Raw genomic sequence first — 57078 nt, 5'->3', positions numbered from 1 at the left:
TTGCGATCATAGCGTTCGGCCCAGACATGCCGGTCGGTTTGCGCGTCGATCAACTGCACGGTGACACGGACGCGATCGCCGACCTTGCGTACGCTGCCCTCCAGGACATATTCGACGTCGAGTTCGCGTGCGACCTCCTGCACCTTTACGGCTTTGCCCTTATGCACGAAGGTCGAGTTCCGCGAGATGACGAGAAGGTCGCGGAAGCGCGACAGTTCGGTGATGATGTCCTCGGTGAGGCCGTCGGCAAAGAATTCCTGCTCCGGATCACCGCTCATATTGACCAGCGGAAGCACAGCGATGGACGGCTTTCTGGTAACGGACGTCGCCGCCGAGCTGTCCTTGCCACTCTCGGTCGCTGCGGTTGCTGGCTCAAGCCGCACCCGAAAGACGTGGATCGGGCGGCTGATATTCTTGACGCTCTGCTCGCCGAGATCCTCAAATGCGATCTCGTCGAGCCGATCACCGACTTGATCGCGCACCGCCCCCGAGACGCATATGCCGCCCGGCTCGGCGAGCACCTCGAGCCGCGCCGCGACATTGACGCCGTCGCCAAAAATGTCGTTTTCCTCGATGATGACGTCGCCCAGATTGATGCCGATGCGGAACTGAATCCACCGCGCCGGCGACACGTCGGCATTGCGCCGCATCATCCTGCGCTGGACTTCGGCGGCGCACAGCACTGCATCGGCAACGCTGTGGAACTCGACCAGCAGGCCATCGCCGGTAGTCTTGATAATGCGACCGCGATTCTTGGCGATGGCCGGATCAATGAGTTCAAGCCGATGGGTCTTCAGGCGTGCGAGTGTCCCAGCCTCGTCGACCTCCATCAGCCGGCTAAAGCCGACCATGTCGGCGGCAAGGATTGCTGCGAGCCTTCGCTCGGGTCCAGGCGTTTCCATTTTTCGCCTCGCTGGCAGGCAGTCTAGCAGATTTGCCGTGCCGGCCAAGCTGGACGCCGCCAGCCTCATCCCAGTCGATCACCCACTCCAGATTGCAATCATGAGGTAAAACCTCGAAGGAACTCGTCTCACGCTCGATGGTCGGGCAACGCCAACAAGCCGGTAAGAACCGCCGGTGCATTGAGCACCGCGAACTTCTCGCGCGGGCCCAGAAACCCCGCAGCTTCCTCGAACGTTTCGGCATCTTCGATCTTCGCGCGCGCGATCGCGAGATGCGGATCGACGTCGCCGCGCTTCCGCGGCTTTTGCCCGGAGAGGTTGTTCAGGTGTGCTTCGAGCAGGCGAGCATCGTCGAGCAATTCGCACAGCGGGCAGGGGAGCGACGAATGCGGCGCGCCCGCGAGCTCATTGGCGCGCGCCAGCACCGGCGGCGGCGCCGTCTGCTCGGGGGTCCTGAACAATCCGGACCGGCGGTTTGCACGCGGCGACGACGACAGCATCGCGATCGGAATGGAAAGCAGCAGCCCGAGGATCACCGGCGTCATCCACAGCAGCAACGACAGCGACACGGCATAGGCGCTGATGGCCATGGCGATGCCAATCAATGTCGGCACCGAATAGATGCCGAGGATGTCGCGCTGCGCGACTGCGCCGTCGTCCCGGCGCTGAACCTGCCATCCTGCGTCGCGCCCGAACAGGATTTCACCGACAGCCGACGACTGGAAGATCATCATGACAGGCGCGGTCAAACCGGAAAGGATTGTCTCGGCACCGATGCCGGCAAGCACCAGCAGGCCGCCGCCGAACTTCCTGCGCGTGTCGCGATCGGCAAGGAGCACGATGAAGGCCAACAGCTTCGGCACGATCAGCATTCCCATCGTGCCGGCAAATACCCATGCCGCCAGGACCGGATCCTGCGCCGGCCATTGCGGAAACAACGAATATCCTTTCGGAAAATATTCAGGCCGTACGAACTGCGCTTGCAACGAGACCAGGATTCCGAAAACAAGAAAGATCAGCCAGAGCGGCGCGGTGAGGTATGACCCGATCCCCGTCAGCAGATGAAGCCGCGAGACCCAGTGAAAGCCGCGGGTCGGCAGCAGCGCCAGATGCTGCAGATTGCCCTGGCACCAGCGACGGTCACGCGCGGCAAAATCTGAAAGCGTGGGCGGAGATTCCTCGTAACTGCCGCGGAGCGTCGGCGCCATGTGGATGGCCCAGCCGCCGCGTCGCATCAGCGCCGCTTCAATGAAGTCATGGCTCATGATATGCCCGCCGAACGGCTTGCGTCCTCTGAGTTCGGGTAGCCCTGCATGTTGTGCAAAGGCGCGGACGCGAATGATGGCGTTGTGGCCCCAGTAATTGCCTTCCGAGCCATGCCACCATGCGATCCCCGCGGCCAGCATCGGACCGTACAGGCGGCCTGCGAACTGCTGCCAGCGCGCGAACAGCGATCTTGCATTGACGATGACCGGTAGCGTCTGAATCAGCGCGGCCTTCGGATGCGCCTCCATCGCGGCAACGAGCCGAACGACGCTGTCGCCCGTCATCAAACTGTCGGCGTCCAGGATCAGCATGCATTCATATTTGGAGCCGAACCGCCTGACCCACTCCTCGATATTGCCCGACTTGCGCGCGGTGTTCTCAGGGCGGTGGCGATAGAAGATTGCGGCGGCGCTGCCGACGTCCTGCCGAAGCTTGAGAAAGCATTTTTCCTCGGCGATCCAGATCGCGGTATCGGTGGTGTCGCTCAGCACGAACCAGTCGAACTGCGCGCCGTGTCCGGTCTGCTCGACCGATTCGTAGATCGCGCGCAATCTTGCCAGCACGCGATAGGGGTCCTCATTATAGGTCGGCAGCAGCATCGCGGTGCGGCTGTGGATCGCGGGCAGAGGCGCGCTGGCGTCGATGCCGAGCTCATCCTTCCTTCTCAACAGCAGCACGAAGAAACCGCCAAGCGCCGACATGAAGGAGAAGGCTATCCATGCAAACAGCAGTACGAACAGCGCAAGGATGATCGACTCCAGGACCGTGACACCGCCGACCCGGAGCACACGGTACATCTCATAACAGCCTGCCGCGGTCAGCATCGCGGTGCCGGTCAGAACGAAGGCGCGCCGGATCCACAGCGGCGCAAAATCGGGCGCCGGCGGTGGCTCGAACCGCCGCAGCGCCTGCACCGTCATATCCGTCGGCGATTCCGGAGGAAGGAAATCGGTCAGCGGGATATCCCGCTTTCCGGGCGAACCGCCGGCCTTCGTCAAGGTGTCCATCGATAAACCCAGACCTCCGATACCGCCTCCTCGTTCTGCACGAGCGATGCGCGGAGTTCGACCGGGGCCTTTTCCTTCAACAACTCGAAGCTCAATCGCCAGCCGCCTGTCGCCGGATTTGGTTGGGTAACGATGTTCTGGATCTTCGCCTTTTCAGCTGTCACGACACCGCGCAAGCTTTTCGGATCGACCGATTTCAGCCGCTCGCCGGTCACGTCAAGCACGAAGAGCGTCGCGTTGTCGCCTCGTGTGCCGATGCCGGTTCGGGAAAATCGCGCCAGTGACGTCGACTTTGGAGCATCCGGCCCCCAGTGCAAACGGTAGGTGTAGGTGTGCTCGCCCTTGGCCGGCAACGCCGCTTTGGGACGCCAGAACAATGCGATGTTGTCGTGAATCTCTTCCTTGGTCGGGATTTCCAGCAGCTTCACTTCGCCTTCGCCCCAATCGCCGATCGGCTCCGCCCACAGGCTTGGCCGCCGCTCGAAATTCGATTCCAGGTCCTGGTAGGCGGAAAAATCCTTCTGACGCTGCATCAGGCCGAAGCCGCGTGGGTTGATATCGCCAAACGAAGAGACCTGAAGATCGCGCGGGTTGTGCAGCGGCCGCCAAAGCTCCTCGCCGCGGCCGTTGAAAACCGCGAGGCCGTCTGAATCATGCACCGACGGACGGAAGTCTTCGACGTCCTTGCGGTCGTTCGACCCAAAGAAGAACATGCTGGTCATCGGCGCGAGACCGGCTTGTTGCAGATCGACGCGCGGATAGATCGCCATTTCGACGTCGAACACGGTGGTGTCGCCGGGGCGGATGGTGAAGCGATAAGCCGCGGCGGCGCTCTCGCTGTCGAGCAACGCGTGCACGACGATGGAGTTGGCGCCCGGCGCCGGCTTCTCGATCCAGAACGTCTTGAAGAAGGGGAATTCCTCGCCCTTGGCTTCGCCGGTGTTGATGGCGAGCCCCCGCGCCGAAAGGCCGTACAATTGTCCTTTGGCTACGGCGCGGAAATAGCTTGCGCCGAGAAAGACGCAGACTTCGTCATAATAGTCGGGCTTGTTGATCGGCGCATGAAGGCGAAAGCCGGCAAAGCCGAGATCGACTGCCGGGCCGGGCGGCGCCAGGTCGCCGAATGAAAACATGTCGGGCCGGTAGGCGATCGGCGCTGCCTGGCCGTCCTTCACCTCGAATAGGTCGACGCGGTTCTTGTAGAAAAATCCGCGATGGAAAAACTGCACCTCGAACGGCAATTTTTCGCCGCGCCACAGCGCGCGGTCCGGCAAGAACCGGATCGCCCGATAACGATCGTAGTCGATATTGGCGAGATTGTCGGGCAACTTCTCGCTTGGCGCCTTGTAGGCTTTGCTTGCGAGGTCGCGCGCCATTTGCCGGACGATGGATCGATCGAACGGCGCAGGTTGGGCATGGGCGGTGGACAAAAGCCTGGATGCCGTGCTGGTTACCAATGGTAACGCAGAAGCTGCGAGGAAATCCCTGCGATTCACGAAACAACCTCGCGGTTACTGATGCGGACCATCTGCAACGCAGCGCACACTGGACGGTTCCCCGCGCCGGAATAGAACTGCTATTTTTTTCTGATTGCTAAGATCCGATCACGAGCGCGCTAGCTTCGCAGCGTATGGCTTATACGCGTGACCACGTCGTCCCACTGGCGTTTTTCGGAAACGGGGTAATTGATCATCACGCAGTTCAGGGTGCCGTTGCCGCGGTTGCAGCGGTTGTACCAAATGCGTTCCTTGCGAATGCTGGACACAACGAAGAAATCAGACGTGATCCGTCTATAGATGATGCCGGCAGGCGGCCGCATCTTGGCCAGAAACGAGGCGGGCGAATCGTTCTGGGCATTGGGAACGGACTGCACCGTCAGGTCGGCGCGGCGGTCGTCGGTGAAAAAGCGCCGTCCTGTGCCGCCTTCCGGCGGTCCGGCGTCGACGGTGAAGATCGAGACCGGCATGTCGACGCTGGTCCCGGTGCTCGCGATCACGTATCGCCGCCACTCGGTGTCACCGGCAACGGCGAGGACGGGAACGAAGCTCAAAGCGACGATGGCAGCGCAAAGGTGCGGCACGCGCATGGAACGGTCTCCGGTTCGATTCGAGACAATCGATTCCATCGAGGTTCGTTCCAGCTCCGGACATTTCTAGTGCGCAGCCCCGCCCGCAAGATGCTTCCCGGCGATGTATCCAAACGTCAGCGCGGGGCCCAGCGTGATACCGGCGCCGGGATAGTTGCCGCCCATGATGCTCGCCATGTCGTTGCCGGCGGCGTAGAGGCCGGTGATCGGCTGGCCGTGTTCGTCGAGCGCGCGGGCATGCACATCGGTCTTGATGCCGGCATAGGTGCCGAGATCGCCGACCACCAGCTTGATCGCATAATACGGTCCGTCCTTGATCGGCGCGACGCAGGGGTTCGGCCCGTGCAGCGCATCGCCCTGGTAGCGGTTATAGGCGCGCGATCCCTTGCCAAACGCGGGATCGCGCCCCTCCGCGGCCGAGGCGTTGAACTCGGCGATCGTCGCTTCGAGCCCCTGTCGATCGATGCCGGTTCTATCAGCCAGTTCAGCCAGTGTTGCGCCGCGCTTGAGGTAGCCGGTGGCGAGATGATGGCGCAGCGGCATCGGAAACGGCGGCACGCAGCCGAGGCCGTATTTTCGCAGCGCGCGGTGATCGCACAGCAGGAACGCGGTGATCTCCTCGCCGGGCTTTGCAGCCTTCACCATTGCCTGCACGAAGTCATGATAGGAATTGCCTTCATTGGCAAAGCGCCTGCCGTTGCGCATCACCGCAATCACGCCGGGTTTCGCGCGATCGATGAAATGCGGCATCACGCCCTTGGAGCCGTCCTTGCGCTCGGTGATGGAGACCGGCACCCAGGCCGCCGCGTTCGGCAGCGTATCCTCGATGCGGCCGCCGGCGGTCTCCGCCAGGCGCAATCCGTCGCCGGTGTTACCGACGGGGCCCGGCGAAAAATGCTCGGCGCCGGTGGGCGCGTGCGGAAACATCGTCTTGCGCCTCGCCGCATCATGCGGAAAGCCGCCGCAGGCGAGCACCACGCCGCGCTTGGCGATGATACGCACCAGCTTGCCACGGCGCTCGACGATCGCGCCGCGCACCGCGCCGTCCTCGACGATCAGTTCATGCACGGGCGAGGACAGCCACAGCGGAATTTTCAGGTCGAACGCGGATTTCGCCAGCCGCCCGGCCAGCGCATTGCCGTTGGTCAAGGTCATGCCGCGGCCGTGGCGCATCACGTCCATCAAATGTTTCGACAGGCGTTTTGCGACATAGACCGCCGAGGTCAGCGATTTGGTCGCCCGCATGAAATGGATGATCTCCTTGCCGGAGCCCAGCATCATGCCGAACACGGTGAGTTCGGGGAGGGGATTGCCGAGATCCTTGATATGCTCGCCCAGTTCGCGGCCATCGAACGGCCGCGTCACCATCGAGCGACCGCCCTGCGCGCCGCCCGGAGCTTCCGCGTGGTAATCCGGAAAGGTCAAGGGCATGTCGAACTGCACGGCCGTCTTGCTGGTGAAAAAGTCCACCGCCTCGGGACCGGCGGAGAGAAACGCATCGACGCGCGCGGCGTCAAAACTGTTGCCGGCCTCGTGGCGCAGATAGGTTCGTGCCTGATCCGGGCTTTCCTCGATGCCCCACGCTTTCGCCAGCGAAGTGCCGGGAATCCACAGCCAGCCGCCGGAGCGGGCAGTGGTGCCGCCGAAGCGCGGCTCCTTTTCGACGATGAGAACGTTGAGCCCGCGATGCCCCGCGGTGACCGCTGCCGACATTCCGGCACAACCAGAGCCCACCACCAGCGCGTCGCATTCGTAAGTCTCTTGTTCGTTGCCAGCCACGCGATCCGCCCTCATTGAATGGGCAGATATTTGGATGGGGATCGACTGGCCTGTCAATCGGCGGGCACTTCCCTTCTCCCCTTGTGGGAGAAGGTGCCTTCGCGCAGCGAAGGCGGATGAGGGGTTCTCTCCGCGGAGATAGACCCCTCATCCGTCTCAATCGCGCCTTGCGCGATTGATCCACCTTCTCCCACAAGGGGAGAAGGGAAACACGGCGTGCATCCAGAGCAGGGCGGCCTTTCGGTAAAGCGCTTGCCCCGACCGAGCATCGGCGGCACATTTGCCGGTGCGACATCAAGATCGCCAAGAATTCGTCAAGAACCAGTATCCGAGGAACCCTGATGGCGGCCACGCGGATCGACTGCGACATCCATCCCGCGGTGGGCGGCACCCGCACCACGCTCTTGCCTTATCTCGACGATCACTGGAAAGAGCAGGTCGTCAGCCGCGCCATCGACGGGCTCGATCTCAACTCCTATCCCCCCAGCATGCCGTTCTCCGGCCGCGCCGACTGGCGGCCGGCCAATGGCAAGCCGGGCAGCGATCTCGAGATGGTGCAGCGCGGCGCGTTCGACCAGCTTGGTTCGAGCCACGCGATCTGCAACGTGGTCTATGGCGCACAGGCGGTGTTCGATTCCTACATGGCGGCCGGTTTCTGCAAGGCGATCAACGACTGGATCGCGGCCGAATGGCTTTCGAAGGATTCAAGGCTGAGCGCCTCGATCGTGTTGCCCTTGCAGGCGCCGGATCTGGCAGTGGAAGAAATCGAGCGCCGCGCCGGCGACAATCGCTTTGTCTCCGTGCTGGTGATGGCGCAGGGCGAAACGCTGCTCGGACGCCGGCACTACTGGCCGGTCTGGCAGGCCGCCGCAAAACACAAACTTCCAGTCGCGATCCACGCCGGCAGCGCCTATCGCACCGCGCCGAGTTCGATCGGCTGGCCGTCCTATCGCTACGAATATTATCTGGCCGAAGCGCAGGCGTTTCAGGCCCAGGTGCTGAGCCTGATCTATGAGGGCGTGTTCGGCAAATTCCCCGATCTCAAGGTCGTGCTGATGGAGTCGGGCGTGAGCTGGCTGCCGGCCTTCATGTGGCGCGCCAACAAGAGCTGGCGCGGCGTCCGCGTCGAGGTGCCCTGGGTCGAGCGCGAGCCGGCCGCAATCATCCGCGACCATGTCCGCGTCACCATGCAGCCGTTCGACGGTCCGCCTGATGCGGCCGGCGTCGCCGACATCATCGAGCAGGTCGGCTCCGACAAGATGTTCCTGTTCGCATCCGATTATCCGCACTGGCAGTTCGACGGCGACGATCCGATGCCGCCGCATCTGCCTGATAGCATTGTCTCGCGTATGTGTGCCGACAATCCGTTAGAGACCTTTCCGCGGCTGAAGCTCGCCGCGTGAATACAGCATGATCCAGAAAAGTGGGCATCGATTTTCCGAAAAGATCATGCTCAAACAAAGAGTCTACGCAAGGAGGATCGCATGAGTGACGTCATCGACCGCCCCATCCTCGCCGAGGAAGCCGCCGCGCAAAGCCGGCTGCGCATCATCGATTGCGACGTGCATCCGAGCATTCATGCGCATGCCGATATCGAGCAGTTCATGCCGAAGCGCTGGCAGGAGCACTTACGCACCTACGGCAGTCATCTGCGCACGCCCTATATCGGCACCACGCCCTATCCGCGTTCCTCGCCGCTGATCGCGCGCCGCGATGCCTGGCCGCCGACTGGCGGACCTCCGGGCTCTGATCTCGATTTCATGCGCAAGCAGCATCTCGATCCGCTCGATATCGAGTTCGGCATCTTGCAGGTGCTCGATCTCTTCATCTTCTCGCAGCAGAACCTGGAATTCGGCGCCGCGATCCAGCGCGCCATCAACGACTGGCAACTCGCCTTCTGGTCCGATCGCGAGCCGCGGCTGAAGGCTTCGATCCTCGCCGGCCAGGACGACACAGAGTTCGCGATCGCCGAGATCGAGCGCTGCGCCAAGATCGGCCGCTATGTGCAGATCAACGTCTGCCCGCGCGCCAACGAGCCGCTCGGCCGCCGCCGCTACTGGCCGATCTATGCCCGCGCGCAGGAGCTCGGCCTGCCGCTCGGCATTCATGTCGGCGGCTATGGCGGGCATGCGCCGACCGGCGGCGGCTGGCCGTCGTATTACGTCGAGGAGCACCAGTCGAACGCGCACACCATGGCTGCGCAGCTTACGAGCCTCGTGCTCGAAGGCGTGCCAGAGCGCTTCCCGAACTTGAAGATCGTCTTCATCGAAGGCGGCTTCGGCTGGATTCCATCTGCCACCTGGCGCATGGACCGGCACTTTGAGGCGTTCCGCAGCGAGGTGCCGCACCTCAAGCGCCGTCCGTCCGAATATGTGAAGGAGCATTTCTGGTTTACGACGCAGCCCATCGACGAGCCGGACGAAGCAAAACATCTGCGCTCGCTGATCGAATGGGTCGGCGCCGATCGCCTGCTGTTCTCGTCGGACTACCCGCACTGGGATTTCGACGATCCGCGCTATGCGTTCAAGACGCCGCTGACCGAAACCGAGCGCCGGAAAATCTTCAACGGCAACGCGCGCGCCCTCTACAAGCTCTAAGTAACGACAGGATCACATGGCCCGCCACATCGTCGCCCGCACGTCCGATATCCCGCCCGGCGGCAACAAGGTGTTCGGCATCGAGGGCCGCGACATCGTCGTATTCCACGTCAATGGCGAGTTCTTCGCGCTGCTCAACCGCTGCCCGCACGAGGGCGCGCCGCTGGAAAAGGCCGCCTGCGTGGCGCGGCTGACCTCACCGGAGCCCGGCGTGTATGAGCGCTCCCGCGTCGGCGAGCTCTTGCGCTGCCCGTGGCACGGCTGGGAATTCGACATGCGCAACGGCCAGTCCTGGTTCGATCCGAAACGGGTGAAGGTGCGCTCCTATCCGGTCGCGGTCGAAAGCGGCGAAGAACTGCAGAAGGGGCCTTACGTGGCCGAGACGTTTCCGGTCCGCGTCGAGGACAATTACGTGATTGTAGAGGTGTAGCCGATTGCGCTGCATCTTGAGCCGACCGCGGCGCGACATGCCGGCCTGCACCTTTGGCTCGACTCCTTTCGAGGGAGGTGGGATATGACCCATTACATCTCGTGCCGGTCGCCCTTTAAGGTTCTTGCTTGGCTTGTTGGATTGCTGTGTCTGTCGGCGGCGGGATCTGACATCGCGCATGCCTGCGCGTGCGATACAATCTCGCCTGCCCAGGGCTTCGCACGCACTCAATACGTTTTCACCGGCAGGGTGATGGAAGTGAAGGATCATACCTGGACCGTCGACGTGGATCGAGTTTGGAAGGGCGCCGACAAACTGGCCGCCCGCATCAGGCTGCTCGACGTCTACAAGGACATGGATTGCGAATTTTACTTCGAGCCGGGCCGCGCCTACCTCTTCTTCGCGATCAGGGCGAAGAGCAGTCGCTATGTGTACTATCAACCCGAGGTGTGCAACTGGACCAGCGCATTGCGCTCGAAGCGCGTCGCTGGCCCGCACGGCGCGCTCTGGCTTGAAGATTTGATCGTGGAGAATTATGGACCTGGCGAGCCTCCGAGAGGCGAGGATCCATGGAAGCGCCTGCCGGAGCACGACCGCGACGATCGCGATTGACCGAGACCTCACCGGTCAAGGAGGTGACCTCAGTCGGAGAGCGCGCTGAGATCACCTGATGATATGAACCGATATGTGATCAACTGCAGACCTGAACGGGTCGTAGCCGCCAGCCATGTTTGGTGTGCACACGGTGCCTCACCACATAGCAGCCGTCGCCGTAGTAGGCGTAGGGATCGTAGGCGTAATCATAATAGCTGTACGGGTAGAAGCCGTAGCCGAACCCGGGAGCGTACACGAAACGGCGTCCGTAACCGCCATGGAATCCGCGGCCGAAGCCGCCATGATGGAATCCACCGGCGAAACCGCCGCCGTGAAAACCACCGTCATGGAAGCCGCCAAAGCCACCACCGTGGAAGCCGCCACCGCCGATGCTGCCGCCGTGAAAGCCGCGGCCACCAAAGCCGCCGCCACCAAAGCCGCCGCCACCAAAGCCGCCGCCATGGCCTCCACCTCCGCCGCCACGCGCCAGCGCCATTGTCGGTGAAGCCAGGCCGACCGATGCAACGGCCAACAACGCGATTATCATCTTCCGCAACATAACCATTCTCCGTTTGAGCAAGAGCGCTCCCAACCACGCAGGTGGCGATGATTGCGAGGAATCACCATTCGTTTGCAGTGATCCGACCTTCAACTCCCCGGGAGCCTGACTAAATTCCGATTCATTAAGCGCGTGGCGCAAGCATCGAAACTCAACGGCTCGTTGCGGTGAGCCCATCGACCATCGCGCGCACGATCGCCGCGATCTCCTCGCGCAATGCTTCGACCGGCACCGCGATCAGCTTCTGCTCGAGGCCGAGCAGCACCATGCCATGCACGGCCGAAAAAAGACTGCGTGCGGTCACGCCGAGTTCGTCCGCCGTGCGCTTCGGAAAGAGTTCTGCTAGCGGGCGATAGATATGGCGGAATAGATTCATCTGTTCGCTGATCGCCCATTCCGGCACCGGCTTGCCCGGCGCCATCCGATGCTCGAACAGCGCGCGCCACAGTTCGAGATTCTCGGCGGCGAAATCGCAATAGGCGACCGCAATGCGGACCAGCGTCTCGCGAGGGGAGGGCGGCCCTTCGGCTTCGGCAGCCGTGAGCGTGGCGTCGAGCCGCGCCAGCGTGCGCGACCCGACCCGCAGGATCAGTTCGTCCACATCTTCGACGAGATTGTAGACCGCACCGTTGGCGATGCTGATGTCCCGCGCCAGATCGCGCGTTTTCAGACCCGCCAGCCCCCCTGCGGCAATCCGTCGCTCCGCCGCTTCGATCAGGGATTCTCGAAGTTTGGCTCGCCTTTCCAATGCCTTAGACATCTTTTCCAATCTTGAGCAATGCTCAAAATATTTCTTGAGCAATGCTCACGGTGCTGCTACAATCTTTTCATGAGCAATGCTCATAACACAGGGAGCTACCAATGTTCAAAACTGTTTTGACGCTTTTCCGGGGCAGCGTGGCTGCCGCGGGAGAAGAACTGGAAGACCGCGCGGCGCTGCTCATTCTCGATCAGCAGATGCGTGACGCCGCCGCGGCTGTCGAACGTTCCAAGCGCTCGCTGGCGCTGGCGATCGCGGGCGACCAGCAGGAGGGTCGCCGTCTCGACGCCACCAACGCTCGCATCGCCGATCTCGAAGTCCGCGCCACCGCCGCGCTCGACGGCGGAAGGGAAGATCTCGCCCGCGAAGCGGCGCAGGCAATCGCCAATCTCGAGGCCGACCGCGACGCCGCGATGACCGCGCGGACCCTGTTTGCGTCTGAAATCACGCGCATGAAGCGCCAGGTCGCCAACGCCGAGGCGCGGATCACCGAACTTGATCGCGGCCGTCGCATTGCCCGCGCGTCAGAAGCAGTTCGCGCGCTGCGCCGGGGTGGGGTCGAGGCGGCGCGGCCTTATGAATCCACGCTGCCGGAAGCGGAGAACACGCTCAAGCGGCTGCGCGACCGGCAGATCGAGGCCCAGGCCGCCGCCGATGCCTTGATCGAACTCGATGCCGCCGGCGGTCCGCTGGCGACCGCCGAAAAGCTCGCCGAACAGGGCTTTGGGCCACGCCTGAAATCAACCGCGGACGACGTGCTCGCGCGGTTGAACGCCAAACGCACGCAAGCTGCCTGAAACTGAACCCGATCGATTAAAACCCATATCAACAGGAGATTGTCATGAACCAGAACGTCCAACCCCACAGCGGTGCCTGGGTTACCTTCACCTACATTTCGTTTGCCGCCTCGGCCTTCATGGTCGCTGTCGGCGTGTTCTTCCTGCCGCTTGATCTCTGGATCAAGGGCTATCTCGCAATGGGCATTGTGATGCTGGTGCAGTCCTGCGTCACCCTGACCAAGACCGTGCGCGACATGCACGAGAGCGGCAAGCTGGTGAACCGCATTGAGGACGCAAAGGCCGAGCGGCTACTAATGGAAGTTTCCAAAGCCGCGTAACCTGTGGCGTGGTGCTGGCGAGGGCTGACGGCGGATGTTTCGGCATCCGCCGTTCGCTCGTCCGCCTTCGCTCTCACCAGAAGCGGCAACTCGCTACCAGGCAAAGCAAACTGAAAGGGAATGTCCGTGCCTGCTCCTGAAAATGATGACGGCCGTGCGCATCCGACTTCGCTGCGAAGAGCGCTCGTGTTCGTGTTGCTGGGTCCCGTCCTCGGAGTGCTCATAGCCTTTTCAGTGGTGACCATTGCGATCCGGGATATGCCGCCGACCTTTACGGCGTCCCGATAGCGTTTGTGTTCAGTCTGGTTGTATGTGCGATCACCGGCCCCTTTGACGGAGTTCTGGCTTGGGTTGTGCCTATCTCCTTGAGGGCGCCTTTGACCGCGATCGTCGGAGCGGCCGTTGCCGTCGGTCTCGTCCTTTTCCTGGCAGCCCAACTACTGGGAGGCCAGATGACGCCGCCGCTGCACACGCTGATTCCGATCGCAGTCATCGGGGCGCTCAATACAGGTGCGTGCTCGCTGCTCGCGCACCGTCGCAGCCGGACGACCTGACCCCGCAACGTCAGCCGTTCCCCATCATGGATCATTTAATACGGCGGCTAAATGCATCGTTTACCCTGCAGCAACCTAAGACTGCATAACTCATAGGTCATTAACTGGCGCGAGCGCAGAAATCCCAAGCGGGCGAAGTCGCACAAATGGAATTCAGGCATCGTACCGTGTGGCGTGGTACTGGCGAAAGCAGGCGGCGGATGCTGCGGTATCCGCCGTTTGCATATCATGCTGGGCGTTCGAAGCGTTCAACACATCGTTTACCTTGCCGCAGCCGCAACGCGCCGCAATCATGGGTCCTTAACGGGCGGGGCGCACAAGTCCGGCCCCGGTGCAGGCGGATCGCATGGCGTCTTTCTGGAGCGATAACTCGGCGATACGTCGCGGCCTGATGCAGGTCGGGTCCACCGCCGGCCGGCTGCGCGGTTACGCCGCCTTCTGGCTGAAGGCGCTGCGCCAGCCCACCATCGATCTCACCCTGCGCACCCATACCGGGCTGGTCACGCGAATCGTCGAAGCCCCCGGCCTGTCGCTTTCCGAAGCTGAACTCGACGAGTTGGTCTCGCAACTGCGCGTCGTGGCGGCCAAGACACTGCCGAAGGAGAGCCTAACCTACGGCATCTTCTCCGGCGAGCGCGAACGGCTGTCGCGCGCCATCGTCACGCTGATCTCAGAGGAAGCAACGGGCCGGCCGATTGCCTTCAACGCGCTGTCGGTCATGAAGGTGGAACTCGACGGCGAGCCGGTGGAGGTCACGCATCTCGGCCTCGTCATGGTCGATCCCGATGAGCGTGGGCAAGGGCTCTCCTGGGTGCTGTATGGCCTGACGGCGCTCGTTCTGTTTGCCCGTGACGGCCTGCGTCCGAAATGGATCTCGAATGTCACCCAGGTGCCGTCGGTGGTTGGCATGGTCAGCCAGACTTTTTCGGATGTCTTTCCGTCGCCCCATCCGGATTCGCGCCAGAGCTTTGCGCACCTGCAACTGGCGCGCGGCATCATGTCCCGTCATCGCGCCGTGTTCGGCGTGGGCGAGGAAGCCGGGTTTGATGAGGCGCGCTTTGTCATCACCAATGCCTATACCGGCGGGTCGGACGCGCTGAAGAAAACATTCGAAGCGGCGCCTAAGCATCGCGACGAACAATATAACGCCTGGTGCGCGCGCGAGCTCGATTACGCCAGGGGCGACGATGTCCTGCAGCTCGGCCGCATCGATCTCGCTGGCGCCCGCCGCTACGTCCAGCGGGATGTGCCGGCCGGTTCATTGCCGGCGCTGCTCGCAGCCTCCGCCGTGCTGGCGTTGCAGCGGCTGATATTGCCCGCGGTTTACTGGCTCGACGATACACGTCCGTTCGGCAGCTTGCGGCCGTGGCGAGGGAATGGCCGATGACACCAGGTGAAATGACATCTGGCATGATCGCCGATTCCATCGTCAATCTCTGCGGCGCGATCGGGCTTGGCGTCGCCATGATCACGCTGTACCGGCGCGATCCCAAGGGCCCGCTGACACGGCGTCTTCTGGTCGCGCTCGGTATTATCGCGCTGCTGTTCCTGGTGCGTGGCATCGCGTGGTGGAGCGGCAGCACGGTGCTCAACAACCTGTCGGCAATTCCGGCCGCGATGATCCCGCTCGGCGCATTGCTGGTCACCGAAGGTATCCTGCGGCGTCATGCCCCGCGCCCGGCCAAGATCGCGCTTCTCGGCGGCGGTATCGCGCTCGGTCTCGCCGGCGCTGCCGGGTTGGAAACCCTCGCAATGCCCACCGCCATCCTGCTCGCGTTGTTTCAGCTTGGCGGCTTCGCCATCTGCGCCTGGTTGCTGGCGATGCGCGACCGCGCCACGTTGATGGTATCGGAGAATCGCATCGTTGGCCGTCTCGCGGTCGGCGCCATCCTTGTCATTCCCTTCATCATCACCGATTTCAGGGTGCTGTTTCCGGATATTCCGGTCAGGCTCGGGGCATTGGGAGCATTGCTCGTCGTTACCGCGATATTGATCGCTGAACGCGGCGCAGAGACGCAGCGTCAGGCGTTGATGATGACGGCGTTGCGGCTGTCGAGTTCGGCGCTTCTCGGTTTTGCCGCGGCGTTTGTCGCACCGGACGCCGATGCGGCGCAGGTCATGCGATTTTGCGCGATTGCGATCGCGGGCGTTCTCACCATCGGGTTGATGGTGGACGCGCTGCGCGCCCACTTCGAATCCCAAGTGCCCGGTGTTCTCAACTCCGTCGCGGCCTCGCCAGCCAGAACGCGCGACGCGCTGATCGCGGAACTCGCGCGTCATCCGATCTTCGAGAGCGCCCGGCGTTATCGGGAAGGCGAACTTGCGGCCTACGATCCTGCGCTGCTGCGTGATTTCCTATCGAACCGGCGGGTGCTGCGCCGCCCCGACGCGCCATGGGGGCTTGTTGCAGCCGATCCCGCCGTCGAGCGCGTCATGTCACTGATGAAGGCGAACAGCGCGACGCACCTCATCGTCCTGTCGCACGATCCGCTCGACGTCATTGCGCTGGCGGTTCCCGTCATCTCGGCCGATCCGGCTACCGAAACCGCGCTCGCTTTGGTGCGGCGCCTGCTGTCGCTGACGCCGGAAACAGTCTGACGTTCGGTCACGCAATTTTTGTCTTACGATTTTTCGCGCCCGACCTACGAAATGGGTTTTGACTGTGATAAGACCGCGCCCCGTAGCGGTTCATGACAGGGCAGGATGATGTCGAAGCAAGCGATGCGTGAAGAGGCAGAGCGGCTGATCCGCGAGACGATGGAAAAGAAGGCCCTCGTCATCAAGCAGGGCAACACCAGGATCGAGGCGGTCTGCGGCAAATGCGGCGCACCGAACCGCGTCCAGGCCGAGAAGGGCGCGACCCGCGTCAAATACGTCTGCAAGCAATGCGGCGACAAGCAGGTAACGCTGTAGCGCTCGGTTTGTAGGGTGGGCAAAGGAGCAAAGCGACGCGCCCACCATTTTAATGCCGCGCTCGCGAGGGTGGGCACGCTCCGCTTTGCCCACCCTACGATTCCACCGTCCGGCTACTCCCCCTTCACAAATCTGGCGAACGCCTCCGCATAATCCGGATGCCAACGCGACAGTGCGGGGCGGTTCTCCACGATGTCGCCGATCGCCCACAGCATGCGCCGCTCGTCGAGTTGCCGCGGTACGTCGTTGTCCGGACAGAGGATGTAGAAGTCGCTGGCGTCGATGCGTTCGATCATGAAATCGATCGTTTGCTCCGGCGTCCAGGCGCCGGGCGGCTTCTCGGTACGGCCCCGCGCGGTCAGGGGAGTGAAGACGTGGCCGGGGAGCATCAGATGCGCGCTGATCTTGCAGCCTGGCAGGTTCCGCAGTTCGTGCTGCAGCGCTTCTGTCTGCGCTTTCACGCCGGCCTTCGAGACGTTGTAGGCGGGATTGCCGGGCGGCGTCGTGATGCCTTGCTTGGAGCCGGTGTTGATCACGAGACCGGGCCGTCCGCGTTCGACCATGTGAGGCACGAAAACTTGCGTGCCGTGAATGACGCCCCACAGGTTCACCGCGAGAATGCGCTGCCAGTTCTCCAGCGGGCCAAAACTGTTACTGTCCGGGCCAATGCCGGCATTGTTCATCAGAATGTCGGTGCCGCCGAACCGCTTTTGCACAGCGGCTTCGAGGCCCGCAACCTCATCGAAACGGCTGACGTCGACCGGTGCCGTCATGATGTCGGCCGCGCCGCCTTTGGCGACGGCTGCCAGTCTGGCCGCGGCCTCGGCGAGGCGCTCGGCGCCGATGTCGGCGATGCACACCTTCATGCCGAAGCCGGCGAAACGCATCGCGGCGGCGAGCCCGATGCCGGAGGCGCCTCCCGTGATCACGGCAACATGATTTGGCGACATCGCAGGATGGGGCATCGTCATTCTCCGGACAGATGAGCTATGTACTCGCAGGCGGACGCCTAGACTACCATGTACGAATGGGTATGGGAGGTTTTCGCATCGGCCGCTTTCCGCGATCATCCGGCAGCATTACGGTTTCATGCCACGGCTATTGATGAGCAAACATAGCGGCATAAAATTCCAACCGACTTCAAGGGAGAGTAAACATGGCTGTGACGCAGGCAATTCCGATCACGCGCCATCCTTACGCGGATGGTTCCTACAAGAGGATGCTGATCGACGGCCAGTGGGTCGACGCCGCCTCCGGCAAACAGTTCGAGACCCACAATCCGGCGACCGGCGAATTGCTCGCGACCGTCGCCGAAGGTGACGCGGAGGACATCAACCGCGCCGTGGCGGCGGCCCGCCGCGCCTTCGAGGGACCGTGGAGCAAGGTCAGGCCGTATGAGCGGCAAGGCCTGCTGCTGAAGCTCGCCGATCTCGTCGAGAAGCATTTCGAGGAGCTGTCGCAGCTCGACACGATGGACATGGGCGCGCCGATCAGCCGCACCCGTGGCAACAAGCTGCGCGTGCTCGGCATGCTCCGCTATTACGCCGGGCAGGCGACGGCGCTGCACGGCGAGACCATCGAGAACTCGTTGCCCGGCGATATCTTCTCTTACACGTTGAAGGAGCCGGTCGGCGTGGTCGGAGCGATCATCCCCTGGAACGGCCCGCTCGCTGCGACCGTCTGGAAGATCGGTCCTGCGATCGCAACCGGCTGCACCGTCGTGTTGAAGCCCGCCGAGGAAGCGCCGCTGACCTCGCTGCGGCTCGCCGAGCTCTGCATGGAAGCCGGCGTCCCGCCTGGCGTCGTCAACGTCGTGCCCGGCTATGGCGAGACCGCCGGCGCGGCGCTGGCGTCGCATCCCGATGTCGACAAGGTCGCCTTCACCGGCTCGCACGTCACGGGGCAATCGATCATCCGCGCCTCCGCCGGCAACCTCAAGCGCGTGTCGCTCGAACTCGGTGGCAAGTCGCCCGACATCGTGTTCGCCGATGCCGATCTCGACGCAGCGGTGCCGGGCGCCGCGATGGCGGTGTTTGCCAATTCCGGGCAGATCTGCAGCGCGGGTACGCGGCTGTTCGTCGAAGAGAACGTCTATGACGAATTCGTCGGCCGCGTCGCCGAATTCGGCAAGAAGCTGCAGGTCGGCAACGGCCTCGATCCGGGCACGCAGATCGGGCCGTTGGTCTCGCAGCAGCAGATGGACCGCGTCGCCGGTTACCTCGACATCGGCCAGAAGGAAGGCGCTAAAGCAGTGGCCGGCGGCGGCCGTCTGACCGAAGGCGCGCTCTCGAAGGGCTTTTTCGTGCAGCCAACCGTGTTCGCCAACGTGCAGGACAATATGCGGATTGCGCAGGAGGAAATCTTCGGCCCCGTGATCTCGGCGATCTCCTTCAAGGATACCGACGAGCTGGTCAAGCGCGCCAATGCCACCACCTTCGGCTTGGGCAGCGGCGTCTGGACCACCAATGTCAGCAAGGCGCACCAGGTCGCGAAGGCGCTGCGCGCCGGTTCGGTCTGGGTGAACTGCTATCAGGCGATGGACCCGGCCGTGCCGTTCGGCGGCTACAAGATGAGCGGCTATGGCCGCGAGTCCGGCAAGCAGCACGTCGAGGAATATCTCAACGTCAAAGCGGTCTGGATCAAGACGGCCTAGCGCCGCGTAGGGATTGCGCTCCCTCTCCCGCTTGCGGGGGAGGGCTGGGGTGGGGGCTCTCTCCGCAAGTCATAATGTGGAGAGAGCCCCCACCCGGATCGCATTATTCAATGCGATCCGACCTCCCCCGCAAGCGGGAGAGGTGAAGAGAGTCCGCGGCGACTTCGAGCCATCACTTTCTTATTTGTCGGCTGGCCACTCTTCGAGGCCGTCCGGTCTCCTTGAGCAGCGCCTCGAGCTCCTGGCGCGTGGCGCTGGCGGCATTGCGTTCGATCTTGCCGGGGCCGATGCGCCCCGTCGCGTCGATGTCGATACGGACGCTGCGCGAAGGAGCGGCTTGCCGTTCGGTTTTTGCATGGAAGATGTGCTCGCTCGCGTCGAGGCTACACGTTGCGACCGAAATCTTTTACGACCAAGCTGAACCGGTTACATATCGGTATCAACACAGGGTTCTGGAAGAGACATGAATTATCCATCGTTGTTTTCGCCGCTCAAGGTCGGCCCCTACAGGCTCAATCATCGTCTCGCGTTGGCGCCCCTGACGCGGATGCGAGCGGCGAAGCCGAGCCTCGCGCCGCGGCCGCTGAATGCGGAATATTATGCGCAGCGCGCGACGCCGGGCGGATTGCTCATCGCCGAAGCCTCGCCCGTGATGGCGACGGGCTTCGGCAGCCCCGGCGTTCCCGGCATCTATACGGAAGCGCAGATCGAAGGCTGGCGCGAGGTGGTCGATGCGGTACACGCCAAGGGCGGAATCATTTTCCTGCAGCTCTGGCATGTCGGGCGTGTCTCGCATTCCTCCTTCCAGCCGGGCGGCGTGTTGCCGGTCGCGCCATCGGCGGTGCCGATCGCCGACCTGAAGACGGGCACGGCAGACGGCAAGGCGGTGCCTTACGAGACGCCGCGCGCGCTTGAGACGTCGGAAATTCCGGGCGTGATCGACGCCTATCGTCAGGCCGCGAAGAACGCGCTTGCCGCCGGCTTCGACGGCGTCGAGGTGCACGGCGCCAACGGCTATCTGATCGAGCAGTTCTTGCAGTCGCACACCAACCTGCGCACCGATCAGTATGGGGGCTCGATTCCGAACCGCGTGCGCTTCCTGATGGAGGTGACCAGGGCCGTGGTCGAGGTCTGGGGAGCCGACCGCGTCGGCGTGCGGTTGTCGCCCTATGGCGTCGCCAACGGCAGCGGCGAGCCGGACCCGATGCCGCTTTACACGTATGCCGTCGAACAGCTCAGTCCGCTTGGCCTCGCCTACCTGCATTTCATCGAGCCGCGCTCCTCCGGCGCCGGCCGCGCCGAGGTCAACCACCAGAACGTGCCGTCTGCGATGGTGCTGTTCCGCCCGATTTGGAAGGGTGTGCTGATCACGGCCGGCGGCTTCACCGGCGAGACCGCCGATGCGGCGGTCAGGGATGGCCATGCTGACGCGGTCGCTTTCGGCCGCATCTTCATTTCGAATCCGGACCTGCCGCGCAGGCTGCAGCGCGGCTTCCCGCTGACGCCCTATAATCGCGCGACGTTCTACGGCGGCGATGTGACGGGCTATACGGACTATCCGGAGCACAACGAGCTGGAGCAGGCGTGAAGCTCCTGCCGCTGTCGCGAGCAAAGCTAATAGGGCCTGTCATTCCGGGGCGATGCAAAGCATCGAACCCGGAATCTCGAGATTCCGGGTCTGGTGCTAACGCACCATCCCGGAATGACGTCGTATCCATCGGCCCTTCACAATGACGAGAGATGAAGGCGAGGGCCGGAGCATGTTTCCTGAGCTGGAAGAGCAGAAAAAAACCAAGGCCGTCTCCCTCGGCAAACCCGCCGCGGGCCAATGCCTGTGCGGCAAGGTCGCCTTCGAGATCGACGTGCCGGCGCGCTGGGCCTGGCACGATCATTCGCCGGCCAGTCGCCGCGCGCATGGCGCGGCCTACGCGACCTATGTCGGAAGCTGGCGCAAGCGTTTTCGCATTACCAAGGGCAAGGCCAGTCTCACACGGTACGAAGACGAGGCTACCAAGACGGTACGCAGTTTTTGCTCCAATTGCGGCACGCCTGTCGTCTATGAGCGTCCGCGCTCGCCGCACATGGTCAACATCCCCCGAGCGCTGTTCTCCGGCCGCACCGGCCGCCAGCCGCTCTATCACATCGCGATCGAGGAATTGCAGGAGTGGGCCTATACCGGTGAACCGCTGGTGCCGCTGAAGGGATATCCCGGCGTGGTCTGGCAGCGCTCGAAAAAGAAGAAGCGCGCGGATCGTGAAGGGATGGTCTAGAGCGTGGACCCACTACGCGCAGCCAGCCATAGCCGGATGGATGCGAGCTGGACGAAGGCGATAAGGGGACTTGAATCACGGCAAGACAGTCCGGCTCAATGTGGCCCGCCAAGGAGCGGGTCGGACGCTATGCACCCGAAAGCGGACCTATTATGCTCACACTGAGCTTTGTCGTTCTTGACCCCAAAGCAGACATCACTGACGTAAGCGGATGTCGTCTACTGACCCGAACGGCACGACTTACTTGGCCGCGCCTTCATCCCAAATCGTCGAGGTCTTCCGGCTCAAGCTTGAGGGCGGCCGCAAGCACATTATCTTCCAGATGATCGATGGATCGAGTGCCCGGGATAGGCAGCATAACAGGTGATTTAGCGAGCAACCACGCGAGGGACAGGGCAGCGTGCGTGAGGCCGCGACGCGAGGCGACTTCCTTTATCCTCTGTGCCCTTAGGCCACGCTTTCCGCCCAAAGGGTACCATGGCAGAAAAGCAATTCCGAGACGCTCGCAGGCGGCGAGTACATCTTCGCTAATTTGGTTTCGTAGATTGTACTCGTTCTGAACCGACACGATTGGTGTGATGGAGCGCGCGACCTTGAGCTGGGCAACCGTGACGTTCGAGACGCCTATATGGCGAATTTTGCCCAAGCGCTGCATATCCGCCAGTGCTCCAACCGATTCTGTGAATGGCACATTGGGGTCAGGCGCATGTAATTGGTACAAATCGATGCGATCCAGCCGCAAGCGCTGCAAACTGCCTTCAATCGCCCGCCGCAAATGGTCGGGGCGACCGTCCGGGACCCAAGATCCGCGGTTTGGTCTCACCAACCCGCCTTTCGTGGCAATAACCAAACCCGACGGGTAGGGATACAGCGCCTGCGATATCAATAACTCATTCGCCTCGGGGCCATAACTATCCGCAGTGTCAATAAGATTAACGCCAAGCTCGACCGCTCGATGCAGAACCCGATTGACGTGCTGTCGATCCCTTGGTCGTCCCCAGGCATAATCCCCGCACAGACGCATCGCGCCGAAACCCAATCGGTTAACCTTCAGGTCGCCGAGTTCAATCGTTCCAGCAAGCTCTGCACCTTTGTGGGATGACTGTTTCACCCGCAACTCCGTCCTGTAATAGCCGCAACGACTAGGCCCTGCATTCTCGGAAAAATCGTCTTTACCGGTGGTGTCGCGCGCAAACTCTTTCGGGCGACGTTGATCGTCAAGCGAGAGACAAGCATAAGTGGGGAGCTTTGGGTGGTCTTTACGGGCGCAGGAGCTGCATCTACACTGGCCGAAATTGCAATTTCTGGCGTGCCTTGCCCCAACGCAGAGCGGGTAGTCCGCTTCTTGCCCGTTTGAGACATGCCAGCAGCCGCCCGGCATGTCTGCTCACCGGGGGAGAAAGGAAGTGACCGGCGAGCGCTCAAAACGACGCTAATGACCCATCTCCGACATCACGCTCCGGCCCCGAGCCACGCGCATGCCCTGAGTTCGCCCTAGGCGATTCGATCGTCACAGCCGTCCTACAAAGTGCTAGGCTGCTTAGGACGTATTTCCAACTATCTTGAGGCTGGACGAGTCACCTGCGGAATAGTCCGCCCACCACACCCCCCACAACGCCGTGCACCGCGCCGCCGATCGCGCCGATTGGACCGCCGACACCACGCGAACGGCGAGTATGGCTCCCAGCGCGACGACGGTCTTGACGGCCAGATTTGCTAGCCTCTGCCGCGGCGTCCGTTAGTACCCTGTGCTGGGCGGCGTTGAGGAAGCCAGTGGTAGGGTAGCCGTGCTCCTCCTGCCAGCGCGCGATGACGGCGCGAGTCGATTCGTCGAACTTCCCATTGACCTTGGTCTTGAACCCGAGCTTGGTTAGCCCACGTTGCACTCCACGACGCTTTGCCTTGGTGAGGCCGATCTGTTCCTCGGTCTCCTGAGTCGCTTCGTCGGTAGCTATTGTCGTTTCGGCGGGTGCCAACGTTTCGCGAGGCGTGCTGCTCAGACCAGCCTTAGCAAAGTGCGCGCTGTCGACGATCGCTAGGATACACAATGCTAGGATCAAGGCGCGCATGACCTTTCCTTCGCCCCCAAGTCTGCCGATGGTTCGGTCTAGAAAGTAAAGATACACCGCGCCGTCCTGAACTATCAACGTCCGACGGCGCCACTCCGCTTTGTCGCGGGGGTAACTGTTGCCCGCGGCACACGGTTCCCTAGCCTCGCGCCGATTGTTACGCCGCATTGCACGCGGGGGGCACGGGATCGGCGCATCGCCCTTGGAGCTTAGAGACGTCTAGAGCAAGCGCCGCCGAGGTCAGCTTCTGGCCCTGGCTGTGTGAAAACGCCGTGCGGCTGTTATGATTCTCCCGTGATTCTAGGGGGATCGATGAGGCGCTTCGTTGAGGAGGCCGATCGTGGGCAATGGACGCTACTGCCCGAGTGCCTCGATGATTTCATTGACGAGAGCAACCCCGTCCGCGTGATCGACGTGTTTGGCGGTGCGCTCGATTTGGCGGAGATGAGCTTTGAAGGAGTGAAGCCGGCGGCGACTGGTCGGCCCTCGTACCATCCCTCGGTTCTGCTTAAGCTTTACATTTACGGCTACCTGAACCGGGTGCAGTCGAGCCGCCGGCTAGAGCGAGAAGCCGGACGCAATGTCGAGGTGATGTGGCTGCTGGGCCGGCTCACTCCCGATCACAAGACGATCGCGAACTTCCGGAAGGATAACGGCTTGGCGCTTCGCAAGGTCTGTGCGCGCTTCGTCGAACTCTGCCGCGAAATGGGGTTTCTTTCGACGGCGAGCGTCGCCATCGATGGCAGCAAGTTCAAGGCCGTGAACAATCGGGACAGGAACTTCACAAAGGCGAAGGTGCAACGGCGGCGTGCTCAGCTTGAGGAGAGCGTCGTTCGCTATCTGAGCCAGCTTGACACGGCCGATCGACAGGAGCCGAGCGAGGCGCTGGCCGCAAAGGTAACAAGGCTCACGGAGAAGCTGACGAAGCTGAAGGAGGAAATGGGCAGCTTGCGGTTTACGAGAAGCAGATGCTGGATTCGCCGGACCAGCAAATCTCCCTGACCGATCCGGACAGCCGCTCGATGGCAACGAGCGGCCGGGGCTCCGGCGTTGTCGGCTACAACGTGCAGGTCGCCGTGGACACCGAGCATCATCTGATTGTGGCGCACGAGGTGACAAATAGCGGCTCAGATCGGGCACAACCTGCCAATATGGGCAAGCAGGCGAAAGCCGTTCTCAAGACTGAGACGCTCGACGCTGTAGCCGATCGTGGCTACTTCAACAGCCCGGAGATCCTCGCGTGCCACGAAGCTGGCATCACGGTAATCCTACCCAAGCCGCTGACCTCGGGCGCCAAGTCGGACGGGCGCTTCGGTAAGCAGGACTTTGCCTATTTGCCAGGAGAAGACGCCTATCGCTGTCCGGCTGGGGAGCTACTGCCCTATCGCTATACAAATGAAGAAGACGGAAAAATGCTGCGGCGGTACTGGACCACAGCCTGTCAAAATTGTTCGCTCAAATCGCAGTGCACGACCGGGCCAGAGCGAAGGATTGCGCGATGGGAGCACGAGCATCTGCTCGAAGCTGTGCAGCAGCGGCTTGATGCAAATCCAGAAGCCATGCGCTTGCGTCGGGAGACGGTCGAACATCCATTCGGCACGATAAGGCGCGGATGGGGGCGACGCACTTCCTCACAAAAACGCTTCCAAAAGTAACCGCCGAGATGGCGCTCTCGGTTCTGGCCTACAATCTGACACGGGTCATGAACACCATCGGAACTAAGCGCCTAATCGCTGCAATCGAAGCCTGAGACTTCCTCTGCGCCTGGCTTTCAGAATTGACCTCCCGTAAGACCGTTTTTACACGGCCAAGACCCAAAGCTGCTAAGCAGCGTTGACTGCGGCGGGCATTCGCCTGGACTTCAATTTCGGATCGCATCAATCGCTGATCTTCTGCACGGGCAAATATGTTGTGGCCTGTGATCCTACCACCAGACGACCGCTGCCCTCTTGATCGACTCCTGACCTCTGGCTGCAAGCCTTATCTTGCTCATGGGGGCAATAAATTCGCAACCTCGGCAGTCCCATTTGGGTTCATCAAGATGGAATCGATGGTCTCTTCATACTTCGCCCATTCCTTGCCTGAGTTCTCGATGCTGATCTTCGGGATATCCAGATCCGTGTAGAGCCAGTCAGTGAGCTGACGATAATCGCGATAGAGCTCGATGAGCCCTTCAAGACCAGCCAAGCCATGCCTAACGGCATACGGCGATGCCAGTTTCCAATTGACCTGATATGTCACCCATGCATCGCCCCGCTCAGCAGCAATCGTTCTAATAGCTCGGTCAACGTCATCTTGGTGAAAGTAGATCAGCAAGGGGCGTAGCGGCTTGATGGCAGCTACCACATCACGAACGTAGCCGCGAATCAGGACTATGTCGGCATCAAGCAGGAACAGTGCCGTTAGATTCCCATGGAAAAGTTGTCCATCGACAACCGTGATGCTCTCTGACATCGAGGCAGAAGTGGCGTAGGCACCCCAACGGGCGGCGGCTGACTTCGCCAGTTGCGTTGCCGGCATGTCCGCCCACGGCAGGTCCCAATCGAAACGGATCGGATGTGGGCTAATGCCCTCGGTAATGCCGAGGACGGAGACGCCGGATGTCTTCAATCGATCAGCAATTCGCAGCACGGTCGTCGACTTGCCGGACCCCATGATCCCTTCGACGATCACAATTCTGGGCCAGATGTTACAAATGAGCCGGGTCATGCAGAGCCGATGATGGCCTATCCCATGCGCTGCTACCAGCGAAACTTCTTCCGCTATTGACCCTTCGCGGACGAAGAAGATGGCACCCTCGGCAAGTGGTGTTGGTCGCGATCGCAGCTCGATGGCGGATCGGCGTTGGCGTAATCCGCCATGTCACGACGATTGTAGAAAAGTGGCGGATCACGCTTCGCTGATCCGCCCGACCGCCTGCCACCAAACGTGCAGAACTGGCGGTGACTTACCACCAGTTACATCACACCACGAGACAGCCATAGATACGTCGTGCCATCTCTGAGCCTCTCAATAGCTCGGCGGGCGACGAGGTGGTCGATGTCACTGGGTGTCAGACCGATATCCGTCAGCTCTCTGTCACTCAGGTTGTGCAAACTCTCGGCTTGGCGCCGTTTTCTGAACGCACGCCAATATCCCTGGAGCAAACTCAAGAAGCTCCGCGTCGATGCGACTGGTGGTCCAGCCGCTTCCTTTTCCGAGGAAGCGTCTCTCAGCGCTGCGATGGAGGCATCGGGGCACGCCTCGGCCAAAGCATTGCCCGGGGCGTCTTTCACCAAAGCGATGGCGAGGTCGAGGCGGAGCCCTGCGGCATCGCGCCCGGTCTCGGATGTGAGGTTCGTCTGTTGGGGTGACATCGGATGCTCCTGCTGTTGTGCCGGCAGGGAGCGTGACCAAACAAAAGGCCCCGTCCGATGCCGGCGGGGCCTGGTAAAAAGATCGCGTAGTCAAATTCCTAGCGCACGACTCCTTCCACGGCCCAGCGAGAGCGGGTTACGTTTTTACGGGTCCACGATGCGCACGACGTTTTGATCATGAAGCGTAGTTACCACGGAAATCGCGCAAAATCAAGGGGTGTGCCGGTGCTACTCGCATCCTAGAGGCGAGCTGACCTGACGTGAAGTCTGCCTTGGCTCTGAAATCGTCTGGTTGTTTGATACTTATCGAATGCAAGAAGTTGGCCATGTACCATGCCCGCTTCTGGCCCCTCTGCGACATCGGGCTATGTCCACTATTCCGCCGCTGTTGAGGGTTGAGGGACATCAGTCAGTCGCTTAATGAGTACACGGCCTAGGGCGGGATGAGGCCATGACGACGGACCATCTCGTGCTTCGGAGGCAAGCGGCCTGAGTGCTGCGAGCCGGGTCCCATTCTACTTTGCATGGGGTTGTTTTCGCGTTTTTGTGTTGGGGTCCCGCGGTGTACCACTGCCGCGCCGCACGGCGTCCGGGATACGGAAAATGCCTGTGCAGAGCAGCCATGACCGCGCTCCATTGCTTACACGCGTCAAGTTTGGTCATCTGCGTCCGCCCCGCACGTCAACGAACCTGCGGGCGGGAGGGACTATGAAAAACAAGATCACCGGCCGTTCGGCATTCCTGGCGCTGCTGAAGGACGAGGGCGTTACGCATCTGTTCGGCAATCCCGGCACCACCGAACTGCCGATCATGCACGCGCTGAAGGACCATCCCGACCTCACCTATGTGATGGCGATGCAGGAAAGCCTGGTCGTCGCGATGGCCGACGGCTTCAGCCGCGCCTCCGGCAAGCTCGTCGCCTGCAACGTCCATGTTGCGCCCGGTCTCGGCAACGCGATGGGCTCGCTCTACAACGCCAGCTTCACCGGCACGCCGCTGATCCTGACCGCCGGCCAGCAGGAGCAGGGCCACGGCCTGACGGAGCCGGTGCTCTATGGTCCGCTGGTGCAGATGGCTGCGCCCTTGGTCAAATGGGCGGTGGAGGTGGCGCGGCTGGAGGACCTGCCGCGGATCGTGCGCCGCGCCGCCAAGATCGCGACCACGCCGCCGACGGGGCCGGTGTTCATCTCGCTGCCGGGCGACATCCTCAATTCCGAGGCCGGGATCGAGCTCGGCCGCTCGACCCGCGTCGATACGCGCGTCAAACCGTCGGAAGAATCGTTGCAGGCGCTCACCGCGCGGATTCTCAAGGCGGAGCGGCCGGTGATCATTGTCGGCGACGAGATCGTGAAAAGCGATGCGTTGCAGGAGGCCGCTCAACTCGCGGAAACGCTGGGTTGCCCGGCCTACCAGTCGTCGACGCCCTATGGCGCCCAATTCCTGTCGGAAAGCCCGTGCTTCATGGGTGCGCTGGCGCGCATCCAGAAGATCGCCCGTGACGCGCTGTCGCCGTACGATCTCATCATCGCGCTCGGCGGCGATCCCTTGCGGATGTCGGTCTACAGCGAAGTCGATCCGTTGCCGGACGGGCTATCGATCGTGCAGATCGGTCTTGTCGATCAAGACCTCGCCAGGAATTACGGCGCGGAAATTGCGCTCAAGGCCGATGTGCGGGAAACCTTGCGCGCTTTGGTGCCGGCACTCAAGGCCGCCGGCGGCAGCGCGCTCCAGGCGCGCGCGAGCCAAGGATTGGACGCACTCGCCTCGAAGAACTGGACGGCGCGGCGCAAGCCACTGGTCGAGCAGATTTCGAAACATGCCGAGACTTCGCCGATCGATCCGGACTGGCTGGCGCTGCAGGTGGTCGAGGCGATGCCTGACAACGCCATCCTGGTCGACGAGGGATTGACCTCGGCGCGGCAGATCATCGCGCTGCGCCCGCACCGCGACCGCTACGGCTATCATGCGCTCGCCTCCGGCGGCATCGGCTGGGGATTGCCGGCGTCCGTGGGCGTCAGCCTCGCCCATCCGCAGCGGCCAGTGGTCTGTTATTCCGGCGACGGCAGCGCGATGTACTCGATCCAGTCGCTGTGGACGGCCGCAAACCACAAGCTGCCGCTGACGTTCGTCATCGTCAACAATGGCGGCTACCGCATCATCAAGCAGCGGCTGCTCGCCTTCCACGGCGACGATCATTACGTCGGCATGGATTTTGTGGATCCCCCGGTGGATTTTGCCGGCGTGGCGAAATCGCTTGGTCTGGAGGCGACGAAGGTGACCGATCCCAGCCAGTTGAAGTCGGTATTGTCGTCGGCCTTCAGCCGCCCCGGCGCGAAGCTGATCGAGGTGGTCGTGAGTAACGCGGTGAATTGAGCCGTCATTGTGAAATCGTAGGGTGGGCAAAGCGCAGCGTGCCCACCATTCAGAAGCGCGATGTGAATAGATGGTGGGCACGGCGCGAAGTGCGCCTTTGCCCACCCTACGAGTTACTCCGCTTTCGTCTGCATGTGCGGACGATACCGGCTCGCCGGATGCTGCTCCGACAGCCGCGCGCGGCCTGTGCCGAACAGCTTCTCTCGCAGCGTCCCGTTCGCGTACTCGCTCTTGTACCGTCCTCGCCTTGTCAGTTCAGGTACCAGCATGTCGGCGATATCCTCGAAATCGCCGGGCGAGGTGGCAAACGCGACGTTGAGGCCGTCGACGTCGGTCTGCTCGAACCAGGCCTCGATATCGTCGGCAACCTTCTCGGGCGTGCCGACCACGACCGGCCCCGCGCCGCCGATGCCGACATGCTCGACGACTTCGCGCACGGTCCAGACCCGGTCGGGATCGGCGCGGGTGACGTTGTCGAGTGCGGTGCGGCCGGCGTCGTTCTGGACGTGGCGCACTTGCTGGTCGAGGTCGTAGCTCGAGAAATCGACCCCCATCCAGCCCGACATCAAGGCCAGCGCGCCCTCGGTCGCGATGTGCGCCCGATAGTCGGCGTATTTCGCTTTCGCCTCCGCCTCGGTGCGACCGAGAATGATGGTCATCATGGAGAACATCAAGATTTCAGCCGGATTGCGGCCGATCTCCTGCGCCAGCGCGCGGATCGCGGCAACCCGCGGCCCGATGATCTTCGCCGACGGGCCCGACATGAACACGCATTCGGCGTGTTGGGCCGCGAACTGCCGTCCACGCGGCGAGGTGCCGGCCTGGTACAGTACCGGCGTTCGCTGCGGTGACGGCTCGCTAAGATGGATGGCGTTGAGCCGGTAGTTACGGCCCTCGTGCTGAATGCGATGCACCTTGGAAGGATCGGCAAAAATCCCGCGCGCGCGGTCGCGCAGCACGGCGCCGTCTTCCCAGCTTCCTTCCCAGAGCTTGTACACCAGCTCCATATATTCGTCAGCGATGTCGTAGCGGTCGTCATGCGCGGTCTGCTTGTCCTTACCAGCGCCGCGGGCGGCGCTGTCGAGATAGCCGGTCACCACGTTCCAGCCGACGCGGCCCTCCGTGAGATGATCGAGCGTCGACATTCTCCGCGCAAACGGGTAGGGCGGCTCGAAGGAAAGATTGCTGGTGACGCCGAAGCCGAGATTCTGCGTCACCGCCGCCATCGCCGGGATCAGCATCAGCGGCTCGTTGGCCGGCGTCTGCGCAGAATTGCGCAGGGCAGCGTCCGGGCTGTTGCCGAAGACGTCATAGACGCCGAGCACGTCGGCGAGAAACAGCCCGTCGAACCGGCCGCGCTCCAGCGTCCTCGCCAGATCGAGCCAATAGGGCAGGCGGTTGTAGTCCAGCGTGCGGTCGCGCGGATGGGTCCAGAGCCCCGGCGATTGATGCGCAACGCAGTTCATGGCGAAGGCATTGAGCCGGATTTGTTTTGTCATGACGCGAACCTCGCAGCGCGCAGTTGCCTCGCGCATTTGCCCGGTTAAAGCGCCGGGCTGTTGCCTGAAATTGTTGCATCCTCGCTGCGTTTAGCAAGGCTCATTCGACGGCCCTGCCACTTCCAGTGGGCGGCTTATCCCGATAGGTTGCGGCCCCAACACGCTAGCGAACAAAGGAAAGAAACATGGCTGATAGAGCCGACGCGGTTGCGCGGGTACGCGAGCATCTCCATTCCGGCGCGTTTCTCGCCGAACTCGGCCGCAGGGTTGGATATCGGACCGAAAGCCAGAATCCCGGCAGCGGCGAGGCGTTGCGCGCCTATCTCGTCGACGACCTCCAGCCGGCCTTCGCCGCGCTCGACTTCTCCACCCGCCTGATCGAATCGCCGACCGGCAAGGGCCCCTACCTGCTGGCGGATTATCGTGAGGATCCCTCGCTGCCCACCGTGCTCACCTACGGCCATGGCGACGTCGTCGACGGCATGGAAGGCGAATGGCGCGACAATCTTGATCCGTGGCAGATCACGACCAGGGGCGAGCGCGTCTATGGCCGCGGCACCGCCGACAACAAGGGCCAGCACAGCATCAACCTCGCGGCATTGCGCGCGGTGCGCGAGACCCGCGGCGGCAAGCTCGGCTTCAATGCCAAATTCATCATTGAGACCGGCGAGGAGATCGGCTCGCCCGATCTGCGGCAGGTGTGCGAAGCCCATCGCGAGGCGCTGAAAGCCGATCTGTTTCTGGCATCCGACGGGCCGCGGCTCTCGGCCGATCGGCCCACGATCTTTCTCGGCTGCCGCGGCGGCAACCGCATTCATCTCGATGTCAACTTGCGCGAAGGCGGCCACCATTCGGGCAATTGGGGCGGCGTGCTCGCCAACCCCGCGACGATCCTTTGCAACGCCATTGCGAGTCTCGTCGACGGCAAGGGGTGGATGAAGCTTGACGCGCTCAAACCGCCGCGGATCTCGAATGCCGTCCGCGCGGCGCTTGCGGATGTGAAGATCGAGCCGACCGCGGACGAGCCGGCGCTGGCGCCCGACTGGGGCGAGGAGGGGCTATCACCGGAAGAGCGGCTGTTTGCCTGGAATACGCTTGAGGTTCTGGCGATGTCGTCGGGCAGTATCGAGAAGCCGGCTAACGCCATCCCCGGACGCGCCAATGCCGTGCTGCAGCTTCGTTTCGTCGTCGGCACCAAATATGAAGAGGTCATTGACGCCGTGCGCACGCATTTGCACGCCAACGGCTTTCCGATGGTGGAAGTCAGCGGCACGCAACGTTTCGCTGCCTCACGCACCGACGTCGACAGCCCCTGGGTGAATTGGACGGCGAACTCGATCAGGGAGACCACCGGCAAGGCGCCGGCGATCCTGCCGAACTTTGGCGGCTCACTGCCGAACGACGTGTTCGCCGAGGGGCTTGGGCTGCCGACGATCTGGGTGCCGCATTCCTATCCCGGCTGCTCGCAGCATGCGCCGGACGAGCACATCCTGCTGCCGGTGACCGAGGAAGCACTTGCGATCATGGCAGGGCTGTTCTGGGATCTCGGCGAGAAGCCGCCGGTCGGCGCGGTGCGGCGCTAAACCTCTTCGTCCAGCGCGACCATTTCGCGCTTCTTGCGCAGCGCCGGCAGCAGCGGCGCGACGAGCAACACCAGGGCGAACGTCAGGCAGACGGCCGAGATCGGCCGTTCCACGAAGGTCATGAGATCGCCCTGCGACAGGATCAGCGACTTGCGCAGATTGTTCTCCAGCATTGGCCCCAGCACGAAGGCCAGCACCAGCGGCGCCGGCTCGTAACCGAGCTTGCGCATGAAATAGCCGATCACGCCGAAGGCTATCATCACGTGGACGTCGAACACGTTGTTGCTGGAGCAGTAGACGCCGATGATGGTGAACAGGATGATCAGCGGGAAAAGGACGTTATAGGGCAGCTTGAGAAGCTGAACCCACATCCCGATCATCGGCAGGTTGAGCACGAGCAGCATCAGATTGCCGATATACATGCTGGCGACGATGCCCCAGAACAGCCCGGGATTCTGCGTGATCATCAGGGGGCCGGGCTGCAGGCCGTGAATGATGAAGGCGCCGAGCAACAGCGCCATCACCACATTCGGCGGAATGCCGAGCGTCATCAGCGGAATGAAGGCGCCGCCGGCGGCCGCGTTGTTGGCGGCTTCGGGACCTGCGACGCCCTCGATCGCGCCATGGCCGAACCTATCAGGCGTTTTGGACAGCCGCTTCTCGAGCGCATAGGACGCGAAAGAGGAGATCACCGCGCCGCCGCCGGGCAGAATGCCCAGGAAAAATCCAAGGATCGTTCCGCGCGACATCGGGCCGGTGCTGACCTTCCAGTCCTCCCTGCTCGGAAGCAGGTGCGTGATCTTGGTGTTGATGATGTCGCGTTTGATGACCTGCTCGGTGTTGAGCAGTACTTCGGCGACGCCGAACAGGCCCATCACCACAGGTACGAGGCCGATGCCGTCGATCAACTCCACCCGGCCGAAGGTCAGGCGCGGCTGCGCGGTGATGCTGTCGAGCCCGACCACGCCGAGCACGACGCCGATGCAGGCCATCAACAGCGCCTTCGCCATCGAGCCCTGCGTCAGGAAGGTCAAGACGACGAGGCCGAGCACCATCAGGCTGAAATATTCGGCCGGTCCGAACGCGATCGCGACGCTGGCGAGCTTTGGCGCCACCAGCATCAGCGCGATCAGCGCGAAGGTGCCGGCGAAGAATGAGCCGAACGCGGCGATGCCGAGCGCCGGACCGGCGCGCCCCTTCTTAGCCATCTGATGGCCATCGATACAGGTGACGACGGAAGCGGCCTCTCCGGGAATGTTGACCAGGATCGATGTGGTGGAGCCGCCATACATCGAGCCGTAATAGATGCCGGCCATCATGATGATGCCGGACTCCGGTGTGCCCGACAGCGTGATCGGCAATAGCAGCGACATCGCCGAGATCGGACCGATGCCGGGCAGCACGCCGACCAGCGTGCCGATGAACACGCCGATGAAGCAGTAGATCAGATTGATGGGCTGAAGGGCGACGCCGAAGCCATGGGCGACATTGACGAGTGTATCCATGGTGCGATCAACCGATTTCGAAAATGCCTGATGGCAACTGGATCAGGAGCAGGCGCTTGAGGATCCACCACATGCCCAGCGGAACCAGCACGGCAATCGGAACGGCCAGCGACCAGCTCACCGGATCGACCACGCGTAGCAGCAGCAACATCAGCGGAATGGAGGACAATAGGAAGCCGAGCGGGTTGAGCGCGAAGGAAAACGCGACGAGGCAGACGATGACGAGCAGCGGCTTGGTCCAGCGCGTGTTCACCCAGCGCGAGCCAAAGGTCGGCCCGCCCTCGGTCAATGCGGCGATGATGATCGAGGTAGCAAACAGGCACATCAGGATGCCGGTATAGAACAGCACGAAGCCGGCGCCGGGATCGTTGATGGTGCCGAGCTTCAGCTTGAGCCCGGACCAGATAACGTAGCCGCCGAGCGCAAGCCCGATCAGTCCGCCCCACAGCTCGGAATTGTTGAGGCGGAATTTGACGTTGGATTGGTCGCTCATCTGTCTCTTTCAGCCGTTCCCCGGACGCGGCGCAGCACGAAGTGGTGCGCCGCAGAGCCGGGGCCCATATGTTTACGGGCGTGGTGTTCGCGGGCGCAGTTGGTCCCGGCTCTGCGGAGCAGCGCCGAGAGCGCTGCGCCGCGTCCGGGACACGGCCGACGCTAGTTCGTCTTCTTCGCCAGACCGAGCTTCTCGACCACCTTGCGCTCTGACTCGGTGACCTCGACGACGAACTTCTTGTAGTCCTCGGTGCTCTTGTAACTGGGCACCATGTCGAATTTCGCCAGCGTCGCGATCACGGCCGGATCGTCCAGTGCCTTCTTGAAGGCATCGTGCAGCTTGGCGACGATCTTCGGGTCCATGCCTTTCGGTCCGGCGATGCCGAATGGCGAGTCATAGACCATGGGATAGCCGAGCTCCTTCAACGTCGGCACGTCGGGATAATTCGGCGAGCGCGCCGAGGTCCACACCATCAGAAGCCGCAGCTTGCCGGCGTCGACCAGCGGTCGCCATCCCGTTGAATCCGCCTGCAGCATGGTGTGCTGTCCGAGCACCGCGGCGTTGGTTTCGGCGCCGCCCTTGAAAGGCACCTGGGTGAGCTTGATGCCGGCCATGGACGCGATCTGCTCCATGCCGATATGCAGCGATGTGCCGGCGCCCGGCGTCGCATAGGTCACCTTGCCGGGATTCTGCTTGGCGTAGTCGACAACGTCCTTCCACGTCTTGAAGGGCGACTCGGCGCTGGTGGTAACGCCGAACGTGTAGCCGGTGAGGTGGACGATGTAGGTGAAGTCCTTGTCCGGATTCCACGAGACTTCCTGCATCAGGGGCAGGCGGAACACGGTGATCGGAATCTGCGCGATGGTGTAGCCGTCTGGCTTGGCGCCTGCCGCCATCGTGGCCGGGCCGACGGTGCCGCTACCGCCAGCCTTGTTGTCGATCGCGATCGGCTGTCCCAGCACCTTGGAAGCGCTTTCGGCGATCGCGCGCATCGAGATGTCGGTCGAACCGCCGGCCGGCCACGGGACGATCAGCGTAATCGGCTTGGTGGGATATTCTTGCGCGCCGGCGGCTGCGGATATCAGCATGAAGGCAGCAATAGCGGTCGCCAAATGGCTACGTCTGAACATATGCAACACTCCCCTGCAGCTTCTCTTGACACGAGAGCCGCTTGTTTCTTCCCGGGCTTGATCATCCCTGAAATCGCCGGGGAAGAAAAGCGTGTTGGCGGCTGGGGGCTCGCGCCGCCCGCGTCGCAACAAGCTGGAAATGACGCCAGCGGCAATCGGTCTGCCGCGGCATCCCGGACGACGGAATTTGGCTGCCGCCGCACATGCGAATTCGGGCAATAACAACCAGCCTGGATTGTCGGCCCACTCGTTCGCAACGTCACCGCTCGTTAGGCAGCGCGGCGCAGGGCAAACGCTCCGGTCGCGGTGACCGATGGCTTGCAACCGATCAAGTCCGCCGTCAGCCGCGCGCTGCCGCACGCCAGCGTCCAGCCGAGCATACCGTGTCCTGAGTTGATGAAGAGGCCGTCAAGCGGCGACCAGCCGATGATCGGCCGGCTATCGGGCGTCATCGGACGAAGCCCGCACCAGGGCTCGATGTCGCCGGCTGCGTCGATCCCAAGCAGCTCGGTGGAGGCGCGGCGCAGGACTTCGACGCGTCCTGCATCGATCGTGGTGTCGCTTTCGAGATCGGCGATGCCGGCAACCCGTATGGCCGTGCGCCCGTCGCGCGCGAGCGGCGCCAACACCAGCTTGCGTTCCATATCCGTGACGCTGTGCCGAAGAAGGCGCGCCGCCGGTGCCGGTGAAAGCGTGATGCTGTAGCCTTTGAGCGGATAGATCGGCAGGTAGAATCCGCACGCTTTCGCAAAAGCGCCCGATGCCGCGCCCATGCACAAAACGAAATGGTCCGCCTGCACATGTCCCTTGCCGGTGTCGACGGCGACCAGCCGGCCGCCCGAACGGACCGGCCCGGCAACTTCGGTACCGAGTACCCATTCGACGTTGCGTTGCTGTCGCAGGCGGAACGTCAGTCCTGCGCAAAAGGCTGCGCAATCTCCGACCTGCTCGGAGGCCGTGAAGATGCCGCCCGCGAATTCGTGCGCGTCAAGTCTGAGCGCAGGCTCCAGCGCCAGGCACTCCGCCGGCGTCAACACCTGTTGGCCGTCCTCGCCGGCTTTCGTGGTGATCGCGCGTCGCGCCACATCGAACTCGTTCCGGCTTCGGAACACCACCAGCTTGCCGGCCGTTCGCAATCCGAATGAGAGCATTAGGCTTTGCGTCAGCCGCGCCAGTTCGCTCCGGCTCAAGGCGGCGAGCGCAAGTTGCGCTGCAATGGTCTCGCGCACGGCTGCCGGCCGGCAGGCGAGCAGGAACCGCGCGCCCCAGGAAATCAAGGCCGGATCGAGGCCGGCGCGGATGCGCATCGGCGAATCCGGCGACAGCAGCAGCGACGGCAGCTTTTTGAGTGTTGCCGGAGACGCCAGCGGCGCCACGAACGCGTAGGAGAGCTGGCCGCCATTGGCGGCGCTGGCGTCTTTCGCGGTGGAGGCATGCCGGTCGACGATGATGACGTCGTGCCCGGCCTCAGTAAGGCACCATGCGGTCGTCAGTCCGATGACGCCGGCGCCCAGTACGCAGATTTTCATTTCGAAGGTCTCAATCCTGGTGACCGCCCGATCGAGCGCGAGAATCGATCGGACTAAGGGTTGCTGCCCACCAGGTTTAAGGCCGCCCAACGCCGCCATTGAGGCCAAGTCTGCATGATGCAAAATTTGCATAAGCCGCCGAAGGCGTGGCAGGCTAAGGAAGATGCGATCATGGGCGAATGCGGAACGGCTGAGATGAGCGGGCTAGAATTGACGGGGACTGCCGCAAAAGCGGAGGCGGGTGGACGCGATGCAAAGCTTGCATTGGTCAGCCCGCGTGGCGACCCGCTACGTTTGCCGGCATGGAGCTTCACATTTGCTATCGAGAACCGGCGCCGGTTGGCCTCCGCAGCCATGCGTTGCCCCGGAACGGCTATCGTGGCGGCCGTCGTGGCGGCGCGGCTATCGCCTGCAATTCGGGGGCTTTGATGGAGCTTCGCTGGCTTCAGGATTTCCTGATGGTGGCCGAGACCGGCAATTTCACCCGCGCCGCCGAGAAACGAAACACGTCCCAAGCTGCGTTCAGCCGACGGATCAAATCGCTCGAAGCCTGGCTCGGTTTCGACCTGATCGACCGCAGCGTGTACCCGACGCAGCTCACGCCGCAGGGCGAGCGCTTTCGCGAGCATGCCGGCGAGTTGCTGCGGCAGATGCTCGACAGCCGCGTCGAGCTTGGCGGCAAGCCGCTTCGCCGCAACGAACATATCCGCATCGCCCTGCCGTTCGCGATGGCCACCGCCCGGCTGCCGCATTGGTGGCAGTCCTGGTCACAGGAGCGGCGCTTGAGCTGCTCGGTGGTGGTCGGCAACATCCACGATCTCGTCACCTCGCTCGTCTCCGACAACGTCGATCTGATGATCTGTTACCACCACGCCCAGCAGCCGATCCACCTCGATCCGGACCGCTACGAACGCGTCACGCTCGGCACCGAGTTCCTGCGGCCCTACGCCAGCGAGGCGCTGGTGGCGAAGGGCGGCGCGTCGCTACCCGGCCGGGCGTCGCATCCGGTCCCCCTTTTGATGTATTCGCCCGGCGTCTATTTCGCCCGGCTGGTCGATCTCATCCTGGAGACCGCCCCCATTTTCGGTGTGCGGGTCATTGAAAGCGACATGTCGGACGTGCTGTGCGGGATGGCGCTCAGCGGACGCGGCGTGGCTTGGTTAACGGAGGGCACCGTGGCGGCTTCCGGCCGGAAGCGGCTGGTCCAAATCGGCGGCGACAAATGGGCGTTGCCTTTGTCTTTAGTCGCATTCAGGGGCCGAATGCATGATGGCCAACGGGCGCTAAATCTGTTTTGGTCCGAATTGTGCAGGCATAGTGCCGGGCACGCCGGAGGCGGTCTTGCCAAGGGTCTTGCCAAGGATCTTGCCAAGACAGGTTCGAGACCGCCGGCCAAACGGCCCGGCAAGTTGCTGAGTTAGGGTGGATGAGCAATCATCTGAAACCTTTGGAGGGAGAAGTTACGTGAAACACCGTCATATTATCGGCTGTCTGGTCGCGGGTGCGTTGTGCGCCGGACCGGCAGCGGCCCAGGAGCTCACCGGGACGCTGAAGAACATCAAGGATACCGGCGCCATCACGCTCGGCTACCGCGACTCGTCGATCCCGTTCTCCTATCTCGACGACAACCAGAAGCCGATCGGCTACGCCATGGACATCTGCTACAAGATCGTCGATGCCGTGAAGAAGGAGCTCAAGCTCGACAAGCTCGAGGTCAAGCTCAACCCGGTGACGTCGTCGACCCGCATCCCGCTGCTGGCCAACGGCACGATCGATCTCGAATGCGGCTCGACCACGAACAATGTCGAGCGCCAGAAGCAGATTTCCTACACCAATACCCACTTCCTGACCGCCAGCCGCTACGTCACCAAGAAGGCGAGCAAGATCAATTCGATCGATGATCTGAAGGGCAAGCCGGTGGTCTCGACCGCTGGCACCACCAACATCAAGCAGCTCACCGAAGCCAATGCGGCGCGCAACCTCAACATCAACATCATCCCGGCGAAGGATCACGCCGAGGCATTCCTGATGGTCGAGACCGATCGCGCCGTGGCCTTCGTGATGGACGACATCCTGCTCGCGAGCCTGGTTGCCGGCTCGAAGGCGCCGGGCGATTACGTCATCTCCAAGGATGCGTTCTCCAAGCCCGAGCCCTACGGCATCATGCTGCGCAAGGACGATCCGGCCTTCAAGAAGGTGGTCGACGCGGCGACGGCGGCGCTCTATACCGGCGGCGAGGGCCAGAAGATCTACGACAAGTGGTTCACGCAGAAGATCCCGCCCAAGGGGCTGAACCTCAACACGCCGATCAGCGCCGAGCTGAAGAACGAATTCGCCAAGCCGTCGGACTCGCCGGATCCGGATTCGTATAAGTAAGTGATACGTTGACCCTCATGGTGAGGAGGCGCGCCAGCGCCGTCTCGAACCCATGAGGCCCCAGTTGGGCCTTCATCCTTCGAGACGCCGCGCAATGCGCGGCTCCTCAGGATGAGGGGCTTCCAACCGGCAAGTCCGGCCATTTTTTGAAAGAAAGAATGGCCGGACATTTGCATACGCAGTCATAACGAAGAGCTTTACCGGCACTTTCGGGGACAAGGTGCAGCGTGAACTATAACTGGAACTGGCACATCTTCTTCGAGCCGAACCCGACAGGGGCCGGCACCTATCTCGACATGCTGGTGGCGGGACTGCTGCTGACCATCAAGACGGCTCTGCTGGCCTGGGTCATCGCGCTGATTTTCGGCACGATCATCGGCATCCTGCGCTCGCTGCCGTCGAGAACCGCGTCCTGGATCGGCTTTTGCTATGTCGAATTCTTCCGCAACATGCCGCTGCTGGTGCAGCTCTTTCTCTGGTTCTTCGTGTTGCCGGAACTGCTGCCGCGCGCCGCCGGGCTCTGGCTGAAGCAGCTTCCCAATGCGCCGTTCTGGACGGCGGCGATCGGCGTCGGACTATTCATGTCGGCGCGTGTCGCGGTGCAGCTTGCCGCCGGCATTGGCTCGCTGCCGCGCGGACAGAAGAATGCCGCGACCGCCCTCGGGCTGACGACGGCGCAGGGCTACCGCTACGTGCTGCTGCCGATGGCGTTCCGCATCATCTTGCCGCCCCTCACGTCCGAATTCCTCAACACCATCAAGAATACGTCCGTCGCGATCACCATCGGCCTGATCGAACTGACCGGTCAGGCGCGGGCGATGCAGGAATTCTCGTTCCAGGTGTTCGAGGCCTTCACCGCCGCGACCGTGATGTATCTCGCGATCAACATCGTCGTCGTCACCGGCATGCGCTTCCTCGAACGCAGCCTGGCGATCCCCGGCTATATCACGGGGAAATAGCGATGTTCGACAATCTCGATTTCGATGTCATCCGCCGCTCGCTGCCCTACCTGTTCCTCGACGGCATGAGTTTTACGCTGATGCTGACAGGGTTGTCGGCGCTGGGCGGCCTGATCTTCGGTACGCTGATCGCGCTGATGCGGCTGTCCGGCTACAGGTTGCTCGGCCGCGTCGCCGGGCTCTATGTCGACTTCATGCGCTCGCTGCCGCTGGTGCTGGTGATCTTCTGGTTCTACTTCCTGGTGCCTTATATCGGCCAGTGGCTGACCGGCGCATCACGCCCCATTCGCGTTGGCGCGTTCACCTCGTCTCTCGTCACCTTCATCATGTTCGAGGCGGCGTATTTCTCCGAGATCATGCGCGCCGGCATCCAGTCGATTTCCAAAGGGCAGCCGGCAGCGGCGAGCGCGCTCGGCCTGACTTACAGCCAGTCCATGCGCTACATCGTGCTGCCGCAGGCCTTCCGGAACATGCTGCCGGTGCTGCTGACGCAAACCATCGTGCTGTTCCAGGACACTTCGCTGGTCTATGTGCTGTCGATCCCGGATTTCCTGGGTGCCGCCAGCAAGGTGGCGCAGCGCGACGGCCGGCTGGTCGAGATGTATCTGTTCGCGGCCGCGGTCTATTTCGTGATTTCCTGTGTCGCGTCCTACGGCGTCCGGCGCCTGCAGGCACGCATTGCTATTGTTCGGTGAGAGCCCATGATCGAAATCAGCCACGTCAATAAATGGTACGGGCCGAGTTTCCAGGTGCTGAAGGACTGCACCACCAGCGTCGCCAAGGGCGAGGTGGTGGTGGTGTGCGGCCCGTCAGGCTCGGGAAAGTCGACGCTGATCAAATGCGTCAACGCGCTTGAACCGTTCCAGGAAGGCCAGATCATTCTCGACGGCATCAAGGTCAACGATCCCAAGACCGATCTGCCGAAACTGCGCGCGCGCGTCGGCATGGTGTTCCAGCATTTCGAGCTGTTTCCGCATTTGCGCATTATCGAGAATTTGTGCCTCGCGCAGGAGAAGGTACTGGGCCGCTCGCATGACGAGGCCGTCGCCAAGGGCGACAAGCTGCTCGAACGCGTCGGGTTGACGGTGCATGCAAATAAGTATCCGGCTGAACTATCCGGCGGCCAGCAGCAGCGCGTCGCGATCGCGCGGGCGCTTGCCATGGATCCGATCGCGATGCTGTTCGACGAGCCGACCTCGGCGCTCGACCCCGAGATGATCAGCGAGGTGCTCGACGTGATGGTCGATCTCGCCCATGAGGGCATGACCATGATGGTCGTCACCCACGAAATGGGCTTTGCCAGTAAGGTCGCGCATCGCGTGATCTTCATGGACAAGGGCGAGATCGTCGAGGACGCGCTGAAGACGGATTTCTTCGGCAGCCCGCGCAGCGAGCGCGCGCAGAAGTTCCTGTCGAAGATTCTGTCGCATTAGTTCGGGCGTCATTCCGGGATGGTCCGAAGGACCAGACCCGGAATCTCGAGATTCTCAGGTGCGCAATTGCGCACTATAGTTCGATGCTGCGGATCGCCCCGGAATGACCCGGGCGAGGGTTCCTCATCATTAGTGACTTGCGTATAACGTCCGTCACGACCGTTTGCCTTCCCTACAGGAGAACCGCTTGGAACAGATCGCTTACGTCAACGGCTCGTTCGTCCCGCTTTCCGAGGCGAAGGTCTCGATCCTCGACCGCGGATTCCTGTTTGCCGACGGCATCTATGAAGTCGCCGCCGTGCTGGACGGAAAATTGATCGACAACGCCTCGCACCTGGCGCGGTTGGAGCGCTCGGTCGGCGAGATCGAGCTGGCGCTGCCGGAGACCACGGCGCGCATCGAGGAGATCCAGAAGGAACTGGTTAAGCGCAACAATCTCGCCAACGGCATGGTTTATCTGGAAGTAACGCGCGGCGCCGACACCGGGCGCGATTTTGCGTTTCCGAAGAACGTAAAGCCGACGTTGATCATGTTCACCTCAACCAAGGACATCATCAACGCGCCCTCAGCCAAGACCGGCATCAACGTGATCACGGTGCCGGACCTGCGCTGGGCCCGTCGCGATATCAAGAGCGTCGCGCTGTTGGCGCAGGTGTTGGCCAAGCAGGCTGCGGCGGTGGCCGGCGCCGGCGAGGCATGGATGATCGAGGACGGCAAGGTGACCGAGGGCGGCTCATCATCCTGCTTCATCTTGACCCAGGATGATGTGATCGTGACACGGCAGAACGGCAGCGAGATCCTGCCCGGCTGCACCCGCAAGGCCGTCGTCGCTTTGGCCGAAGAGCGCCAGCTCCGCGTCGAGGAGCGGGCGTTTTCGATCGAGGAGGCGCTCGCCGCCAAGGAAGTCTTCGTTACCAGCGCTAGTCTGTTCGTACAGGCGGTTGTGTCGATCGACGGCAAGAAGGTCGCCGACGGCAAGCCCGGCCCCATGACCAACCGCCTGCGCGAGATTTATGTGGAGTTCGCCAAGGCGACGGCGGTTTAGCATCCCAAGATGTCGTCGTCCGGCTTGACCGGACGACCCAGTATTCCAGAGACGTCAGTGTTTGAGCCGAAAGGCCGCGTACTGGATGCCCCGCCGGAGCCTGTCATCGGGCGCGCATTCGCGCGACCCGGTGGCGGGGCATGACAGCGGAGCGCGCGGGTGCGCGGTTCACACCGCTCTACTTCTTGCCGAACGTCGTCAGTTGTGCGCCATCGTCGGCAACGAAAACCGCCAGCAGGCTTGCGGGCTCCGTTGTGCTCGCATTCTCGCTGACGAGGTGCTCGCTGCCGGGTGGCTCAAAGAAGCTTTCGCCCGCCTTGTAGACGCGCGCCGGGCCGGTCGCCGAATTTTCTGACCGGATGCTGCCCGACAGCACATAGGCGAACACGCTGCCGGCGTGATGATGGCTGGCCGACTTGCCGCCCGGCTCGTAGTTGACCACGACGGCCGTTAGGCTCTTGCCGGGCACGTTGGGAAGTTTCTCTGAACGAACCGGCGTTACCTTGTCGCCTTCGGCATGGGCTGTGGGTATGCCGACGATTGCCAGCGCAACCACGGCCGTCACCGCGACATGATGCATCGTCAATTTCATATTGGCCTCCTCGCTTTACGCCACTGCCGCCTTCTTGACCGGGTGCACCGCGCGAAAAGCGATCGCCAGCCGGTTCCAAGCATTGATAGCCCCGATCAGCATGGTCAGATTGACCGTCTCCGCTTCCGAGAAGTGGGCGCGCACGTCTTCGTAGAGATCGTCAGGGGCATGCGTTTCAGCAATCAGCGTCAGCGCGTCGGTCCAGGCCAACGCCGCGCGTTCACGGTCGGTGTAGAGCGGCGACTCGTGCCATGCGCTCAACAGATACAGCCGTTGCTCGGTCTCGCCGAGCTTGCGGGCGTCCTGGGTGTGCATGTTGATGCAGTACGCGCAGCCGTTGATCTGCGAGGCGCGTGTCTTCACCAGTTCGATCAGCGACTTCTCGAGACCTGAAGCGACGATCTGGGCCTCCAGCGCGACAAGCGCTTTAATGGTCTCTGGCGCGGCCTGGTAGTAATTCATCCGGGGCTTCATGCGCTTCTCCTTCTCTGGGACGCTTTCAATTTGAGCGGTGTTTCAGTGTACGCTGACCGCCTGCCCGTCCCTCATTTCTGACGACGTTAGACCTTCTCCCTCACAAACCTGTTCCGCAACGTTCCGATGCCGGTGATGTCGATCTCGACGACATCGCCGGCTTTCAAATCAGGCGATGCGCCGTCGGTGCCCATCCAGATCACGTCGCCCGGCGACAGCGTGAAATATTTGGAGAGTTCGACGAGGAACGGCACGATACCGAAGATCATGTCGTTGGTGCGAAAGCGCCCGGTCTCCGTGTCGTTGACGCGGATCACCGTTTCCATCCTGTCGAGGTCGACGTCGGTCTCGATCCACGGGCCCATCGGCTTGAAGGTGTCGGCATTCTTGGACCGCCACAGGCTGCGGTCGGCCTTCTGCCAGGTGCGCTCGCTGACGTCGTTGCCGATCGTGTAGCCGAACACGCAATCCATCGCGTTGGCTTCGGTGAGGTGTTTTGCCTTCTTGCCGATGACGACCACCAGTTCGCCCTCGTAATGAATCTTCTCGGTCGCGCTCGCCGGGATCACCACATCCTCGTCATGGGCGATCAGCGCGTTCTGCGCGCGATAGCCGATCTCGGGCCGGTCGGGCACGTTCGGCACCGTGCCGGCCTTGTCGGCGGCTTCCTTGAGGTGTTTGAGATAATTCAGCCCGACGCAATAGAAGGTGCGCGGGATCAGCGGCAGCTCGATCTTGACGTCCTTCAGCGCATGCGACTGCGTTCCGCGCTGCCATTCGCCGAACGGATCGCCATCGACGGCGATCACGCGCTCGCCCTCGACAATGCCCCAGGATGTCTCGCCGGCGGCGGTGAATTTGAGCCAACGCATAAAGTGCCCTCTTGTTATTCGGCGGCGGCCTGCTGCCGAGTTTTCCAGGCGCCGGCGGCAGGCCGCTTCAGGCCGAGATTGTCGCGCAGGGTCTTGCCGGCATAGTCGTTGTGAAACAGTCCGCGGCGCTGCAGTTCCGGCACCACATGCTTGACGAAATCGGCGTAGGAGCCCGGTACGATGGTGGCTGCGATGACAAAGCCGTCGCAGCCGCGCTCGACGAACATCTCTTCGAGCTTGTCCGCGATCTCCTTCGGGCCGCCGACGATCGCGTCCTGCACCTGGCCGCGGCCGGAGAAGGTGACGAAATCACGCGCGCTGGGGTTAGTCTTGCCTGATGCCTTCAACACGCCGTCGCGAATGCCGAGGATGCCCTGCATGCTCTTGAGCTCTTCCGATGTCAGCGGCTCATCGAGCGGCTTGGCAGCGAAGTCGAAGTTCAGCGCTTCCGCCAGCAGCGACAGTGCATCGATTTCCAGCGGCAGCTTGTTGATGACAGCCATCTTGTCTTCGGCCTCGGCCTTGGTCGCGCCGCAGACGGGGGTGGTGAGGTTGCAGAGGAATATCTGGTCGGGATCGCGGCCGGCCTTCACCGCTTCGTTGCGGACCGCCGCATAGCCTTCCTTGGCGGCGGCCATGTTGCGCGCCGCGGTGAAGATCACCTCGCCCCATCGCCCGGCAAAGCGCTGGCCGCGACCGGACGCGCCGGCCTGGATGATGACGGGATGGCCTTGCGGCGAACGGGGCACCGTGAACGGCCCGCGCGACTTGAAGAATTGTCCGTTGTGATCGAGCCGCTTCACCTTGGCCGGATCGGCGAAGCGGCCGCTCTTCCTGTCCATGATCAAGGAGCCGTCTTCCCAAGTGTCCCAATGGCCGAGCACGACTTCCATGAACTCGTCGGCGCGATCGTACCGGAGATCATGTTCGAGGTGTGCGTCCTTGCCCATGTTGTGGGCCTCGCCGTCGTTGAGCGAGGTGACGACGTTCCAGCCGGCGCGTCCGCCCGACATCAGGTCGAGCGTGGCGAAGCGGCGGGCGACGTCGAACGGCTCGTAATAGGTGGTCGAGCAGGTTGACCCCAGGCCGAGCTTCGTCGTGACCATGCCCATGGTGGTCAGCACGATCAGTGGGTCCATCTTCACGCAGCGGATACCGTATTCGACGGTGTGCGCATGATCGTTGCCGTAGCGGTCCGGCATCGCCAGGCGGTCGTCGAAGAATGCCATGTGGAATTTGCCGGCTTCGAGGATCCGGGCGATCTCCTGGTAGTAGTCGGCCGACATCGAATCGTCGCGCGATTCCGGGTGCCGCCATGAACTCGGCAGGTTGGTGCAGTTCTGCGCCTGCAAAAATCCGACCAGCGCCATTTGCCGTGTCATGCCGTTCTCCTCGTGCGGACTGGTTTGGATTTCATTTTCAGGTCGAGCTCAGCGATGAGCTTGTAGTCGGTAGCGAGTGCCATCAATTTTTCCCAAGTGGCGTCCTCGACCTCGATACCGTCGCGCCTGCGCTGCTGCTCGCGGATATGTTCGAGCTCGCCGGGATAGAACACGCCGGGCGAGCCTTCCGACGGCGGCGTCGATTTGAGATAACGCGCGAACTCGCCGACCTCCTTCTCGAAATCCTTCAGGGGACGGAAGGCTGCGACATTGAACACCGCCATGAAACATCCGTCGTTGTGCCGGCCGGTCGGCTCGACGCCAAAACCGAGGCCGGTGAGCAGGCCGCAGAGCACTTCCACCATCGCCGCCAGCCCACTTCCCTTGTAGCCCTCGCTGCCGCCGAGCGGCAGCAGCGCGCCGCCCTTGCGATACTGGATGGGGTCGGTGGTGTGCCGTCCCTCGGCGTCGATGATCCAGCCTTGGGGAATCGGTTCGCCGCGCGCGACCGACAGTGCGATCTTGCCGGCCGCTACCGCCGAGGTCGCCATGTCAAGATAGAACGGCGCCTCAAGATCCGACGGTACCGCAATCGAGATCGGGTTGGTGCCGAGCCTTGCCTCGCGGCCGCCGAACGGCGCGACATGCTTCGGCGAGCGGCCGGAATCGGCGGCGGCAATCCCGATCATGCCGGCCCGCATCGCCATCAGCGGATAGGCGGCGAGACGCCCGACATGGCTTTGCCGGAACACCGTGCAGGCGGCGACATTGGCGGTCTTCGCCTTCTCGATCGTCAGGGCCATCGCCTTGGCGTTGACGTGAAAGCCGAACCCCCAATGGCCGTCGATCACGGTCGTAGTCGGCGATTCCTGGACGATGGTCCATTTGGCGCCGGGTACGATATGGCCGGCCTTGATGCGGTCGATATAGGTCGGGATCGCGATCACGCCGTGCGAGTCATGGCCGGCGAGGTTGGCGTTGACGCAGCCGACGGCGACCGCGCTGGCTTCCTCTTCAGTCGCACCGGCAGCCCTAAGCAGGGCCGCGCCGATTCGTATGAGACGGTCGGCCTGGACCATCGGCATGGGAGTTTCCTCACCTTGAGTGCCCGCGCGAACCGCGGGTCGCGCTTGGTACCGGCATGCTCTCAAAGCGCCCGTGGCAGGGCAAGCGTGGAAATATCCTGTTAGCCATGCCGTCAGCACGGCCCTCACGTATCAGGATTTTCATCCTGCAAAATTCGAAGATTGCTTGCGGCAGGTCCCGCATCCCGGCCGGCGCGCGCCAGCGGTATGGCTGACAAATCGTGAATGGGCCGTAGTTCTCCGGAGCAGCGTCGTTCACCGTTGGTCTGACGTTTACTCTGAATCGCAACTCCCGCCGCCAATAACGCGCATTTAGGCCTGTTGCACGCATAAAATCCACAAGGGGCAGCCCGGCGCTGCCGGCAGGGAGCTTGGGGAAGGTGAAGACCGACATCGCGCGCACACTCGCGGCGTTGAATGCGACCAACGAAGCGATTCTGTACGCCAAATCGCCCGAAGAACTCTATGCGAAGGTTTGCGAAGCCGCGTTCTCGGTCGGCGACTTCCTGGCTGTCTCGGTCTTCCTGCTGGAGAGGGAAACCAATCTCCTGCGCTTTGCCGCCGGCTGCGGCGAAGACGTGCCCCGCCTTCGCAGCATCGACATTTCGATTGTGGCTGGTACGCCAGAGGGTAACGGGGTTGCCGGGCCCGCCTTCCGTGACCGGCGCGCATGCGTCAGCAATGATTTCCTGAACGACCAGCGTTCCCTGGCCTGGCGCGAGGGCGCCAAGGCCAACCAGGTGCGCGCCGCGGCAGCGCTGCCGCTGATCTGCAATGGCCAGAGCGTCGGCGTGTTGCTGGTCTCGCGGCGCGAGGCGCACTCGATCGACGCGCAGCTCGTATCGATGCTGGAGCGTGTGTCGGCAAACATTTCGTTTGCGCTCGACAATTTCGACCATGAAGCTGCGCGCAAGAACGGCGAGCGTGCGATGCGGCGGTTGAACCGGATGTTCGGCGCCATCAGCGCGACCAACGAAGCCATTCTTCGCGCCAAGACCGAACAGGATCTCTATCAGCGTGTTTGCGACGCCGCGGTATATAGCGGCAAATCCGCGGCCACAGTGGTCCTGCTCGCAGAGCCGGACTCGATCTGGCTGAAGCCGGTCGCCGGGACAGGCGCAATCGTCGAACAGATCATGCGAGCGCCGTTCTCGATCGACGCGGGCAACCCGTACGGAACGGGCGTCTGCGGCAAGGCATTCCGGACACAGCAGCCGGCCGTCAACAACGACATTCTCAATTCGACGCAGGGGCAGCCCTGGCATCAGGCCGCCCGCGAGACCGGCGTTACCGCCTGCGTCGCCGTTCCCCTGATCAAGGCGGACGAGAGCATCGGCGTGCTGCTGTTCTTCGTCGGAAAGCTGTGGGCGGAGGATGAAGAGATCGTCGCGCTGATGGCGCGGATTGCGGAAAACGTCTCCTTCGCGCTGGAAAACTTCGAGCGCGCCAGCGAGAAGGCGCGGGCCGACGCCCAGAAGCAACGTCTGGCGCGCATGCTGGCGGCGCTCAGCGCCACCAACGAAGCTATCGTTCGTGCAACATCGCGCACGGAGCTGTTCGAGCTGGTGTGCGAAGCTGCCGCAAACGGCGGACGGTTCAACTCGACCAGTATCCTGTTGGCCCGCCCCGACAGCTACGATATCGATCTGGTGGCCGTTGCAGGGCCGACGGCAAACAACATGCGGCGGGTCAAGGTCTCGACCAACGCGGATCTGCCTGAAGGGCGCGGTCTCTGCGGCAATGCGTTCCGGTCCAGGCGAGCTTGCATTGCAAACGACTTTCGGGCCGATCCGCGAGGATCGGCATTTCGTCAGTTCATTCACAGCGACGGTGCTATGTCGGGCGCTGCATTTCCGCTGCTCGTTTCCGGTCAGCCCGTCGGCGTGATGTTCTTCATCTCATCCGAGAAAGACACGTTCACGCCCGAATTTGCCGAACTGCTGCAGCGGCTCACGGAGAACGTTTCGTTCGCGCTGGAAAATTTCGACCGTGCGGACGAGAAGGCGAGGACTGAAAGTCAGAAAGAGCGCCTGACGCGGATGTTCGCTGCTTTGAGCAGGACCAACGAAGCCATTATGCGGGCCAAGTCCCGCACGGAGCTCTTTGATCTCGTGTGCGAAGCTGCGGCAGACGGCGGCAGGTTCACGTCGGCCACCATCGCGCTGGCCAGTCCGGACAGCGACCTTCTCAGGATCGTGGCCGCCTCCGGCCCGGCAGCCGAGACGACGCGGCACGTCAGGTTGTCGACGGATGAAACCCGTCCCGAGGGACGGGGGCTCAGCGGAACGGCGTTCCGAACCAGGCGTCCATGCATCACCAATGATTATGTTGGCGACCAGCGCGTTGCCGCCTTCCAAGCCGTCGTAGGAAGCTATGGCGCTCAGTCGGGCGCCGCCTTTCCCCTCTTGGTGCATGACGAGCCGGTTGGCGTCATGATTTACATGTCCTTGGATAAGGACACTTTCACACCCGAATTCTCGGAACTGCTGCAGCGATTGGCCGACAACGTATCTTTCGCTTTGGAGAATTTCGACCGCGCCGACGACAAGGCGAGGACAGAAATCCAGAAGGAGCGCCTGACGCGCATGCTGGCGGCGCTGAGCGCGACCAATGAGGCGATCATCCGCGCGACGTCGCGGGCGGAACTGTTCGACCTGGTGTGCGAGGCCGCGGCCGACGGCGGCAAGTTCACCTTGACCTCCATCGTGTTGAGAAAGCCCGACAGCGATTGTCTCGACGTGGTAGCTGCCGCCGGTCCGACTGCCCTCAGCGCGCGCCTGGCAAAGCTATCTGCCAATGAGGCGCACCCGGAGGGGCGCGGGCTGTGCGGTCAGGCGATCCGTTCGCAGCGGGCCTGCATCATCAACGATTACCTCGCGGATCCCAATACCGAGGCGTTTCATCACAGCGCGCGTCTTGATGATACGAATTCCGGCGCTTCATTCCCCCTGCTGGTGCATGGGAAAGCCGTCGGAGTGATGTCGTTCATGTCGCGCGAGAAGGATACGTTCACGCCCGAATTTGCTGAGTTGTTGCAACGGCTCGTCGACAATGTGTCCTTTGCGCTGGAGAATTTCGACCGCGCGGATGAGAAGACCCGCGCGGACGAGCGGATCGAGTACCTGGCGTCGCACGACAGCCTGACCAACCTGCCGAACCGCGAAATGTTCAACGGCATGCTGCGCCGCGCGATCGACGCCGCTGCGCGCTACCAGCGGGAGTTTGCGCTGCTGTTCATCGACCTCGATAGGTTCAAGGTCATCAACGATTCGCTGGGGCATGACGCCGGCGACATGCTGCTGGTGGAAATCGGCGACAGGCTACGTCGCGCGCTGCGCTCAAGCGATGTCGTGGCGCGGCTCGGCGGCGACGAGTTCGTGGTCATTCTGGAGGAGGCGGCCGAGCGTCACGAGGTGGAGCGCATAGCCGGCGAGCTTCTCTCCGTACTGGGCCAGCCGCTTCAGCTCAGCGGTCACGAATGCCACACCACGGCCTCGATCGGGATCGCGATGTATCCGTCGGATGGCACCGACATGCAAACGCTGACCAAGAACGCCGACATGGCGATGTATCTCGCCAAGGAGGACGGCAAGAACGGCTTCCGCTTCTTTACCAGGGAAATCAAGACGCAGTCGATCGAGCGGTTGACGTTGGAGAGCGCGCTTCGCCGCGCGCTGGAGCGCGACCAGTTCTCGCTGCATTATCAGCCGAAGATCGACATGGCGAGCGGCCAGATCACCGGCGTCGAGGCGCTGTTGCGCTGGGTACACCCTGAATTCGGCACCGTCTCCCCCGGACAATTCATCCCGCTCGCCGAAGAAACCGGCCTGATCGTTCCGATCGGCTGCTGGGTGCTCAAGGAAGCCTGCGCGCAGAACATGGCCTGGCAGCGCCGTGGCCTGCGGCCGGTGACAATGGCGGTCAACCTGTCGCCGCGACAATTCGCCGATCCGCATCTGCTGCACGATGTCGACGAGGCGCTGTTGGCAAGCGGCATGTCGCCGGTGCTGCTGCAGCTTGAAGTCACCGAAAGCATGGTGATGCGGAATGTCTCGCGCGCGATCAAGGTGCTCGACGCGATCCAGAGCCGCGGCATTCGCCTTGCGATCGACGATTTCGGAACCGGCTATTCGTCGATGTCGCTAATGAAACAGTTCCCGATCGATACCATCAAGATCGACCGCTCTTTCATTCGCGACCTGCCTGTCGATTCCGAAGACCAGGCGATTGCGCAGGCGATCATCAGCATGGGCAAGGCGCTTGGCATGACCGTCATTGCGGAGGGTGTCGAGACTGTCGAGCAGGAGGCGTTCCTGCGCAATCACGCCTGCGACGAGATGCAAGGCTACTTGTTCTCAAAACCGCTGCCTGGGAAGCAGATGGCTGATCTGCTTCGGGCCGAACCGCGACTCGCCTCGCCGCCGCTGCAGCCGGAAGCCGGGTCAGGGTTGGAACGCACTGTCGTCTGACGGCTGCGGGTGCAGCTCGCGCGCGAGCTTTGCGTCGGGAGCGTCAGCCTTGCGCGGAAAGTCGTCCGGCCAGGGCAGGGTCGTCTGTCCCGCGAAGGCTTTGAGGAGGAGTTCTGCCGCGGCGGCATATGTCGCCTGGTTGGGCAGGCCAAGCTCGGCACACCATTCCGCCGACAGGGATTGCGGCGCGCTGCGCAGCTCCATCGCCGGTCCCCACCACCAGGCCGGGGCCGGCGATCGCTCGGCTTCGGGAACAGCCCGCCAGCGTGCATACTCGCCGATCAAGCGTTCGAACTGCAATCGCGCCGCCGGATGCATCCCATCTCCTGTCATCAGATGATATCCACATCCGCACGCGGCGCAATGCGTGTCAGCCGGTCACTGCCGGCCGTGCTGCCAGTGCGCGGTCACATCCGCGCCCGATTTATTGAGATGCACGTGCTGATCGACGTGATCGACCCATGACACCGGAATGAAGTGGTGATGCTCGCCATCAGGCGAGCTCTGCTTGGTCAGCTTGATCTTGTCGATTCCTTCCAGATGATCGACTTTTCCGACCGTCTTCTTGTCCGACGAGATGACGTCCATGTGTTCCTTGATCTGCGCGGTAACAACCATGTTCTACATCCCTAAAGCTGGTTGAGAACATAAAAACGCGACGCATCAAAAATAGTTGCCCGCGGGAATTGACCGGCGAGGCCCGGGGTCACCTCTCTTCTGCCGCCGTCGAGGTCGCCGGACCTTCGCCCATGATCAGCAGCACGGCATCTACATCCTTGGCGCCGTCCCAATGCACCTGCTTGCCAAAATGCGTGACGAAACTGCCGGCCGGCATCGGCGTCGTGTTGGCCGGATCGAATTTCGGCCCTGTGCCGACCCACCACGTGCCCTGCAGCACGACAATGTAGCGATCGTTGGGATGGAAGTGCGGACGGCTGAAATGATTGCCCTTGGTCCACTTGTTGTAGACCATGTAGAAGCCGGCTTTTGCGGGATCGCCGACCACGACGGCGCTTTGCGCGCCGGCCGCATTGACCGGGCCCCAGGGAATCTGGTCCGGCAGTTTGTAAGCGACCGCGGCCGGATTGAGTTCCGCCGCAACGGTTATGCCCGTCATTGCAATGAACGCCAGCAGTATCACGAGGCATCGCCAAGACCCGCTTGTCAGCTTCATGGATTCCTCCGATCGGCTCGTGAGCCGAGGCTCATGTCTGTGGTCCATTCACGCTAGCCGCTCCCGTTCTCGTGGGACAAGGTGGGCACATGCATGCGTGCCGGCTGCGATGCGCACGATGCGTATGACGCAACTGCAGCATGAAAAACGGATTTCCGCCCGGCCTTGTGATGCTAAGTTGCCGGCCCAACCAAGAGCAGCATGGGAGGGCTATGTTCATGAAGCGTTTGTCGAGACTTACGGCCGGCCTGTTGATGGGTGCGGCCGCCGTTCAATTTTCCAGCGTCGCGTCCGGCCAGAGCGATGGCTGGGTGACACTTGTCGACGGCACCAAGATGGGCGACTGGACCGAGGTCGGCAAAGCCAATTGGGCGATGAAGGACGGCGCGCTGGTCGCAGACAAGATCGCTGAGGGCAAGGATCCCTCGTATCTCGTCAGCAAGCAGTCCTACAAGGATTTCGAGATGAAGGTCGAGTTCTGGGCGGACGACGATGCCAACAGCGGAATTTTCATTCGCTGCGACCAGTCGGCCAAAATCGACGCCAAGATCTGCTACGAGGTCAACATCTTCGACAAGCGGCCCGACCCGACCTACGGCACCGGCGCAATTGTCGATGTGGCCAAGGTCGACCCGATGCCGAAGGCTGGCGGCAAGTGGAATACCTACGAAATCACGGCCAAGGGTTCGCAACTCGTCGTCGTGCTGAACGGCCAGAAGACCGTTGATGTTCAGGACTCAAAACACGCCAGCGGCCCGTTCGCGCTGCAGTACGGCTCTGGCGTGATCAAATTCCGCAAGGTGCAGATCAAACCGCTGTAGGCCGCTGAGAGCTCTCTTGCGAGGTTGCCCGCGTCACTCGCGACCGGACGTACCCGTCTTCGGCGGGTGAGCCTTCTTGTGCCACGCCCAGGCGGTACGGATGATCGTGGCCAGATCCGAATGGGCGGGACGGAAGTTCAATGTCGCGCGCGCGGCGGAGGGATCGGCGACCAGATAGGTCGGATCGCCTGGTCGGCGGGGCTTGACGACATGCGGGACTTCGCGGCCAGTCTCGGCGGCGATCGCCGCGAGGATTTCGCGCACCGAAAAGCCGTTGCCGGTGCCGAGATTGAAGGCGCCGCCGGTATGCCCCTGCAGCAGAAGCTCGAGCGCAAGCACGTGGGCAGCCGCCAGATCGGTCACGTGGATGTAGTCGCGGATCGCCGTCCCGTCGGGCGTGTCGTAATCGTCACCGAACAGGGCGAAATCAGTCACGTGTCCCTGCAACGCCATCATCGCGCGGGGGATGAGGTGGGTTTCCACCTCTCGCAGTTCGCCGATACTGCCGGCAGGGTCGGCGCCAGCGGCGTTGAAGTAGCGCAGTGCGAACGAGCCGAAGCCATAGGCTGTGCGATAATCCGCCAGCATGCGCTCGATCATCCATTTCGAGGCGCCGTAGGGGTTGATCGGCGCGCAGGGATAGTCCTCGCGCAGCGCCTTGCTGTCGGCGTTGCCATAGACCGCGCCAGTCGATGAGAACACCAGGCGGTTGCAGCCGGCCGCGCGCATGGTCTCGAGCAGCGACAGCGTGCCGGCGAGATTATTGACGTAGTATTTCTGCGGATCGGCAACGGATTCGCCGACCAGGCTCGACGCGGCGAAGTGCATGACCGCCGCGATGTCATGCTCGGCAAAGGTCCGCGCCAGAGTCGCCTTGTCGGCGATGTCGCCGACCACCAGCGTGCCCGCGGCAAAGCTGCGATGGCCGGTCGAAAGATTGTCGTAGACGACGGGCTGGTAGCCCGCCTGATCCAACGCCCTGCAGCAATGCGAGCCGATATAGCCCGCACCGCCGGTGACGAGAATGATTGGACGGCTGTTCATCGGCTTTGTGTCCCGCCGATGTCCCTCGATCGGCTCCTGTTCAGCAACAGATAAAGCGCTCGCGGATTGGTGGTCAATAGCGCCAGAACAGGCGGCGCGGCTCCAGCCAGATGCGCGGATTAACCCCATCCGTTAACCGTCGCCGGAATTCGGTGCGTCACATTTCTCTGCCGGATCGGTTTTTGCACCGCCGTGCGCGTTACGTCCGCAAGGACGGGATAATCCCCGAGCGAGCGGCCTTATCGAGACGGAAGTGTCCCGGAATTAATCCGACAATCCCGTTTCGGGACGATGAGACATATTCGTGAACGACCAGACTTTCATGGCAGAGAGCTCGATCGGCGATATCAGGATGGGCGGGCCTGATCCGGCGGTCAGGGCTCTGCGTGCGCTGGTGGCGGCTTCACCGGCGCTCGATCCAGGAATCGAAACGGTGGTTTGTATCCCCTGTTTTCGCCGTCCCAAATCCCTGCGCCGGACGCTGCAGTCGCTTGCCGTTCAGCGCACCGGCCGCCGCTTCGCCGTCGTGATGGTGGAGAACGATGCATCGAGGAGCGAGAGCGTGCCGGTTGCCGCCGAATACCTCGCGTCGGGGAAATTCTCGGGGCTGTGCGTGATCGAGCCGCGGCAGGGAAATTGCTATGCGATAAATGCCGCCTTCGAGACGGCGCTGCAGATGTTCCCGCTGGCAACCAGCTTCCTGATGATCGACGATGACGACATCGCTTCGCCGGGCTGGCTGGAGCGGATGGTCGGAACTGCGGAGGCGACCGGCGCCGACATCGTCGGCGGTCCGGTATTTCCTGAATTCGACGACGAACGGAAGCGTGGGCTGCGGCGCCATCCCGCTTTTGCACCGGCCTACGACGCCTCAGGTCCAGTGCCGGCGATCCATGGCTGCGGCAATTGCCTGATCCGGCGCGCGGTGCTTGATCGATTGGGCATGCCGGCATTCGACCTCCGTTTCAATTTTCTCGGCGGCGGAGACACCGATTTCTTCTATCGCTGTGAAAGGCTCGGCTTGCGGTTTCATTGGGAGGCCGACGCCGCGATCAGCGAGACCGTGCCGCAAAGCCGGACCAGGCTGAAATGGCTGGCGATGCGGGGCCTGCAGATCGGGGCCATCATTTATCACGTCCAGCGCAAGGCGACGCCGACATTCTGGTTGCGGGCGAAGCTGACGGCCAAACTGCTGGCAGCCTTGCCGCTTTCGCTCGGCTATGCCACGCACGCGGCCTTCACCGAGCGTGAGTGGACCATTGCCATGCATCCCGTCACGGTGGCGATCGGCAGCGTGCTGGCCGCGTTCGGCCTCGAGCCGCAGCCCTACAAGGCGTCGAAGATCGGCTCATGAGCCGGCTCATCGACGCATCCGAGATCCGCAACGCCGCCGGTATAGAGCGAAATGGTCGAGCTGTTCGCCGGGCCGGCTAATCATCGAGCGCACCATGGCAGCCCTGCACAAGGACGGCGTACGCTAGTTCGACTTCTCTGCCGGCAATTACGCTCGACTTCCACGTGAAGCGCCTGCTCGGCAAGCCACTGTCGCGCGACAAGAGCTGACACATTGTTGCCGCACGGGAACTGCCGTGCAAATCTGCAACACGTGCCAGGATTATGCAGCCGTTCATCGTGTGTTCGCGAGAGTTGATGATCGGCTTAGCCGCACGCGCGTATGCTGCGCTTCGGGTGATGGGCTACTCGTGAATTGCTGCCGTGGGGAGAGCCAACATGCCAGCCTATATTCATCATGATGGCATTGAGCCAGGTTTCGTCCTTTGTCCGAGGTGTGTCGGGCTTCCAATGTATGTGCGCGACGTCGAACCGCATTGGAACCAGGCCAAGATTGACTTCACCTATGAATGCGCCGATTGCGGCGCCGAAGTTCGCCAGACCATTATGAAGCCGCAACTGCGTCATTAGTGGCAGTTCGTAGGGTGGGCAAAGTTTCGTAGGGTGGGCTAAGCGAAGCGTGCCCACCATTCCCGATCTCTGCATGTGTGATGGTGGGCACGGCGCTATGCGCCTTTGCCCACCCTTGTATTAGCGCGAGGGATTAAACTGGCATCGTTCCGTGAGGAATGGCCCAGCCTGGGTGGCCACCCGGGCTGGGCCGCCGATTGATCGGATCGATGCCCACCGAAGCCTAGAGGGCTGTCTTACGTAGCAAGATCGCAGTCGGCACTTCATCGGGACCCGGATGGTTGAACGAACTTTAGGTTCGCATCACAAGGGAGGGTCGACGAAGATGGCCAAGCGTACCACAATCTGTGCCGGGATCGATACCGGCAAACGGAAGCTCGACGTGGCAATCGATGGCAACTGCGA

51 protein-coding genes and 1 pseudogene (1 of these 52 only partly in view) are annotated in these 57078 nt (G+C 62.5%); 26 read left to right on the top strand and 26 right to left on the bottom strand.

Annotation, left to right across the window (positions count from 1 at the left end; all coding sequences use genetic code 11):
• The 5 genes from YUO_RS0129210 to YUO_RS0129190 form a co-directional block, all read right to left on the bottom strand.
• Positions 1 to 902, bottom strand: partial view of an adenylate/guanylate cyclase domain-containing protein gene (locus YUO_RS0129210; protein WP_028350451.1) — the 5' portion only. 862 nt of this gene lie to the left of the window's left edge; only the first 902 of its 1764 coding nucleotides appear in the window; its start codon is at positions 900 to 902; the stop codon falls past the left edge of the window.
• A gap of 128 nt (positions 903 to 1030) precedes the next feature.
• Positions 1031 to 3088 (bottom strand): glucans biosynthesis glucosyltransferase MdoH, encoded by a 2058-nt coding sequence (gene mdoH / locus YUO_RS0129205; RefSeq protein ID WP_430649565.1) that lies wholly within the window; start codon positions 3086 to 3088, stop codon positions 1031 to 1033.
• A gap of 74 nt (positions 3089 to 3162) precedes the next feature.
• The gene (locus YUO_RS0129200; RefSeq protein ID WP_028350449.1) at positions 3163 to 4671 is read right to left on the bottom strand and encodes a glucan biosynthesis protein G; all 1509 of its coding nucleotides are present in this window, start codon (positions 4669 to 4671) and stop codon (positions 3163 to 3165) included.
• A gap of 119 nt (positions 4672 to 4790) precedes the next feature.
• The gene (locus tag YUO_RS0129195) at positions 4791 to 5261 is read right to left on the bottom strand and encodes a hypothetical protein (protein ID WP_028350448.1); all 471 of its coding nucleotides are present in this window, start codon (positions 5259 to 5261) and stop codon (positions 4791 to 4793) included.
• Positions 5262 to 5327: 66 nt separating this feature from the next.
• Positions 5328 to 7040: an FAD-dependent oxidoreductase gene (locus YUO_RS0129190; RefSeq protein ID WP_028350447.1), complete on the bottom strand. Its 1713-nt coding sequence runs from the start codon at positions 7038 to 7040 to the stop codon at positions 5328 to 5330.
• Between the two features lie 341 nt (positions 7041 to 7381).
• On the opposite strand from YUO_RS0129190, the gene YUO_RS0129185 reads away from it, so the two are divergent.
• From YUO_RS0129185 to YUO_RS0129170, 4 genes are all read left to right on the top strand, one after another.
• Positions 7382 to 8443 carry an amidohydrolase family protein gene (locus tag YUO_RS0129185; protein WP_028350446.1) on the top strand — a complete coding sequence of 354 codons (1062 nt, stop codon included), beginning with the start codon at positions 7382 to 7384 and terminating at the stop codon, positions 8441 to 8443.
• Between the two features lie 81 nt (positions 8444 to 8524).
• A complete protein-coding gene (locus YUO_RS0129180; protein WP_028350445.1) occupies positions 8525 to 9637 on the top strand; it encodes an amidohydrolase family protein in 1113 nt (370 codons plus the stop codon).
• Positions 9638 to 9653: 16 nt separating this feature from the next.
• Positions 9654 to 10067 carry a Rieske (2Fe-2S) protein gene (locus YUO_RS0129175; protein WP_028350444.1) on the top strand — a complete coding sequence of 138 codons (414 nt, stop codon included), beginning with the start codon at positions 9654 to 9656 and terminating at the stop codon, positions 10065 to 10067.
• A gap of 258 nt (positions 10068 to 10325) precedes the next feature.
• Positions 10326 to 10679: a hypothetical protein gene (locus YUO_RS0129170; RefSeq protein ID WP_156908814.1), complete on the top strand. Its 354-nt coding sequence runs from the start codon at positions 10326 to 10328 to the stop codon at positions 10677 to 10679.
• Positions 10680 to 10758: 79 nt separating this feature from the next.
• On the opposite strand, the gene YUO_RS46575 is transcribed toward YUO_RS0129170, so the two are convergent.
• On the bottom strand, positions 10759 to 11220 hold the full coding sequence (locus YUO_RS46575) for a hypothetical protein (RefSeq protein ID WP_035727907.1): 462 nt from the start codon (positions 11218 to 11220) through the stop codon (positions 10759 to 10761).
• Positions 11221 to 11371: 151 nt separating this feature from the next.
• On the bottom strand, positions 11372 to 11980 hold the full coding sequence (locus YUO_RS0129160) for a TetR/AcrR family transcriptional regulator (protein WP_028350441.1): 609 nt from the start codon (positions 11978 to 11980) through the stop codon (positions 11372 to 11374).
• A gap of 101 nt (positions 11981 to 12081) precedes the next feature.
• Between YUO_RS0129160 and YUO_RS0129155 the strand changes: the two genes are divergently transcribed.
• From YUO_RS0129155 to YUO_RS0129130, 6 genes are all read left to right on the top strand, one after another.
• A complete protein-coding gene (locus tag YUO_RS0129155) occupies positions 12082 to 12777 on the top strand; it encodes a PspA/IM30 family protein (RefSeq protein ID WP_028350440.1) in 696 nt (231 codons plus the stop codon).
• 44 nt (positions 12778 to 12821) lie between these two features.
• Positions 12822 to 13097 carry a YiaA/YiaB family inner membrane protein gene (locus tag YUO_RS0129150; RefSeq protein ID WP_028350439.1) on the top strand — a complete coding sequence of 92 codons (276 nt, stop codon included), beginning with the start codon at positions 12822 to 12824 and terminating at the stop codon, positions 13095 to 13097.
• A 377-nt stretch (positions 13098 to 13474) separates the two neighbouring features.
• Positions 13475 to 13651 carry a hypothetical protein gene (locus YUO_RS46570; RefSeq protein ID WP_156908813.1) on the top strand — a complete coding sequence of 59 codons (177 nt, stop codon included), beginning with the start codon at positions 13475 to 13477 and terminating at the stop codon, positions 13649 to 13651.
• Between the two features lie 391 nt (positions 13652 to 14042).
• Positions 14043 to 15038, top strand: coding sequence for a hypothetical protein (locus YUO_RS0129140; protein ID WP_028350438.1), 996 nt, complete (start codon positions 14043 to 14045; stop codon positions 15036 to 15038).
• Positions 15039 to 15049: 11 nt separating this feature from the next.
• Positions 15050 to 16249: a hypothetical protein gene (locus tag YUO_RS0129135; protein ID WP_028350437.1), complete on the top strand. Its 1200-nt coding sequence runs from the start codon at positions 15050 to 15052 to the stop codon at positions 16247 to 16249.
• Positions 16250 to 16357: 108 nt separating this feature from the next.
• Positions 16358 to 16564 carry a hypothetical protein gene (locus YUO_RS0129130; protein ID WP_028350436.1) on the top strand — a complete coding sequence of 69 codons (207 nt, stop codon included), beginning with the start codon at positions 16358 to 16360 and terminating at the stop codon, positions 16562 to 16564.
• A gap of 113 nt (positions 16565 to 16677) precedes the next feature.
• Here the strand turns inward: YUO_RS0129130 and YUO_RS0129125 are convergent, their stop codons facing one another.
• Positions 16678 to 17529 carry an SDR family NAD(P)-dependent oxidoreductase gene (locus tag YUO_RS0129125; protein WP_028350435.1) on the bottom strand — a complete coding sequence of 284 codons (852 nt, stop codon included), beginning with the start codon at positions 17527 to 17529 and terminating at the stop codon, positions 16678 to 16680.
• A gap of 191 nt (positions 17530 to 17720) precedes the next feature.
• Here YUO_RS0129125 and YUO_RS0129120 point away from each other — a divergent pair, with 191 nt between their 5' ends.
• From YUO_RS0129120 to YUO_RS0129110, 3 genes are all read left to right on the top strand, one after another.
• Complete coding sequence (locus YUO_RS0129120) at positions 17721 to 19217, top strand: aldehyde dehydrogenase family protein (RefSeq protein WP_028350434.1); 1497 nt, start codon at positions 17721 to 17723, stop codon at positions 19215 to 19217.
• Positions 19218 to 19680: 463 nt separating this feature from the next.
• The gene (locus tag YUO_RS0129115; protein WP_028350433.1) at positions 19681 to 20805 is read left to right on the top strand and encodes an alkene reductase; all 1125 of its coding nucleotides are present in this window, start codon (positions 19681 to 19683) and stop codon (positions 20803 to 20805) included.
• 172 nt (positions 20806 to 20977) lie between these two features.
• Positions 20978 to 21487 carry a GFA family protein gene (locus tag YUO_RS0129110; protein ID WP_028350432.1) on the top strand — a complete coding sequence of 170 codons (510 nt, stop codon included), beginning with the start codon at positions 20978 to 20980 and terminating at the stop codon, positions 21485 to 21487.
• A 256-nt stretch (positions 21488 to 21743) separates the two neighbouring features.
• On the opposite strand, the gene YUO_RS0129105 is transcribed toward YUO_RS0129110, so the two are convergent.
• Together YUO_RS0129105 and YUO_RS0129100 are read right to left on the bottom strand one after the other, a co-directional pair.
• Positions 21744 to 22598 (bottom strand): aldo/keto reductase, encoded by an 855-nt coding sequence (locus YUO_RS0129105; protein ID WP_028350431.1) that lies wholly within the window; start codon positions 22596 to 22598, stop codon positions 21744 to 21746.
• A 466-nt stretch (positions 22599 to 23064) separates the two neighbouring features.
• Positions 23065 to 23556 carry a peptidoglycan-binding domain-containing protein gene (locus YUO_RS0129100; protein WP_028350430.1) on the bottom strand — a complete coding sequence of 164 codons (492 nt, stop codon included), beginning with the start codon at positions 23554 to 23556 and terminating at the stop codon, positions 23065 to 23067.
• Positions 23557 to 23868: 312 nt separating this feature from the next.
• Between YUO_RS0129100 and YUO_RS42030 the strand changes: the two are divergent.
• Positions 23869 to 25306, top strand: a pseudogene (locus YUO_RS42030) (IS1182 family transposase).
• A 239-nt stretch (positions 25307 to 25545) separates the two neighbouring features.
• Here YUO_RS42030 and YUO_RS0129090 read toward each other — a convergent pair.
• Both YUO_RS0129090 and YUO_RS0129085 read right to left on the bottom strand, forming a co-directional pair.
• Positions 25546 to 26265, bottom strand: coding sequence for a P-loop NTPase family protein (locus YUO_RS0129090; protein WP_035727906.1), 720 nt, complete (start codon positions 26263 to 26265; stop codon positions 25546 to 25548).
• 248 nt (positions 26266 to 26513) lie between these two features.
• Positions 26514 to 26912 (bottom strand): DUF1127 domain-containing protein, encoded by a 399-nt coding sequence (locus YUO_RS0129085; protein WP_028350428.1) that lies wholly within the window; start codon positions 26910 to 26912, stop codon positions 26514 to 26516.
• Between the two features lie 708 nt (positions 26913 to 27620).
• On the opposite strand from YUO_RS0129085, the gene YUO_RS0129080 reads away from it, so the two are divergent.
• A complete protein-coding gene (locus YUO_RS0129080) occupies positions 27621 to 29285 on the top strand; it encodes a thiamine pyrophosphate-binding protein (protein WP_028350427.1) in 1665 nt (554 codons plus the stop codon).
• Positions 29286 to 29398: 113 nt separating this feature from the next.
• Here the strand turns inward: YUO_RS0129080 and YUO_RS0129075 are convergent, their stop codons facing one another.
• On the bottom strand, positions 29399 to 30784 hold the full coding sequence (locus tag YUO_RS0129075; protein WP_028350426.1) for an LLM class flavin-dependent oxidoreductase: 1386 nt from the start codon (positions 30782 to 30784) through the stop codon (positions 29399 to 29401).
• Between the two features lie 185 nt (positions 30785 to 30969).
• Between YUO_RS0129075 and YUO_RS0129070 the strand changes: the two genes are divergently transcribed.
• Complete coding sequence (locus YUO_RS0129070; protein ID WP_028350425.1) at positions 30970 to 32367, top strand: M20 family metallopeptidase; 1398 nt, start codon at positions 30970 to 30972, stop codon at positions 32365 to 32367.
• On the opposite strand, the gene YUO_RS0129065 is transcribed toward YUO_RS0129070, so the two are convergent.
• The 4 genes from YUO_RS0129065 to YUO_RS0129050 all read right to left on the bottom strand — a co-directional run bounded on the left by YUO_RS0129065 (position 32364) and on the right by YUO_RS0129050 (position 37024).
• Positions 32364 to 33872, bottom strand: a complete 1509-nt coding sequence (locus YUO_RS0129065; RefSeq protein WP_028350424.1) for a tripartite tricarboxylate transporter permease — start codon at positions 33870 to 33872, stop codon at positions 32364 to 32366. The two genes, YUO_RS0129070 and YUO_RS0129065, sit on opposite strands and share 4 nt — an antisense overlap.
• 7 nt (positions 33873 to 33879) lie before the next feature.
• Entirely contained in the window at positions 33880 to 34365 is a 486-nt protein-coding gene (locus YUO_RS0129060; RefSeq protein ID WP_028350423.1) for a tripartite tricarboxylate transporter TctB family protein, read from the bottom strand.
• Between the two features lie 161 nt (positions 34366 to 34526).
• Positions 34527 to 35495 (bottom strand): Bug family tripartite tricarboxylate transporter substrate binding protein, encoded by a 969-nt coding sequence (locus tag YUO_RS0129055; protein ID WP_035727903.1) that lies wholly within the window; start codon positions 35493 to 35495, stop codon positions 34527 to 34529.
• A gap of 269 nt (positions 35496 to 35764) precedes the next feature.
• Complete coding sequence (locus YUO_RS0129050) at positions 35765 to 37024, bottom strand: FAD-dependent oxidoreductase (protein ID WP_028350421.1); 1260 nt, start codon at positions 37022 to 37024, stop codon at positions 35765 to 35767.
• Positions 37025 to 37452: 428 nt separating this feature from the next.
• On the opposite strand from YUO_RS0129050, the gene YUO_RS42025 reads away from it, so the two are divergent.
• The 6 genes from YUO_RS42025 to YUO_RS0129015 all read left to right on the top strand — a co-directional run bounded on the left by YUO_RS42025 (position 37453) and on the right by YUO_RS0129015 (position 42837).
• Entirely contained in the window at positions 37453 to 38445 is a 993-nt protein-coding gene (locus tag YUO_RS42025; RefSeq protein WP_063830326.1) for a LysR family transcriptional regulator, read from the top strand.
• Between the two features lie 43 nt (positions 38446 to 38488).
• On the top strand, positions 38489 to 39400 hold the full coding sequence (locus YUO_RS0129035) for an amino acid ABC transporter substrate-binding protein (protein ID WP_028350419.1): 912 nt from the start codon (positions 38489 to 38491) through the stop codon (positions 39398 to 39400).
• A 227-nt stretch (positions 39401 to 39627) separates the two neighbouring features.
• On the top strand, positions 39628 to 40359 hold the full coding sequence (locus YUO_RS0129030) for an amino acid ABC transporter permease (RefSeq protein WP_028350418.1): 732 nt from the start codon (positions 39628 to 39630) through the stop codon (positions 40357 to 40359).
• Positions 40360 to 40361: 2 nt separating this feature from the next.
• The gene (locus tag YUO_RS46565; RefSeq protein WP_028350417.1) at positions 40362 to 41054 is read left to right on the top strand and encodes an amino acid ABC transporter permease; all 693 of its coding nucleotides are present in this window, start codon (positions 40362 to 40364) and stop codon (positions 41052 to 41054) included.
• 6 nt (positions 41055 to 41060) lie between these two features.
• Complete coding sequence (locus YUO_RS46560) at positions 41061 to 41792, top strand: amino acid ABC transporter ATP-binding protein (protein ID WP_028350416.1); 732 nt, start codon at positions 41061 to 41063, stop codon at positions 41790 to 41792.
• Between the two features lie 187 nt (positions 41793 to 41979).
• Positions 41980 to 42837 (top strand): D-amino-acid transaminase, encoded by an 858-nt coding sequence (locus tag YUO_RS0129015; protein ID WP_028350415.1) that lies wholly within the window; start codon positions 41980 to 41982, stop codon positions 42835 to 42837.
• A gap of 178 nt (positions 42838 to 43015) precedes the next feature.
• Here YUO_RS0129015 and YUO_RS0129010 read toward each other — a convergent pair whose 3' ends face one another.
• From YUO_RS0129010 to YUO_RS42020, 5 genes are all read right to left on the bottom strand, one after another.
• Positions 43016 to 43429, bottom strand: coding sequence for a cupin domain-containing protein (locus YUO_RS0129010; RefSeq protein ID WP_035727901.1), 414 nt, complete (start codon positions 43427 to 43429; stop codon positions 43016 to 43018).
• 15 nt (positions 43430 to 43444) lie between these two features.
• Positions 43445 to 43903, bottom strand: a complete 459-nt coding sequence (locus YUO_RS0129005) for a carboxymuconolactone decarboxylase family protein (protein ID WP_028350413.1) — start codon at positions 43901 to 43903, stop codon at positions 43445 to 43447.
• A gap of 86 nt (positions 43904 to 43989) precedes the next feature.
• Complete coding sequence (locus YUO_RS0129000; protein WP_028350412.1) at positions 43990 to 44775, bottom strand: fumarylacetoacetate hydrolase family protein; 786 nt, start codon at positions 44773 to 44775, stop codon at positions 43990 to 43992.
• 14 nt (positions 44776 to 44789) lie between these two features.
• Positions 44790 to 46157: an LLM class flavin-dependent oxidoreductase gene (locus YUO_RS0128995; protein WP_028350411.1), complete on the bottom strand. Its 1368-nt coding sequence runs from the start codon at positions 46155 to 46157 to the stop codon at positions 44790 to 44792.
• Positions 46154 to 47242: an Ldh family oxidoreductase gene (locus YUO_RS42020; protein WP_051379701.1), complete on the bottom strand. Its 1089-nt coding sequence runs from the start codon at positions 47240 to 47242 to the stop codon at positions 46154 to 46156. The genes YUO_RS0128995 and YUO_RS42020 overlap by 4 nt, the downstream gene beginning before the upstream one ends.
• 380 nt (positions 47243 to 47622) lie before the next feature.
• On the opposite strand from YUO_RS42020, the gene YUO_RS0128985 reads away from it, so the two are divergent.
• A complete protein-coding gene (locus tag YUO_RS0128985) occupies positions 47623 to 51711 on the top strand; it encodes a sensor domain-containing phosphodiesterase (RefSeq protein WP_028350410.1) in 4089 nt (1362 codons plus the stop codon).
• Here YUO_RS0128985 and YUO_RS0128980 read toward each other — a convergent pair.
• The 3 genes from YUO_RS0128980 to YUO_RS0128970 all read right to left on the bottom strand — a co-directional run bounded on the left by YUO_RS0128980 (position 51685) and on the right by YUO_RS0128970 (position 52885).
• Positions 51685 to 52029 carry a hypothetical protein gene (locus YUO_RS0128980; RefSeq protein WP_028350409.1) on the bottom strand — a complete coding sequence of 115 codons (345 nt, stop codon included), beginning with the start codon at positions 52027 to 52029 and terminating at the stop codon, positions 51685 to 51687. The two genes, YUO_RS0128985 and YUO_RS0128980, sit on opposite strands and share 27 nt — an antisense overlap.
• 60 nt (positions 52030 to 52089) lie before the next feature.
• Positions 52090 to 52329 carry a DUF2171 domain-containing protein gene (locus tag YUO_RS0128975; protein ID WP_028350408.1) on the bottom strand — a complete coding sequence of 80 codons (240 nt, stop codon included), beginning with the start codon at positions 52327 to 52329 and terminating at the stop codon, positions 52090 to 52092.
• An 88-nt stretch (positions 52330 to 52417) separates the two neighbouring features.
• Positions 52418 to 52885, bottom strand: coding sequence for a cupin domain-containing protein (locus tag YUO_RS0128970; protein ID WP_028350407.1), 468 nt, complete (start codon positions 52883 to 52885; stop codon positions 52418 to 52420).
• 218 nt (positions 52886 to 53103) lie between these two features.
• On the opposite strand from YUO_RS0128970, the gene YUO_RS0128965 reads away from it, so the two are divergent.
• Positions 53104 to 53706 carry a 3-keto-disaccharide hydrolase gene (locus tag YUO_RS0128965; RefSeq protein ID WP_028350406.1) on the top strand — a complete coding sequence of 201 codons (603 nt, stop codon included), beginning with the start codon at positions 53104 to 53106 and terminating at the stop codon, positions 53704 to 53706.
• A gap of 33 nt (positions 53707 to 53739) precedes the next feature.
• Here YUO_RS0128965 and galE read toward each other — a convergent pair whose 3' ends face one another.
• Positions 53740 to 54750, bottom strand: a complete 1011-nt coding sequence (gene galE, locus YUO_RS0128960) for a UDP-glucose 4-epimerase GalE (protein WP_028350405.1) — start codon at positions 54748 to 54750, stop codon at positions 53740 to 53742.
• A gap of 352 nt (positions 54751 to 55102) precedes the next feature.
• On the opposite strand from galE, the gene YUO_RS0128955 reads away from it, so the two are divergent.
• Together YUO_RS0128955 and YUO_RS0128950 are read left to right on the top strand one after the other, a co-directional pair.
• Positions 55103 to 56104 (top strand): glycosyltransferase family 2 protein, encoded by a 1002-nt coding sequence (locus YUO_RS0128955; RefSeq protein WP_035727917.1) that lies wholly within the window; start codon positions 55103 to 55105, stop codon positions 56102 to 56104.
• A 377-nt stretch (positions 56105 to 56481) separates the two neighbouring features.
• Positions 56482 to 56673, top strand: coding sequence for a hypothetical protein (locus tag YUO_RS0128950; RefSeq protein WP_028350403.1), 192 nt, complete (start codon positions 56482 to 56484; stop codon positions 56671 to 56673).
• Positions 56674 to 57078 lie beyond the last annotated feature (405 nt).

Source organism: Bradyrhizobium murdochi (genome assembly GCF_000472965.1).
GTDB lineage: Bacteria > Pseudomonadota > Alphaproteobacteria > Rhizobiales > Xanthobacteraceae > Bradyrhizobium > Bradyrhizobium murdochi.
This window is presented reverse-complemented; position numbering and strand designations above follow the sequence as displayed.

What these genes read in the sequence shown, in the direction of transcription:
- mdoH (WP_430649565.1), bottom strand. Translation starts at nt 3,088, where the DNA reads ATGACGGTGCAGGCGCTGCGGCGGTTCGAGCCACCGCCGGCGCCCGAT.
- YUO_RS0129195 (WP_028350448.1), bottom strand. Translation starts at nt 5,261, where the DNA reads ATGCGCGTGCCGCACCTTTGCGCTGCCATCGTCGCTTTGAGCTTCGTT.
- YUO_RS0129185 (WP_028350446.1), top strand. Translation starts at nt 7,382, where the DNA reads ATGGCGGCCACGCGGATCGACTGCGACATCCATCCCGCGGTGGGCGGC.
- YUO_RS0129180 (WP_028350445.1), top strand. Translation starts at nt 8,525, where the DNA reads ATGAGTGACGTCATCGACCGCCCCATCCTCGCCGAGGAAGCCGCCGCG.
- YUO_RS0129175 (WP_028350444.1), top strand. Translation starts at nt 9,654, where the DNA reads ATGGCCCGCCACATCGTCGCCCGCACGTCCGATATCCCGCCCGGCGGC.
- YUO_RS46575 (WP_035727907.1), bottom strand. Translation starts at nt 11,220, where the DNA reads ATGTTGCGGAAGATGATAATCGCGTTGTTGGCCGTTGCATCGGTCGGC.
- YUO_RS0129160 (WP_028350441.1), bottom strand. Translation starts at nt 11,980, where the DNA reads ATGTCTAAGGCATTGGAAAGGCGAGCCAAACTTCGAGAATCCCTGATC.
- YUO_RS0129155 (WP_028350440.1), top strand. Translation starts at nt 12,082, where the DNA reads ATGTTCAAAACTGTTTTGACGCTTTTCCGGGGCAGCGTGGCTGCCGCG.
- YUO_RS0129150 (WP_028350439.1), top strand. Translation starts at nt 12,822, where the DNA reads ATGAACCAGAACGTCCAACCCCACAGCGGTGCCTGGGTTACCTTCACC.
- YUO_RS0129140 (WP_028350438.1), top strand. Translation starts at nt 14,043, where the DNA reads ATGCAGGTCGGGTCCACCGCCGGCCGGCTGCGCGGTTACGCCGCCTTC.
- YUO_RS0129135 (WP_028350437.1), top strand. Translation starts at nt 15,050, where the DNA reads ATGACATCTGGCATGATCGCCGATTCCATCGTCAATCTCTGCGGCGCG.
- YUO_RS0129130 (WP_028350436.1), top strand. Translation starts at nt 16,358, where the DNA reads ATGTCGAAGCAAGCGATGCGTGAAGAGGCAGAGCGGCTGATCCGCGAG.
- YUO_RS0129125 (WP_028350435.1), bottom strand. Translation starts at nt 17,529, where the DNA reads ATGCCCCATCCTGCGATGTCGCCAAATCATGTTGCCGTGATCACGGGA.
- YUO_RS0129120 (WP_028350434.1), top strand. Translation starts at nt 17,721, where the DNA reads ATGGCTGTGACGCAGGCAATTCCGATCACGCGCCATCCTTACGCGGAT.
- YUO_RS0129115 (WP_028350433.1), top strand. Translation starts at nt 19,681, where the DNA reads ATGAATTATCCATCGTTGTTTTCGCCGCTCAAGGTCGGCCCCTACAGG.
- YUO_RS0129110 (WP_028350432.1), top strand. Translation starts at nt 20,978, where the DNA reads ATGTTTCCTGAGCTGGAAGAGCAGAAAAAAACCAAGGCCGTCTCCCTC.
- YUO_RS0129100 (WP_028350430.1), bottom strand. Translation starts at nt 23,556, where the DNA reads ATGCGCGCCTTGATCCTAGCATTGTGTATCCTAGCGATCGTCGACAGC.
- YUO_RS0129090 (WP_035727906.1), bottom strand. Translation starts at nt 26,265, where the DNA reads ATGACCCGGCTCATTTGTAACATCTGGCCCAGAATTGTGATCGTCGAA.
- YUO_RS0129085 (WP_028350428.1), bottom strand. Translation starts at nt 26,912, where the DNA reads ATGTCACCCCAACAGACGAACCTCACATCCGAGACCGGGCGCGATGCC.
- YUO_RS0129080 (WP_028350427.1), top strand. Translation starts at nt 27,621, where the DNA reads ATGAAAAACAAGATCACCGGCCGTTCGGCATTCCTGGCGCTGCTGAAG.
- YUO_RS0129075 (WP_028350426.1), bottom strand. Translation starts at nt 30,784, where the DNA reads ATGACAAAACAAATCCGGCTCAATGCCTTCGCCATGAACTGCGTTGCG.
- YUO_RS0129070 (WP_028350425.1), top strand. Translation starts at nt 30,970, where the DNA reads ATGGCTGATAGAGCCGACGCGGTTGCGCGGGTACGCGAGCATCTCCAT.
- YUO_RS0129065 (WP_028350424.1), bottom strand. Translation starts at nt 33,872, where the DNA reads ATGGATACACTCGTCAATGTCGCCCATGGCTTCGGCGTCGCCCTTCAG.
- YUO_RS0129060 (WP_028350423.1), bottom strand. Translation starts at nt 34,365, where the DNA reads ATGAGCGACCAATCCAACGTCAAATTCCGCCTCAACAATTCCGAGCTG.
- YUO_RS0129055 (WP_035727903.1), bottom strand. Translation starts at nt 35,495, where the DNA reads ATGTTCAGACGTAGCCATTTGGCGACCGCTATTGCTGCCTTCATGCTG.
- YUO_RS0129050 (WP_028350421.1), bottom strand. Translation starts at nt 37,024, where the DNA reads ATGAAAATCTGCGTACTGGGCGCCGGCGTCATCGGACTGACGACCGCA.
- YUO_RS42025 (WP_063830326.1), top strand. Translation starts at nt 37,453, where the DNA reads ATGGAGCTTCGCTGGCTTCAGGATTTCCTGATGGTGGCCGAGACCGGC.
- YUO_RS46565 (WP_028350417.1), top strand. Translation starts at nt 40,362, where the DNA reads ATGTTCGACAATCTCGATTTCGATGTCATCCGCCGCTCGCTGCCCTAC.
- YUO_RS46560 (WP_028350416.1), top strand. Translation starts at nt 41,061, where the DNA reads ATGATCGAAATCAGCCACGTCAATAAATGGTACGGGCCGAGTTTCCAG.
- YUO_RS0129010 (WP_035727901.1), bottom strand. Translation starts at nt 43,429, where the DNA reads ATGAAATTGACGATGCATCATGTCGCGGTGACGGCCGTGGTTGCGCTG.
- YUO_RS0129005 (WP_028350413.1), bottom strand. Translation starts at nt 43,903, where the DNA reads ATGAAGCCCCGGATGAATTACTACCAGGCCGCGCCAGAGACCATTAAA.
- YUO_RS0129000 (WP_028350412.1), bottom strand. Translation starts at nt 44,775, where the DNA reads ATGCGTTGGCTCAAATTCACCGCCGCCGGCGAGACATCCTGGGGCATT.
- YUO_RS0128995 (WP_028350411.1), bottom strand. Translation starts at nt 46,157, where the DNA reads ATGACACGGCAAATGGCGCTGGTCGGATTTTTGCAGGCGCAGAACTGC.
- YUO_RS42020 (WP_051379701.1), bottom strand. Translation starts at nt 47,242, where the DNA reads ATGCCGATGGTCCAGGCCGACCGTCTCATACGAATCGGCGCGGCCCTG.
- YUO_RS0128980 (WP_028350409.1), bottom strand. Translation starts at nt 52,029, where the DNA reads ATGCATCCGGCGGCGCGATTGCAGTTCGAACGCTTGATCGGCGAGTAT.
- YUO_RS0128975 (WP_028350408.1), bottom strand. Translation starts at nt 52,329, where the DNA reads ATGGTTGTTACCGCGCAGATCAAGGAACACATGGACGTCATCTCGTCG.
- YUO_RS0128970 (WP_028350407.1), bottom strand. Translation starts at nt 52,885, where the DNA reads ATGAAGCTGACAAGCGGGTCTTGGCGATGCCTCGTGATACTGCTGGCG.
- YUO_RS0128965 (WP_028350406.1), top strand. Translation starts at nt 53,104, where the DNA reads ATGAAGCGTTTGTCGAGACTTACGGCCGGCCTGTTGATGGGTGCGGCC.
- galE (WP_028350405.1), bottom strand. Translation starts at nt 54,750, where the DNA reads ATGAACAGCCGTCCAATCATTCTCGTCACCGGCGGTGCGGGCTATATC.
- YUO_RS0128955 (WP_035727917.1), top strand. Translation starts at nt 55,103, where the DNA reads ATGGGCGGGCCTGATCCGGCGGTCAGGGCTCTGCGTGCGCTGGTGGCG.
- YUO_RS0128950 (WP_028350403.1), top strand. Translation starts at nt 56,482, where the DNA reads ATGCCAGCCTATATTCATCATGATGGCATTGAGCCAGGTTTCGTCCTT.